This window comes from Mesorhizobium sp. B2-3-11, from assembly GCF_006442215.1.
In the GTDB taxonomy this organism is placed as follows: domain Bacteria; phylum Pseudomonadota; class Alphaproteobacteria; order Rhizobiales; family Rhizobiaceae; genus Mesorhizobium; species Mesorhizobium salmacidum.
Window position 1 is genome coordinate 1 of record NZ_VFVS01000012.1, and the last position, 57,671, is coordinate 57,671.

The window sequence follows — 57,671 nt, forward strand, 5'->3', positions numbered from 1 at the left end:
CCCCAGCACCCGCGCGTAAACCTCCCCGACAATCCCGCGCCGAAACACCAGCACGCAAACCATGAAGATGAGCCCGGTGGCGATGGTGACCGGGAAACCTGACGTGGCCAGCGTGTTTTCCAGGCCGACGACGAGGCTGGCGCCGATGATCGGGCCGACCATGGTGCCGATGCCGCCGAGCAGCGTCATCAGGATCACCTCGCCCGACATCTGCCAAGTGACGTCGGTGAGCGTGGCGAACTGGAAGACGATCGCCTTGAGCGAGCCTGCGAGCCCGGCCAGCGCCGCCGACATGACGAAGGCGCCGAGCTTGTAGCTGGCTACGGAATAGCCGAGCGAAATGGCGCGGTTCTCGTTTTCGCGGATCGAGCGCAGGATCATGCCAAAGGGCGAGTTGACGATGCGCCAGATGGCGAAGACGCCGAGCAGGACCACGACAAGCACGAAATAATAGATGTTCATCGGGGCGTTGAGGTCGAGGACGCCGAACAGGACGCCGCGCGGCACGCCCTGGATGCCGTCCTCGCCTTGCGTGAACGGCGCCTGCACGCAGAAGAAAAAGAACATCTGCGACAGCGCCAGCGTGATCATGGCGAAATAGATCCCTTGCCGGCGAATGGCGAAGAAGCCCATGACGAGGCCGAGCAGTGCGGCGCCCGCCATGCCGAGCAGGATGCCGGCTTCCGGCGGCCAGCCCCAGACCTTGACCGCGTGCGCGGTGAAATAGGCGGCGCCGCCGAAGAAGGTGGCGTGGCCGAAGGACAGGAGGCCGGTATAGCCGAGCAGGAGGTTGAAGGCGCAGGCAAACAGCGCGAAACACAGCATCTTCATCAGGAAGATCGGGTAGACGAAGAACGGGGCCGCCAGTAGCGCCGCTATGCCGAGCCCGACCAGCACCCATTCGAGCCTTGGCGAGGGTTTGGCCGATGCCTCGCGCAGCGAAAGCCCGGCCATATCGGATGTTTCTTCCGCCATGTCAGGCGTCCTTTCCGAACAGGCCGGCCGGCCGGACCAAAAGCACGATCGCCATGATGACGAAGACCACCAGGTTGGAGGCCTCGGGGTAAAAAACCTTGGTCAGGCCTTCGGCGAGGCCAAGCATGTAGCCGGTGACGATGGCGCCGAGGATCGATCCCATGCCGCCGACCACGACGACCGCGAAGACGACGATGATGAGATCCGATCCCATCAGCGGGCTGACCTGATAGATGGGCGCGCCCAGGATGCCGGCGAGGCCGGCGAGCGCTGAGCCAAGGCCGTAGGTGAGGGTCAAAAGCAACGGCACGTTGACGCCGAAGGCCTGGACGAGACGGGGATTCTCGGTTGCCGCGCGCAGATAGGAACCGAGCCTGGTCTTCTCGATCAGCGCCCAGGTTCCGAAGCAGACGACCAGCGAGGCGACCACCACCCAGCCGCGATAAATGGGCAGGAACATGAAGCCGAGATTGGTGCCGCCCGCCAGCAGCGGCGGCACGGCGTAGGGGTTTCCCGACACGCCGTAATAGTAGCGGAAGATGCCTTCGAGCACGAGCGCGAGGCCGAAGGTGAAGAGCAGGCCGTAGAGCGGATCGGTGTCGTAGAGCCGTGACAGCGCCAGGCGTTCGACCACGACGCCGAACAGCCCGACGATCAGCGGCGCCAGGATCAGCGCCGGCCAATAGCCGATGCCGAGATGGGTGAACAGGAGATAGCCGATGAAGGCGCCCAGCATATATTGCGCGCCATGGGCGAAATTGATGACGCGCAGCAGGCCGAAAATCACGGCCAGGCCGAGGCTCAGCATGGCGTAGAAGGAGCCGTTGATCAGCCCGACCAGCAACTGGCCGAGCAATGCCTGGACGGGGATGCCGAAGATCATCGTCATGGCGCCATCATACACCCAGAATTTCGTGGAGCAGCGTCATGCGGTCCGCCAGTTCGCTGGTCGGAAACCCGGCCACGACCTTGCCGTGCTCCATCAGGTAGAAACGGTCGGCGACACGGCTGGCGAAGCGGAAATTCTGCTCGACCAGCAGGATGGTCATGCCGCGCTGCTTCAACGTCGCCAGCAGCTCGCCGATGCGCTGGACGATGACAGGCGCGAGGCCCTCGGTCGGTTCGTCCAGGAGCAACATCTTGACTCCGGTCCGCAGCATGCGCGCTATCGCCAGCATCTGCTGTTCGCCGCCGGACAGCCGCGTGCCCGGGCTGTTGCGCCGCTCCTTCAGATTGGGGAAGAGATCGAAGATTTCCTCGACGCTCATGCCGCCCGGGGCAACGACAGGCGGCAGCACCAGGTTCTCATCGACAGTGAGTGTCGAGAAGATGCCGCGTTCCTCCGGCACGAAGCCGATGCCCTGGTGCGCGGTGCGGTGCAGCGGCAGCCGCATCAGGTCGGCGCCGTCGAAAACGACCTTCCCGGTTCGCCGGCGGATCAATCCCATGATGGCGCGCAGCGTCGTCGTCTTGCCGACGCCGTTGCGGCCGAGCAAGGTGACCGTTTCGCCGGCAAACACTTCGAGGTCGACGCCGTGCAGCGCATGGCCCTCGCCATACCAGGCGTTGAGACCGCGGACCGCGAGCAGGGGCGAAGCACTAGTCATCGGCAGTGCCCATATAGGCCACCTTGACGCGCTCGTCGCGGCTGACGGTGGCGTAGTCGCCGGCCGCGAGCACCTCGCCGCGCTGCATCACCGTTATCCAGTCGCAGAGATCGGCCACCACGGTCAGATTGTGCTCGACCATCATAACCGCGCGGTCGCTCGCCACCGACCGGATGAGGGCGGACACCGTGGCCACGTCCTCATGACCCATGCCGGCCATCGGCTCGTCCAGCAGCAGCACTTTCGGGTCCAGCGCCAGCGTCGTGGCGATCTCGAGCACGCGCTTCCTGCCGTAGGAAAGATCGCCGGCCAGCCTGTTCGTGGCATCGTCGAGGCCGACGGAACGCAGCAGTTCCATGGCGCGCGGCGTCAGCCGGTCGAGCGCCGCCAGCGAGCGCCAGAACTGGACGGCAAGCCCGGCCGGCCGCTGCAGCGCGACGCGCACATTGTCGAGCACGCTGAGGTGCGGAAAGATCGCCGATATCTGGAACGAGCGCACCAGCCCCATCCGCGCCACCCTGGCCGGCGAGGTGCGGGTGATGTCGTGCCCGAGCAGCTCGATCCTGCCGCTGGTCGGCGCCAGGAATTTGGTCAGCAGGTTGAAAACGGTCGTCTTGCCGGCGCCGTTGGGTCCGATCAAGGCATGGATGTTGCCATGGAGGACATCGAGGTCGACATTTTTGACGGCGACGAAGCCGGCAAAGTCACGTCGCAGGCCGCGGGCGGAAAGCACGACCCGCGGCTCTTCCGCGTTCAGGTCAGGCGGCACCATGGCCGCGCCGGTCACTGGGCGGCCGTCGGACAGCCGCTGTCCTTCTCGCTGAGGAAGGCCTCCTTGCCGGGAATGGTGGCGAGGTATTTGTAATAGTCCCAATCCTTGGTGCTCTCGCTGGGCGCCTTGACCTGGTAGAGATACATGTCGTGGACCATGTTGCCGTCGGCCTGGACCTTGCCGCCGGTGATGACGGCGTCGTCCACCGGCAGCGAATGGAGCTGCTTGGCGACCGCTTCGGTCTCGTCGGTGCCGGCCTTGTCGATCGCCTTCAAATACTGCGTCACCGCTGAATAGGTCGCGGCCTGGATCATGTTCGGCATGCGGTTGGTGCGCTTGAAGAAGCGCTGCCCGAATTCGCGGCTCTTGTCGTCGCGGTCCCAGTAATAGCCCTCGGTCAGCACGACGCCTTGCGCCGCCTGCAGGCCGAGCCCATGCACTTCGGCCAGCGTGAACAGGAGCGCGGCCAAGCGCTGGCCGCCCTGCACGATGCCGAACTCGGCTGCCTGCTTGATGGAATTGGAGGTGTCGAGGCCGGCATTGGCGAGCCCGATGACCTTGGCGCCCGACGATTGCGCCTGCAGCAGGAAGGACGAATAGTCGGTCGCGCCGAGGGGATAACGCACCTCGCCCAGCACCTTGCCGCCATGGCTCTCGACGAATTTGGCGGTCTGCTCCTTCAGCGAGTAGCCGAAGGCATAGTCGACGGTGACGAAGAACCAGCTGTCGCCGCCCTGCTGCACGAGGGAGCCGCCGGTGCCCACCGCCTGCGAATGGGTGTCGTAGGCCCAGTGGAAGCCGTAGGGCGAGCACTGCTTGCCGGTGAGGTCCGTGGTCGCCGCACCGGTGACGATGTCGATCTTCTTCTTTTCCTTGGAAATCCCCTGCACGGCGAGCGCGACCGAAGATGTCGTCAGCTCCATGATGGCATCGACCTGTTCGGTGTCATACCACTGCCGTGCGATGTTGGAGGCGATATCGGGCTTGTTCTGGTGGTCGGCGCTGATGATCTCGACCGGTGCTCCCTGCACCTTGCCGCCGAAATCCTCGACCGCCATCTTGGCTGCCTCGACCGACCATTTGCCGCCGAAATCGGCATAGACGCCGGATTGGTCGTTGAGGATGCCGATCTTGACCTTGCCATCGGAAATCTCGGCGGCCGAGGCGGTGGTGGCCGCAAGGAGCGCGGCGGAAACGACATAGCATAGCTTCATGAGTCTACTTCCTCCCAGTGTGGATGAATCCGGCCGCCCCCTACGGTCGTCATCCGCAAGCACCAAGGAACATTAGGAAAATCAGGCGGAAGGGCAAGGGGCGGCCGCGGATTTCATGACGGCAAGGCCGACCCGATAGCGTGACGCCAGCGGGAAAGCTCAGGACGGGACACGAACATGTGAAGCTCGATCGGAGCACGCCGAGCTTGTTTGAACCACATCCCGGGCAGCTTCAGCCCTCGGTAGCGACGAGATGGCCGTTGCCGACATCGCTCAGCGCCAGTTTCAGCGGTGCCTCGCCGATCCGGCGGGTGGCGCTGGGGATCTCCTGATCGAGGCGGGCAAAACGGCTTCTGCGCTGCGTGGGATCGGGCACCGGCACGGCTTCGATCAGGCGCTTCGTGTAGGGGTGGCGCGGGTTCGAAAAAACCTGGTCGCGCGTGCCCATCTCGACGATCTGGCCGAGATACATGACGGCGACACGGTCGGAGATGTTCTCGACCACGGCCATGTCGTGCGAAATGAAGAGATAGGCGACGCCGAATTCGCGCTGCAATTCCTTCAACAGGTCAAGCACGCGCGCCTGCACCGAGACATCGAGGGCCGAGACGCTTTCATCGGCGATGATCAGTTTTGGCCTGAGCGCCAATGCCCGGGCGATGCAGACGCGCTGACGCTGGCCGCCGGAGAATTCGTGCGGATAGAGCTCCATCTGGTCTGATGACAGGCCGACGCGGTCGAACAGGGCCGCTACCCGCTCGCGACGCTCTTCCTTCGAGGCGATGCCGTGGATGACCAGCGGTTCGGCGACGAGGTCGCCGACGCGCATGCGCGGGTCGAGCGAGGCGAAAGGATCCTGGAAGATCATCTGCACGTCGCGACGCACCGCCTTGCGCTCGTCGCGGCCGAGACCGGACAAATTGCGGCCGCCGACAACGATGTCGCCGCTATACGGCACCAGCCCGGCCAGCGCCTTGGCGGTGGTCGACTTGCCGCAACCGGATTCGCCGACCAGCGCCAGCGTCTCGTTGGGCGCGATCGAGAAGCTGACGCCCTCGACGGCGTGGACGCGGCGGGTGACCCGGCCGAGAATGCCGCCGCGCAGGTCGAAGCGGACATGGAGGTCGTTCACCTCTGCGACATTGGCCGGCATTGCGGCTTCGGCGATCTCCTTCAATTGCTGGCGGCCGGCGCCACTGCCGATGCGCGGCACGGCGGCCAACAGCTCGCGCGTGTAGTCGGCTTGCGGGCGGGCGAAAATGTCCGATGTCTTGCCTTCCTCGACCATGCGCCCATGCCGCATGATGATGACGCGGTCGGCCATTTCGGCGACCACGCCCATGTCGTGGGTGATCAGGATGACGCTGGTGCCATGCTTATGCTGCAGGTCGCGCAGCAGTTCCAGCACCTCGCCCTGTACGGTAACGTCGAGCGCCGTGGTCGGCTCGTCGGCGATCAGCACGTCCGGTTCCAGCGCCAGCGCCATGGCGATCATCACGCGCTGGCGCATGCCGCCCGACAGTTCATGCGGAAATTGTCTTAGCCGGCTTTCGGCTTCCGAAATGCGCACCGCCTTCAGCGCCTCGACGGCACGCTGGCGGGCCTGGCTGGGCGACAGGCTGGTATGCGCCTCGATGGATTCGGTGAGCTGGCGGCCGATCGACAGCACCGGGTTGAGCGAGGTCATCGGTTCCTGGAAGATCATGGCGATGCGGTCGCCGCGAATGCGCCGCATCCGGCGTTCGTCGAGGGCGGTCAGCTCGGTCTCGCCCAAATGGACCGTGCCGGCGGAGATGCGCGCCGCGGGCTGCGGCAGGAGCTGCATGATGGCCAGCGCGGTCATCGATTTGCCCGAGCCGGACTCGCCGGCGATGCACAGCGTCTCGCCGCGGGAGAGCGTCAGGGAGAGGTTGGAGACGACCTCGCGGGAGCCCTCCTCGCCGCGCACGGAGACGGAGAGGTTGGTTATGGTGAGGATGCGGTCTGGGGTCATTGCGAGGACAGGATTCTGAGAAGTTTGTTGCGGCACGCCCCCCTCTGTCCTGCCGGACATCTCCCCCTCAAGGGGGGAGATTGGCAGCTTCGCCGACTCGCCTTCTTGATGACGATGATGGTTGGCGAAGACCGAGGTGACATCCGATCTCCCCCCTTGAGGGGGAGATGCCCGGCAGGGCAGAGGGGGGTGCGGCGCTGACCCAACCTCATTCAAACACGCAACGGGGAAAATAGAACGACACCACCCAGTTCGGAATGTCGACAATCTCGCTGATGCGGAGATCGCCGCAGACCGAGGCCAGCATGTAGGCTTCGACCGGGTCGATCTGGTAGTGGCCGGCGAGCAGGTCGACCATCTGGGTAACCGCTTCCTTCGCGCCACTCATCAGGTCCGGACCGATCCCCGTCGTCACCTCATAACCCTTGGCATCGAGATGCCTGGTCACCGGCCCCGGCGTGGTGAAGCGCGGCGTCTTCAGCCGCGCATCTTTCACCAAATCGAGTTTCAGCACGACATCCATCGGGCTTTCGATCGCCGTGCCGCAGACCTCGCCGTCGCCTTGCGCGGCATGGGTGTCGCCGACCGAGAACAGCGCGCCCGCCACCTCCACCGGCAGATAGAGCGTGGTGCCGGCGGCGAGATCGCGAATGTCGAGATTGCCGCCGACGCGGCGCGGCGGCACCACCGAGTGGTGGCCCATCTCGGCCAACGCATTGCCGATCGTGCCGGCGAATGGTTTCAGCGGCACGCGCGCATTTTTGCCGAACAGCGCCGGTTCGAGCGAGACGGCGTCGTATTTCCAGATGTTCAGCGCCGGCTCCTTGAAGTCGTCGGCGAGCAGGCCAAAACCCGGAATGTTCGCCGTCCAGCCGAAGCCGGACGGTTTGAACATGTCGATCGTCACCTTCAGCGCGTCGCCCGGCTCGGCACCCTCGACGAAGATCGGCCCGGTGACCGGATTGATCTGGCCAAAGTCGAGCTTGGCAATGTCGGCGGCGGTGCTATCCGGCTTCAGCTGGCCACCGCCGGCATCCAGGCACCGGAACTCGATGGTCGAGCCGGGCGCCACACGCTCAGCCGGGACAAACGAATTGTCCCAGCCGAAATGGTGATGGCGCCCATGGATGGTGTAGTCGCAGTTATTGCACATCTTTTACGTACACATTGTCGTAGTTGATCGGGATATGGACCGGGTCGACATAGAGATTGTCGGCGCCGCCCATGCGGGCCGATTTCATGGTGAAGCGCTGCTCGTTGAAGACCGGCGCCCAGGGCGCGTCCTCCATCACCTTGTCGTAGATGGCGCTCCACATCTTGTCGCGCTCGGGGGCCTTGGCCGGGTCGACCACCGAGTCGGCCTCGGCCGCCTTGGCATCGAGATCCTTGTTGCAATACCACGACCAGTTCCAGCCGCCGGGAACCGCGCCGGCGCAACCGAGGATCGGGCCGTAGAAGTTGGACGGATCGGGGAAGTCGGCGATCCAGGCCATGCCGCCCGACCAGATCATAGGCGCGCCGGCCTTGTCGCCGCCGGCGGCAATGACGTTGGCCTGCGCCAGCGACTGGATGCTGGCCTTGATGCCGATCGCCGCCAGGTCCTGCTGGATCGCCTGGGCGATGCGCGGGTTGGGGTCGGTGTTCATGGCGAACAATTGCGTCTCGAAGCCATCGGGATGGCCGGCCTCGGCCAGCAGCGCCTTGGCCTTGGCGACGTCATAGGGATAGCCTTTGTACTCCTTGTCGTAGCCCGGCATCGACGGCGGCAGCGGCTGGTTGGCCGGCACGGCGCGACCGTTGATGATCTGGATGATGCGCGCCTTGTTGAGTGCCATGTTGACGGCCTGGCGCACCTTCACATTGTCGAACGGTGCCATGGTGGTGTTCATGGTGACGTAGCCGGTGTGCAGCTGGCCGCCTTCGACGACGCGCGCCTTCTGCTCGGGATCGGTCATAACCTCCTGGAATTTTGCCGGCGGAATGCCGTCGCCGGGCACGTCGATCTCGCCCTTCTGCAGGCGCAGCAGCGCCACGATCGGCTCCTGGCCGATCTCGAAGGTGATCTTGTCGAGATGCGGCAGGCCCTTGTGCCAGTAGTCCGGGTTGCGCTCGAAGACGATGCGCTGGCCGAGCGTCCACTCGGCCAGCTTGAAGGCGCCGGTGCCGACAGGGTGCTTGCCGAAATCGGCGCCGTATTTCTCGACCTCCTCCTTCGGCACGACATGCGAGAAGTTGATGGCCATGACGTGCAGGAAGGTGGCGTCCGGGCGGGTCAGTTCGAACTTCACCGTGTAGGGATCGACGACGGTGACGCCGGACAACGTCCCGGCCTTGCCGGCGGCGACATCCTCATAGCCCTTGATCGAGCCGAAGAAGCCGGCGCCGGGGCTCTGCGTCTTCGGATTGGTGACGCGGTCGAGCGAATATTTGACGTCGTCGGCGGTCATCTCGCGGCCGTTGTGGAACTTCACGCCATGGCGCAGCTTGAAGGTGAAGGTCTTGCCGTCGGGCGAAATCTCGTAGCCCTCGGCGAGGTCGGGCTTGAGGTTGGTGGTGCCGGGCTCGTAGTCCATCAGCCCGTCGAACAGGCTCTTGATCATCGACCAGTTCTGCCAGTCATAGCCGATCGCCGGATCGAGGGTCGCGACGTCGTCCTTGTAGGTGATGGTGATGGCGCCGCCCTGCTTGGCGTTGGGATCGATCGTGTCCTCGGCCCGGGCGCTCGTCATGCCAAGCATCAGCGCCAGCGCCGATGCGGCCACGGTCGATGCGAGAAACTTTTTCATTGTTATGTTCCCTTTCTCTGTTTGTGTTCTTGGTTTCATCCGAGCCTGATGCTCATCTCAGTTTGATACGGGGATCGATGAAGGGCGCGATGATGTCGGCCAGGAGGTTGCCGAGCACGATGGCGAAGGCCGAGACCAGGGTGACGCCCATGATGATCGGGATGTCGACGCGCTGGATGGCTTGCCACGCCAGCTGACCGATGCCGGGCCAACCGAACACGCTTTCGACGACGACGATGCCGCCCATGAAAATGCCGATGTCGATGCCGATCATGGCGATGACCGGCAGGATGGCGTTGGGCAGAGCATGGCGGAAGATGATGGCGCCGCGCGCGATGCCTTTCGCACGCGCGGTGCGCACATAGTCCTGGCGCAGCACGTCGATCATCGACGAGCGCATCATGCGCGCGTACCAGCCGGCGCCGAGAATGCCCATGGTCAGCGAGGGCAGCACGAGGTGGCGCCACGTGCCGTAGCCGCCGATCGGGAACCAGCTGAGCCGCACGGCAAAGACATAGAGCAGCAGCAGACCGACGACGAATTGCGGCGCCGAGACGCCGACGAAAGAGGCGACCATCAAGGTCTGGTCGGTCGCGGTGCCGCGCTTGACGGCGGCGACCAGGCCCATGGATAGGCCGATCAGCAATTCGCACAAAATGGCGCCGAGCATCAGAAGCAGGCTCGCCGGCAGCCGCGAGACGATGAGCTCGGCCACCTCGGAGCGCTGGATATAGGAGCGGCCGAGATCGCCGCTGACGAGCTTGGTCAGATAGTGCCAGTACTGGACGATGAAGGGCTGGTCGAGGCCGAGCTGCTGGCGGATGTTCTCGACCGTCTGCGGCGTGGCGCTGCGGCCGGCGATCTGGCGCACCGGATCGGCGGGCAGGAGATAGAGCAGCGCGAAAGTGATCAGCGAGACGCCGAGCAGGATCAGCAGCGACTGGATCAGGCGGCGGCCGAGATAGGCGATCATGCCCGGCCCCTCTGTGTCGGGTCGAGGATGTCGCGCAGCGCATCGCCGATCAGGTTGAAGGCCAGCGCCAGCGCCAGGATCGCGGCGCCGGGGAAGAACACCAGCCAGGGTGCGGCCTGAAAGTAGGTCTGGTTCTCGAAGATGATGTTGCCCCAGGACGCCGTCGGCGGCTGCACGCCGATGCCGAGGAAGGAGAGCGTGGCTTCGAGCAGCACGGTGGTCGAGATGCCGAGCGTGCCCCAGACGATGATGGTCGGCAGGAGATGCGGCAGGATGTGGCGAAACAGGATGCGCGGCGCGCTCGCCCCGATGGTACGCTCGGCATCGATGAACTCTCGTTCGGCGAGCGAAGACGTTTCGGTGTAGATGACGCGGGCGGTCTGCACCCAGTTGACCAGGGCGATGACCATCGCAACGATCCACAGGCTGGGCTGGAATACCGCCGCCAGGCAGATGGCGAGCAGAAGCGCGGGAAAGGCCATCATCAAATCGGTGAAGCGCATCAGCGCGCTGCCCATCCAGCCGCGGAAATAGCCCGCGGTGACGCCGACAAGCGTACCGATGAACAGCGCCACGCCATTGGCGACGATGCCGATGATCAGCGAGGTGCGCGCGCCATAGAGGATGCGGGTCAACAGGTCGCGCCCGAGCAGGTCGGTGCCCAGCCAGAATTTTGCGCTCGGCGGCAAAGGCGAGCCCTCTATGGTCAGGCCGTCGAACATCTGTTCGTTGGGATCATAGCCGGTCAGCCACGGCGCCAGGATCGCGCCCGCGACGACGACGGCGACGATGATCAGGCCGAGCAGCGCCAGGCGGCGCTTGACCAGCCGGCGCCAGATGCCGGCGCGCGGCTTGGCCGGCATGCGCCCGGCCGTGAGATCAGGCGCGATGGGACTGGTCATCGCCGCTCTCTTTCCCGGTCTTGGCCTCTCCCGTTACTTCCTCGGTCATCGCCACGATACGGCGCGCGGCGTCCTCGACGCTGATCTGCCAGCTCATTGCCAGCGAGCGCAGCTGCGCATAGGCGCGGTCGTCGTCGCCGCCTTTCGACAAGGCCGAGACAGCCCGCACGATGGTCTGGCGTTCGGCGACTCGCTGGCGCAATGCGAAAATTTCGCCGGCTAAATGTTTTCTCGCCTCGAACCCCTGGCGTGCGATGAGCAGCGCGCTGTAGACGCCGGCATTGCCGACCGGCTTCAGGAGCTGGGCGTCGGCCTTGTGCGACAGCGCCCATTCTATGCGCCCCGGCGCCTCGGAGCCGATCAACGCCACCAGCGGCATCGGCGCCTCGCCCGGCTTCCAGGGGAATTGCTCGTCGAAGCCGAGATCGGCGTCGAAGAAGACGAAGTCCGCCGCCAGCGCTTCCGGCGCCAGTTCCGGCCAGCAATCGACGGTGACAAGCCCGATGGCCGACAATTGCCTGGTGATCGCCTGCACCGTCGGGTGCGGGCGATGCAGGACGAAGGCCCTGGCGCCGCCAAGGTTGGGGATGCGCGGGGTCCGGGTCACGACACCACCCGCAGGCGCGGCCGCCCGAATGTTTTTGCGGGGTCGTAGCGCGACAGATAGGGGTCCGGCGCGACCTCGTCCTCGCGGCTGACGACTTCGAAGAACCCGTCCGCGATCCGGCCGATGATGACAGGCAGCGTGGCGTGCTGGGAATGCGCGTCGATGGCGATCGGGCCGAGCCGGGTGGAGAAGCGCCGCTCGGCGAAGGTTTTTGAAAATTCCGCCGGACCGGCGTCGGGATTACGCGACAGCACATCGGCCATCACTTGCACCGAGGCATAGGCGGAGGCTTCGAATGAGGACGCGAAGGCGGCCGGCCTTGGCGCGAAATAAGGCCCGACCGACAGATGGCCCCTGCCCGTTTCCCCGATCGCCGGCAGTTCACCCTCGGTGAGGTTGCAGGAGATCACCGGGCAAGACTCAGGACTGAAAGCCGCATCCTCGCCCGCCAGATCACGATAGGCCGCCAGGAAGGCATAGGACGAGGTGCCGATCAGATTGTTGAGGATGAAATTGGGGCGCGTCGCCCGGATCTCGGCGATCAGCCGCGACACGTCGGTCTCGCCGATGCGCAGATAGCGCTCGCCCAAAACCTTGCCGCCGGCGTCGGCGATCAGGTCGCGCGCGACGCGGTTCATCTCCCAGCCCCAGATATAGTTCGAGCCGAGCAGAAAACCGTTGGCACCGAAGCGCGGCACGACATGGGCCAGCAGCGGCACCAGATGCTGGTTGGGGCAGGCATGCATGTAGACGACATGCTCGTTGGCCTCGAAACCCTCATAGGGGCAGGCATACCAGAGCATGCCGCCGGCCTTTTCCAGCACCGGAATCGTCTCCTTGCGGCTCCATGAGGTGACGCAGCCGACGACGTGGCGCGCGCTGCTGGTCCTGAAAATGTCCTCGCATAGCGTCGCGTAGCGATCGGCATTGCTTTGCGGGTCGCGCTCAACCGGCATCAACTCGATGCCGGAGCTCCTGTCGGCATTGATGTCGGCGATGGCGCGCATGGCGCCGATGCGGCACGCATCGGAAACGAGCTGATAGCTCCCGGAGCGGGAATAGAGGATGCCGATCTCGATGCGCCGTTTCAAACAGAACCCCAGAAATGACAATGCCCCGCAGCCAGCGCCGGGAAAGGCGAGGCATACGAGGCATGTTTGCCGCCCGGCGATCAGAGCCGGTATTTGCCTTAGCGTATTCGGTCCGGCGGCTCAGTCAAGCCCTCAACGCCATCGCGTCAAACACCGAGTGTCCGGCCATCGCTGGTTCCCGCGAAATCCGCTGTCGCTATTTGGCCGCCGGCCTGTGTTGGCGGGCATAGGCCACGCAAGCATCCACGGTGCTGACACAAAGCGCGTCGCGCTTGTTCGGCAGGTTGTTGTCGCCGGCGTAGGCAACTTCGGCGACGCGGCCGTCGACCATGCGGACCTGCGTGTCGCAGTAACCGCCGGGAGCGACATTGACGGAACCGCCGACCGTCGGGATCGCCCCCACGGCTAAAGCAGGAACGACGACGCTGAGATTGCCGCGCTGGACGACACGCTTATAGGTCCAGATCTGCCCGGACTGGCCGACATCCGCGGTGGCGGTCGGAAACCCCGCGCACATTCGAACGTCGGCTTCGCTGAGACCGACCATCTCCTTGCGAGCCGCCGCCGCGGTGGGATCGACCTTGGTCATGCGCGACGTATCGTCGGGGACGACGCAGGAAGACTGGACGACGAGGATGAGGCCAGAAAGGGCAAGCTTTCGAATACAGGGAAATGTCATACCGATTAGTTGAGATCGCGTGGCGCCCGGCCGCCCTCTCTACCTAGGCAAGCAGACCGCCGGATCAACCCGCACGCCTTCACGAAAGGTGGCTGAGCAAACCGCGGAGCTTTTTGCACTTCCGCTCGCCATGGATGAACCCGCCGGACGAAGGACATCCATCATTTCCGGGCAATGTCCTCGAAGCGCGTCCTGTGCTCCCTTCCCCGGAATTTTTGAGAGAATATTTCCGGCTTCGCCGAGAATGGCGAAACGTGTTCTTTGATAAAATCGATAGAATTTCTGACGATGTGATCAAGGCTGGGCAATCCGCCTTGCTGCCGTGACTTCACAACCGCAGAGATCAATCATGTCCGACTTCAACACCACTTCGTCTTTTTCCCCCAGGTCAACCCTGAACCGCCGCAGCGGCCTGGCTCTGCTGTTCGCCTCGGCTGTCGCGATCGGCAGCCTGATGGCGCCGCATGCGTCGTTCGCCGAGGACAAGAAGGCAATCAAGGTCGGCATCATCAGCGGCGAGGACGAGGATGTCTGGCGCGTCGTGGTCGCCAAAGCCGCCGAGAAGGGCCTGAGCATCGAGACCGTGGTGTTCAACGACTACACCCAGCCCAACGAGGCGCTGGAGCGCGGCGAGATCGACGCCAACGCCTTCCAGCACCAGCCTTATCTTGATAACCAGATCAAGACGCAGGGCTACCATATCGTACGCGTCGGCTATACCGGCGTGTGGCCAATCGGCCTCTACTCAAAGAAGTACAAAAAGGTCGCGGACCTGCCGGAGGGCGCGGTGATCGGCCTGCCGAACGACCCGTCCAACGAAGGCCGGGCGCTGCGCGTGCTGCAGAATGAGGGCGTGATCAAGTTGAAGGACGGCACCGGCATTCTCGCGACCACCGCCGACATCGCCGAAAATCCCAAGAAGGTCGAGATCAAGGAACTCGACGCCGGCATCGTCGGCCGTTCGGTCGAGGACCTCGACGCCGCCGTGGTCAACACCGACTGGGCGCTGAAAAGCGGCCTGACGCCGGAAAACCGCATCGCCCAGGAGCCTATCGCAGACAATCCCTACCGTAACTTCATCGCGGTGAAGGCCGGCAACGAAAACGAGGCCTGGGTGAAGACGCTGGTGGCGTCCTACCAGAACGACGCGGTCAAGGCCGAGTTCGACAAGGTCTACAAAGGCACAGGCCTCAGCGCCTATTAAGACCATCCGGGCACTGATGTGCCTTGACCGGGACAGCGGTCCGCGCAATGCGCGGGCCGCGATCGTATTTTCAGGATCCGCCTATGAACCAGCATTTCACCGCAACCACAGAGCCCGGGGATCAGGCCGCTACACAGGACGTGGTGCGGCTTGTCGACCTGAAGCGCCGTTTCGGCGCGACGGCGGCGCTCGACGGCATTTCCTTGACGGTGCGCAAGGGGGAGATCCTCGGCATTATCGGCCGCAGCGGCGCCGGCAAATCGACGCTGATCCGCTGCCTGAACGGGCTGGAGCGTCCCGATTCCGGCGAGGTCTTCATCGAGGGCCGCGAGATCAGCCGGCTTGGCGAGCGCGACCTGCAGCCGCTGCGGCGGCGCATCGGCATGATCTTCCAGCATTTCAACCTGCTAACGGCCAAGACGGTCGAGGACAATGTGGCGCTGCCGCTCAAGATCGAGGGCCGGCCGAAGGCGGTGCGGCTGAAGCGAGCGGCAGAACTGCTCGATCTCGTCGGCCTCTCGGAGAAGGCGAAAGCCTATCCGGCGTCGCTGTCCGGTGGCCAGAAGCAGCGTGTCGGCATTGCCAGGGCGCTTGCCGCGCGGCCAGCGCTACTTCTGTCGGACGAGGCGACCTCGGCGCTCGACCCGGAGACGACCCGCTCCATCCTTGCCTTGCTGAAAGATATCAACCGGCGGCTCGGCCTGACCATCCTGCTGATCACCCATGAGATGGAGGTGATCCGCTCGATCGCCGACCGCGTGGCGGTGATCGACGCCGGGCGCATTGTCGAGGAAGGGCCAGTCTGGTCGGTGTTCGCCGATCCACGTTCCGAGATCACCCGCAGCCTGCTCGGCGCCATCCGCCCGCAGCTTCCGCCGGAGCTGGCGGCGCGGCTGCTGCCGGCGGGCGGCACCGAAACGATCTTGCGCGTCGACGTGGCAGGCGAGGCCGCGCGGGCCCCGCTGCTGTCCGACCTCGCCGCCGCCGTGCCCGGTGCTTTTCGCCTCATCCATGGCGGCATCGACCATATCCAGCAACAGCCGGTCGGAACGCTGTTCCTCTCCATCCCCGGCAATCACGCAAGCCACCTCGCAGAAGTGATCACATTCCTGAAGTCCCGCCAGGCGCGGGTGGAGGTACTTGGCCATGTCGCCGATCCTGTTTGAGCTTCTGTTGCGATCGATCTGGGAGACGGTGCTGATGACGGCCGCCTCCGGCCTGATTTCCCTGGTCTGCGGCCTGCCGCTCGGGCTGGCGCTGATTGCCACCGAACGCGGCGGCATTGCCGAAAGCCCGTGGGTGAACCGCGTGCTCGGCGCCGTCATCAACGGCTTCCGCTCGGTGCCCTTCATAATCCTTCTGGTGGCGCTGATCCCGGTGACACGGCTGATCGTCGGCACGTCGATCGGCACATGGGCGGCGATCGTGCCGCTGTCGATCGCCGCCACGCCCTACTATGCGCGCATCGCCGAAGTGTCGCTGCGCGAGGTCGACCACGGCCTGATCGAGGCGGCGCGCGCCATGGGCGGCAACCGCTGGACGATCATCCGCGAGGTGCTGGTGCCGGAAGCGCTGCCTGGCATCGTCGCCGGCTTCACGGTGACGCTGGTCACACTCATAGGCGCCTCGGCGATGGCGGGCGCCATCGGCGCCGGCGGGCTGGGCGACCTCGCCATCCGCTACGGCTATCAGCGGTTCGAGACGTCGGTGATGATCGCCGTGGTGATCGTGCTGATCATCCTGGTCTGCGGCATCCAGTGGGTGGGTGACCGGCTGGTGGCGAGACTGGATCGGCGGGGGTGATGAGCCGGCTGAACGTTGACCGGAGCCTCCCCAATTTTCGTCATACCAGGGCGGAGCAGCCGCGAAGCGGCGTCGCGGAGACCCTGGTATCCACGCCGGGACCTCGACCGAAAGTGCAGCGGATCAGGTTCTGCGCCGTCGCAACGCTCTGAGGTCGCGGCATGTATCTCGGGTCTGCGCCGCGTCGCTACGCTCCTTGCTCCGCCCGCGGATGACGAAGACGTTTCGGCTAATCGCCAAGGCAATCCATCGACGCAACCGGGCTAGCCTCCCAATCTTATCCCTTCCGGGTCGAAGAATGGCATCGGCGCGACGACCGCGCGTACTGGCTTGCCGTCTATGTCGATGCTGAGTCCGGTTCCGACCGAGGTGAACGGCAACCGCAAATGCGCTGTCTTTCCGATCGTCGTCGGAGACGGAAACGACATGTGCTGCGGCGATCCCGGCGCGGTGAGAAACGGCACAAGGATCGACAGTTTTAGCCGGCGCGTTGCTTTTCCGTTGCTTCGCGATCGACGGCTCCTGCCGACAGCACGACGCCGAATTTTTCCCAGGCTTGCCGTGGAGTATAGTACCCCAGGGCCACATCGCGCAGCACCTGATCGGCATCGCGCTCACGCGGATCGCCATAGCCGCCACCGCCCGGCGTGCCGACGCGCACGCGGTCCCCGGCCTTGAGCGGAATGTCCTGCTCCTTGGAGAGGTGCGGCGGTATGTGCTGTTCGCCATTGCGGAAGACGATCACCCTGTTGGGCTCGCCATCCCCGCCGCCAAGGGCGCCCTGCGGGCCGAAGCGGCCATGGTCCATGACGAAGGAGGCACGCGCCTCGCCGCGCAGGATCTCGACCTCGTAGGCGAGGCCAAAACCGCCGCGATGCTTGCCGGCGCCGCCCGAGCCTTCGCGCAAGGCATAGTGCCGGTAGAGCACCGGAAAGGCCTGCTCCATGATCTCGACCGGCGGCGACTTGGAGATGCCGATGGTCGAGCAGCCATTGGTGAGGCCGTCATGGCCTGAATTGCCGCCGTAGCCGCCGCCGGAAATCTGGTACATGACGTAGTCGCGGCCGCGCGCGGGATCGTTGCCGCCGAGCGCGAAATTGCCGCTGGAGCCGGCTGGAGCCGCCGTCACCTTGTCCGGCAACGCCTGCACCATGGCCGCGAACACCGCCTCGGCGATGCGCTGCGACACCTCGGCCGCACAGCCCGATACGGGGCGCGGATACTTCGCGTCGAGGAAGGTGCCTTCCGGCCGCTTGACGATCAGGGGCTCGAAAGCGCCGGCGCTGATCGGCACATCGGGGAAGATGTGGCGCATGGCGAGATAGACCGAGGACAGGGTCGTCGCCAGCACGCTGTTCATCGGCCCCGCACAGGGCTTTGACGACCCTGAAAAGTCGAAAGTCAGCGTGTCGCCCTTCTTGTCGACGGCGAGCGCGATGGTCAGCGGTTCGTTGACCACCCCGTCGGAATCGACAAAGGCCTTGGAGCGGTAGGTGCCGTCGGGAATGGCCGCTATGTTGGTGCGCATCTGTTCGGCGGCACGGCGGCGCAGTTCGGCGATCGCTTCGACAACCGTTTCATCCCTGTAACGATCCAGGATTCCATTGAGCCTGTCCTGGCCGATCAGCAGCGCGGCGGCCTGGGCCCGGATGTCGCCGATGCGCTGGTCGGCAACCCGGATGTTGGAGCAGATGATGGCGTAGATTTCGGGATCGAGCACGCCCTTCTTGAACAGCTTTACCGGCGGCAGCCGCAGGCCCTCCTGCTCGACCGCGGTGGCCGAGGCCGAAAAGCCGCCCGGCACCGAACCGCCAATGTCGGGCCAATGGCCTGTGTTCGACAACCAGCAGAAGATCTTTTCACCCCGATAGACCGGCATGACGAAGCGCACATCCATCAGATGCGTGCCGCCGAGATAGGGGTCGTTGACGATATAGATGTCGCCCGGCTCAGGCGGCAGGCAGCGGCCATCGGCGATCATCTCGATCACCGTCCTGGTCGAATATTGCATGACGCCGACAAACACCGGCAGGCCCTGGCTGCCTTGTGCGATCAGCGAGCCATCGACGGCCGAATAGATGCCGTCCGAGCGGTCATTGGCCTCGGCGATCACCGGCGAGAAAGCGGCGCGGGAAAAGGTCAGGTCCATCTCGTCGCAGACCTGCTGCAACGCGGCCTGGAGAACCGAAAGGGTAATGGCATCGAGCTTCATTTCAGGCCTCGCCAATGTCGATGATGATGTTGCCGTCGGCGTCCGATCGCGCGCGGTCGCCGGGTTCGAGCACGGTCGTCGCGTCCATCTGTTCGAGGATCGCCGGGCCTTCGATGACCGCGTCGAGCGGCAGCTTTTCCCTGATATACACCGGCGTGTCATGCCAGCGCCCGCCATACCAGACCGGCCTGATCTCGCGCCGCGCCTCGTCGAGCGTCTTTGCCCGCCCGGCCGGATCGATCAGGCGTGACAAGTCGATCGCCGGACGCACGCCGGTTACCGAGGTGTTGAGGTTGACGAGATTGGCGCGGATTTCCGGCAGCTCCACCTTGAAGCGGGCGAAATAGGCTTTTTCGAACAGGGACTGCAATTCGTGCCGGGTAACCGACGAGGACGGCAACGGCACGTTGATGATGTGGGTCTGGCCGACGAATTGCATGTCGGCGGAGTGGGTGACGCGGATCGTTTCCGGCCTCACCGCTTCCTTGGCAATCAGCGCCTCGCCTTCGTTACGGTGCCGTTCCAATACTCGGTGGAGCTGGCTTTCATCAAGCACGGCCACGGGTTGGTTGATGGTGTTGACGAAGTCATGGCGCAGATCGGCGACGACGCAGCCGAGCGCATTGGTGATGCCGGGACGCGCTGGCACCAGCACTTTGGGCAGGCCGAGTTCGCGCGCGAGCGCCGTCGCATGCAGCGGCCCGGCGCCGCCGAAGGCGAACAGCGCGAAATCGCGGGGATCATGGCCGCGCGATACCGAGACCATGCGGATGGCGCCGGCCATCTTCATGTTGCCGAGCCTGAGCACCGCGCCCGCCGCCTCGACACCCGACAGGCCCGTCGCCTTGCCGATCCTGTCCTCGAAGATGCCCGTGACGCGCTCTGATGTGACCGGATTGTCGACGGCGAGCAGCTTCTTCGGCGCCAGCCTGCCGAGCACCAGATTGGCGTCGGTGATCGTCGGCTCGGTCCCGCCGCGCCCGTAGCAGATCGGGCCGGGATTGGCGCCCGCACTTTCCGGACCGACCTGGATTAGGCCGGCCGCGTCGACGCGGGCGATCGAGCCGCCGCCGGCGCCGACCGTGTGCACCGCCACCATCGGCACATGGATCGGCATGGCATATTCGATCTCGATCTCGTTCGAGACAGCCGGTTCGGCGTTGCGGATCAGCGCCACGTCGGTCGAGGTGCCGCCCATGTCGTAGGTGACGAGATTTTCAAAGCCGGCGCGCTTGCCCGTATAGGCGGCGGCGATGACGCCGGAGGCGGGGCCCGACATGACCGTCTTGGCCGATTCACGTGTGACGAAGCGCGCCGAGATCATGCCGCCATTGCCATTCATGATGAGAAAATCGCGGGCATAGCCCTTGTCGGCCAATTCCGTGCGCAGACGCTCGACATAGCGCTCCAGGATCGGCTGCACCGAGGCGTTGACCGAGGCGGTGACGCCGCGCTCGAATTCGCGCGCTTCGGACAACAGCGCGTGGCCCGTGGTGATGTAGCCGTTCGGCCAGAATTCGGCGGCGATTTCGGCGGCGCGGCGCTCATGCGACGGGTTGGCGTAGGAATGCAGAAAATGGATGACGAGGGATTCGCAGCCGGCCGCGATCAGCGCCTTTACCGCCTCGCGCATCTCGGCCTCATCAAGCGGCGTGCGGACGGCGCCTGATGCCTCGACGCGTTCGGACACCTCCAGGCGCAGATTGCGCGGGATGACCGGAACGAACGTGCCCGTCATGCCGTAGGGTTGCGGCCGCGTGCGCCGCCCAAGCTCGATCACGTCGCGAAAACCGCGCGTGGTGATCATGCCGGTTTTGGCCAGCCGGCGCTCCAGCACCGCATTGGTGGTGGTGGTCGTGCCATGCACGATGAGGTCGATGCCGTCGATCGGAAAGCCGGTGGCGCCGAGCGCCGAAACCACGCCAAAGGCCTGGTTGTCGACCGTGGTCGGGGTCTTGGCCAGATACACCTTGCCACCGTCCTTGCCGTCGATCAGGAGCAGGTCGGTGAAGGTTCCGCCGACATCGATGCCGGCGACGACGCTGCCCAGGGAATCCGGCGGCTGCACCGAAAAATTCTCTTTCATTGTCGAAACCCGAAATGCTGGGACTACGGATATGCCACAGTTTGGAAAGGTGTTTTACGGCGGCATCTTGACGCAAATATCGTTTGTATACTAATAAATTCCGGACACAAGAGCTTACCGCTTCGGTAGCGTGCATGGCACGCCGGAACCTGAATGGTTCGGGCGCGCACGGGAAAGTTTGGCGCCCGCGTCTGTAACTGGGCGAGAAGGTTGGAATTGATGAACACCACGCCCGCGTTCAATACCGCTGAAGCCCGCCCGCTGCAGTTTCCGATTCCGGCCAATGTCTATGCCGAGACGGTCGTCTCGGTGAAGCACTACACCGACCGGCTGTTCTCGTTCCGCATCACGCGCCCGCAGTCGCTGCGCTTCCGCTCGGGCGAGTTCGTGATGATCGGCCTGCCCAATGCCGAGAAGCCGGTATATCGCGCCTACTCCGTCGCCAGCCCGGCCTGGGACGAAGAGCTGGAATTCTTCTCGATCAAGGTGCCGGACGGCCCGCTGACCTCGGAACTGCAGAAGATCCAGGTCGGTGACACGGTCATCATGCGCCAGAAGTCGACCGGCACGCTGGTTGTCGACGCGCTGACCCCGGCCAAGCGCCTGTTCATGATCTCGACCGGCACCGGCATCGCGCCCTTTGCCAGCCTGCTGCGCGACCCCGACACCTACGAGAAATTCGATCAGCTGATCCTGACCCACACCTGCCGCGACAATGCCGAGCTGATCTACGGCCAGGAGTTGGTGGCGGCACTGGAAAGCGACCCGCTGATCGGCGAGCTGACCGCCGGCCGCGTCACGCTGTACAATTCAACGACCCGCGAGGAATCGGCATGCATGGGCCGCATCACCGCGCTGATCGGCTCCGGCAAATTCTACAGTGATCTCGGCATCAAGAAGCTCGATCCCGAGACCGACCGCATCATGATCTGCGGCTCGATGCACATGTTGAAGGACGTCAAGGAGCTGGCCGAAAGCCTCGGTTTCCAGGAAGGTTCGCTCAGCCACCCCGCGAGCTTCGTCGTCGAGCGGGCCTTCGTCGGCTGAGACCAGCGCGTCTCCCGGAAACCTGATTTTGACCTTCCGGTCAAAAATCAGCTGCTTTCGCGGCCTTTTTCAGCTATCCCTCGCCTGAGGACTCGTGAAGCGCGGCTTCGCGGGTTATCGTCGTGCGTGTCGCCCAAAAGTGTCTAGGTTTTGGGAGAAGATGCGCACCAAGAGCGCACGCCGCTGAACGAAAGGGCAGGAGATGAGCAGCACAATCCGCGAAGCCGATCTTGGCACCAAGGTGACGCCGCTGCCGGCACGCGCAGCCGCCAATACGCCGGTGCCGCTGGACCATCACATCGCGCGCAATCCGGGCCTGAAACTCGACCTCGGTTTTCTGGAATCGGTGCGTAGCGTCAACCGCTCGGCGCTGGAGCGCCGCGTCGCCAGCCTGACCAAGCGGCGCTCGATCAAGGCCGACAACCAGGCCGCCTGGCTGCTGCGGGCGATCGCCTGCATGGACCTGACGACGCTCAACTCCAACGACACCGAGGAGCGCGTGCGCCGGCTCTGCGCCAAGGCGATCAACCCGCTGCGCCGCGACATCATGGAAGGCCTCGGCATTGCGGGCGAATCCATCCGGCCGGCCGCCGTCTGCGTCTACCATCCCTTCGTCGCCACGGCGGTCGACGCCGTGCGCGGCACCGGCATCCACGTCGCCGCCGTCTCCACCGCGTTCCCGCATGGTCTGGCGCCGCTGTCGACCCGGCTGCAGGAGATCGAGGCCTCGGTGAAGGACGGAGCCGACGAGATCGATGTCGTCATTCCGCGCGGCCTGGTGTTCGGCGCCAAGTGGCGCGAGCTTTACAACGAAATCGTTTCGATGCGCGCCGCCTGCGGTGACGCGCATCTGAAGGTCATTTTGGGAACCGGCGATCTCGCCACGCTGCGCAACGTCATGCTTGCCTCGATGGTGGCGATGATGGGGGGCGCCGATTTCATCAAGACCTCGACCGGCAAGGAAAGTGTCAACGCCACATTGCCCGTCGGGCTTGCCATGGTGCGCGCCATCAGGGCCTATTTCGAGGAGACCGGCTATCTCATCGGCTTCAAGCCGGCCGGCGGCATTTCCACCGCGAAAGTGTCGCTCGACTGGCTGGTGCTGATGAAGGAGGAGCTCGGCCGGCCGTGGCTGGAACCGGAGCTGTTCCGCTTCGGCGCCTCGAGCCTGCTGACCGACATCGAGCGCCAGCTCGAGCATCATCTGACCGGGCATTATTCGGCCAATCATCGCCACGCGATGGCCTGAGGCAAGCGAGGCTTTGAACGTGGAGCCATACGCAACGCCTGCCCTGACAATTATCTGGAGCGCTTCATGAACATTCTCGAACGCTATCACGCCATGGAATACGGCCCGGCGCCGGAAGCTCGTAATGAGGCGGACGCCTGGTTCGCGGCGCGCGATTTCGGCAAGGCGCTGTTCATCGGCGGCGATTGGAAGGCGGCGAGCGGCGGCAAGACCTTCGACACCAGCGAGCCATCTTCCGGCAAGCTGCTGGCCAAAGTCTCCGACGCCAATGCCGCCGATATTGACGCCGCGGTTTCCGCAGCAGCCAAGGCGCTGCCGAAATGGAGCGCCAGTTCCGGATACCAGCGCGCGAAAGTGCTCTACGCCATCGGCCGCGCCATGCAGCGCCACCAGCGCCTGTTCGCGGTGCTGGAGACAATCGACAACGGCAAGCCGATCCGCGAAAGCCGCGACATCGACGTGCCGCTGGCGATCCGCCATTTCATCCATCATGCCGGCTGGGCGCAGGCGCTGGACCGGGATTTTCCCGGCCACAAGGGTGTCGGCGTCGTCGGCCAGATCATCCCGTGGAACTTTCCGCTGCTGATGCTGGCCTGGAAGATCGCGCCGGCGCTTGCGGCGGGCTGTACCGTGGTGCTGAAGCCCGCCGAATTCACGCCACTCACCGCCATCTTGTTCGCCGAGATATGCGAACGCGCCGGTGTGCCGAAGGGCGTCGTCAATATAGTCCAGGGCGGTCCGGAAGCCGGTGCTGCGATCGTCAATCACCCCGGCATCCAGAAGATCGCCTTCACCGGCTCGTCCGAGGTCGGCAAGATCATCCGCAAGGCCACGGCGGGGTCAGGGAAAAAACTGTCGCTGGAACTCGGCGGCAAGTCGGCCTTCATCGTCTTCGAGGACGCCGATCTCGATAGCGCCGTGGAAGGGCTGGTCGACGGCATCTGGTTCAATCAGGGCCAGGTCTGCTGCGCCGGTTCGCGCCTGCTGGTGCAGGAAGGCATCGCCGACGCCTTGATCGCCAAGGTCAAGGTCAGGATGAGCCGACTGCGTGTCGGCAGCCCGCTCGACAAGAACACCGATATCGGCCCGCTGGTCGACCTGACCCAGCTCGACCGCGTCAAGGGACTGATCGCCGAGGGCGCCAGGCAGGGCGCCGTCTGCTGGCAGCCCGATGCAACGCTGCCGTCGTCGGGTTACTATCATCTGCCGACGCTCGCCACTGGCGTTTCGCCGGCTAATATCCTGGCGCGGGAAGAAGTGTTCGGGCCTGTGCTCGCCACCATGACCTTCCGCAACACCGAGGAAGCGATCGAGCTCGCCAACAACACGCGCTATGGCCTGGCGGCCTCGGTGTGGAGCGAGAACGTCAATCTTGCCCTCCATGTCGCACCGCAGCTGAAGGCCGGCGTGGTCTGGGTCAACGGCACCAACATGTTCGACGCCGCCTGCGGCTTCGGCGGCTATCGCGAAAGCGGCTTCGGCCGCGAAGGCGGGCGCGAGGGCATGTTCGAATATCTCGCGGCGAAACTGCCGCTCGGCCCGGTCATCAAACCGGCGACATCCTCCGCGCAGCCCGTCGAGCAGGCCGATGGCGTGGCAATCGACCGCACGGCAAAGCTGTTCATCGGCGGCAAGCAAGTGCGCCCCGACGGCAATTACTCGATTGCCGTCGCGACGGCCAAGGGCAAACTCGCCGGCGAAGTCGGGCTCGGCAGCCGCAAGGATATCCGCGATGCGGTTTCGGCCGCCCGCGCCTGCAAGAGCTGGCCGGAGGCGACCGCTTATAACAGGTCCCAGGTGCTTTATTACCTGGCCGAGAACCTTTCCGGCCGCGCAAGCGAGTTTGCCGCCCGCCTCACCGAACTAACCGGGGCCAATGCCAAGGCCGCGCGCGACGAGGTGGAGCTCTCGATCGAACGGCTGTTTCTCTATGCCGGCCTCGCCGACAAGTTCGAGGGCCGCGTCCACCAGCCGCCGGCCCGAGCCGTGACGCTGGCGCTGCATGAGCCGGTCGGTGTCGTCGGCATCGTCGCGCCGGACAATCAGCCCCTGCTCGGCTTCATCTCGCTGGTCGCGCCGGCGCTGGCCATGGGCAACACGGTGATCGCCGTGCCATCCGAGCGCTATCCGCTGCTCGCCACCGATCTCTATCAGGTCATCGAATATTCCGACGTGCCGGCCGGCGCCATCAACATCGTAACCGGCCGCAGCGCCGAACTTGCCGGCGTGCTGGCCAAGCACGACGACGTCGACGGGCTCTGGCTGTTCACTGACGCCGAGACCTGCGCCAAGGCGGAAGCCGACTCCATCGGCAACCTCAAGCGCGTCTGGAGCGGCAATGGCCGCAGCCTCGACTGGGCCTCGGAAGAAGCCGCCGGCGATGCCTTGCTGCGCCGCGCCATCGAGGTGAAGAATGTCTGGGTGCCTTACGGGGACTGATGTTTGCGGTTGGTGATCGCGTTCGGGCTTGACGCCCGAACATATGTTCTTTAACGAGAAAAAACATCTTTATCAGTGAACTGGCATAGGCCGGACGATCGCGCCTGACTGGCACATGACGCCTTCGCCGGCCGCCGATAAAGGCAATTGACCCAAGCAGGCGAGGAAAAGATATGGCGAATCTGGCAGGCAAGGTCGTTGTCATCACGGCGGCGGCGCAAGGCATCGGCAAGGCAAGCGCGCTGGCCTTCGCCAAGGCCGGCGCCACCGTCCATGCCACCGACATCAACGAGACGCTGCTGGCGGAACTCGCCAAGGCCTCCGGCATCAAGACCCGCAAGGTCGACGTGCTCAACGACGAGGCGGTCAATGCCGCCTTTGCCGAGATCGGCGCCGTCGATGTGCTGTTCAACTGCGCCGGTTTCGTCCATTCGGGCTCGATCCTGGAGATGAAGGACACCGATCTCGATTTCGCCTTCAATCTCAATGTACGCGCCATGATCCGCACCATCCGGGCGGTACTGCCCGGCATGCTGGAGCGCGGCGACGGATCGATCATCAACATGGCTTCGCTCGCGAGTTCGACCAAGGGCGTGCCGAACCGCTTCGCCTATGGCGTCACCAAGGCGGCGGTCATCGGCCTGACCAAGGCGGTCGCCGCCGACTATGTCGGCAAGGGCATACGCTGCAACGCCATTTGCCCCGGCACCGTCGAAAGCCCGTCGCTGCAGGACCGCATGCACGCCCAGGGCGATTACGACGCCGCCCGCGCCGCCTTCATCGCCCGCCAGCCGATGGGCCGGCTCGGCACGCCGGAGGAAATCGCCGATCTCGCTGTCTACCTGGCCGGAGCCACCTACACATCGGGTCAGGCCTATAATATCGACGGCGGCTGGTCGATCTGAGCGCCGTCTGGAGACAATCGCGGGTAACCGGACGATCGGACTTGATGAAGGATCGGGAAGTCTGAAAATCCCGCTCGCCGGCTGTCAAAACACGCTGTCCACGCTTGTCGTGAAGCAGGCCGGTGGCTACGGTCCGCCCGGTTCCAGAGGGGCTGATGCCTCGGCGGAGAGTTTGTAGAACGGCCACGAGGCCGCAATCAGGAGAAGATGCATGAAACTGCTGCGCTATGGCGAGATGGGGAGCGAACGTCCCGGCCTGCTCGATGCGGATGGAACGATCCGCGATCTCTCCGCCCATGTCGCCGATATTGCCGGCACCACGCTTCATCCGGCCTCGCTGGATATGCTGTCGAAGCTCGACGCGAAGTCGCTGCCGGTGGTTTCCGGCAAGCCGCGCCTTGGCGCCTGCGTTGCCGGCACCGGCAAGTTCATCTGCATCGGCCTCAACTATTCCGACCATGCCGCAGAAACCGGCGCCACCGTGCCGCCTGAGCCGATCATCTTCATGAAGGCAAGCTCGGCCATCGTCGGCCCGGACGACGACGTGCTGATCCCGCGTGGTTCCGAGAAGACCGACTGGGAAGTCGAGCTCGGCGTGATTATCGGCAGAAAAGCCAAATATGTCAGCGAAGCCGATGCGCTCGACTACGTCGCCGGCTATTGCGTCGCGCACGACGTGTCGGAACGCGCCTTCCAGGCCGAGCGTCAGGGCCAGTGGACGAAAGGCAAGAGCTGCGACACGTTCGGCCCGACCGGCCCGTGGCTGGTGACCAAGGACGAAGTGGCCGACCCGCACAACCTTAAAATGTGGCTGACGGTCAACGGCAAGACGATGCAGAACGGCTCGACCAGGACCATGGTCTATGGCGTTGCCTATCTCGTCTCCTATCTTAGCCAGTTCATGTCGCTGCACCCCGGCGACATTATTTCGACAGGCACCCCGCCCGGCGTCGGCCTCGGCATGAAGCCGCCAGTGTTCTTGAAGGCCGGCGATGTGGTGGAGCTGGGTATTGAGGGGCTGGGACAGCAGAAGCAGACGTTCAGGGCTGACGTTTAAGCGCGCCCTTGCCTTCTCCCACAGGGGAGAAGGCAAGAAGCGTTGGCGCGTCCTACTTCAGCACCTTCCCATCCGGCCCAAACCGATACGTCTTCGCCGGATCGGGCGTCGTATAAAGCGTGGCGCCGGGTTCGGCGTCGTAGACACCGAAAATCCGCACGGTGATCAGGCCGGCCTTCTCGCAATCCAGATAAAGATTGGTGTCGGCGCCGAGATGCTCGGCATGGACGACAGTGCCCTTCCAGGCGCCGGATTTCGGATCGACGGTCAGGTGCTCGGGCCGCACGCCGATGGTCTTGGCTGTCTCGCCGAGCCGGGCGCCGTCGACGAAATTCATCTTCGGCGAGCCTATGAAGCCGGCGACAAACTCGTTTGCCGGCGAATTGTAGAGCTCCATCGGGCCGCCGATCTGCTCGATTCGGCCCGCATTGAGCACAACGATTTTGTCGGCGAGCGTCATCGCCTCGACCTGGTCGTGGGTGACATAGATCATCGTCGCCTTGAGCCGGCGATGCAGCTGCGCTATTTCCAGCCGTGTGTTGACGCGCAACGCCGCATCGAGGTTCGACAAGGGCTCGTCGAACAGGAACAGTTTTGGCTCGCGCACCACGGCGCGGCCGATGGCGACGCGCTGGCGCTGGCCGCCGGAGAGTTCCGCCGGCCGCCTTTCGAGATAAGGTTCCAGCGACAGCATGGACGAGGCAACACCGATGCGGCGGTCGATTTCCGCCGCCGGCGTGTTAGCCTGCTTGAGGCCGAGGCCCATATTGTTCTTCACCGTCAGATGCGGATAAAGCGCATAGGTCTGGAACACCATGGCGATGCCGCGTTTTGCCGGCGGCGTGACGGAGACGTCGTCGCCATCGATCAGCACCCGGCCCGAGGTCGAATCCTCCAGCCCGGCGATGACGCGGAGCAAGGTCGACTTGCCGCAGCCCGAAGGCCCGACAAAGACAACGAACTCGCCGTCCGTCACTTCGAGGTCGATGCCCTTCAGCACCTCGACCGGCCCAAAGGCCTTCTTCACGTTCTCGATCTTCAACGAGCCCACGGCAGTCCTCCAAATTGATGCGTGGGCGCGAAAGCACCCCCCTCTGGCCTGCCGGCCATCTCCCCCTCAAGAAAGGAGATTGGCAGCGTCGACCCAGGCTTTCTTCTTGCAATGTTGGTGATTGGCGAAGGCAACCGAGACAGTCGATCTCCCCCCTTGAGGGGAAGATGTCCGGTAGGACAGAGGGGGGCGCCGTAGGGCGCTGACGACGACAGCCTGGTCACAGTCGCACCGCCTTGCCGCTGCGCACGCTCTCGTCGGCGGCAAGGCAGACGGCGAGCGACCGCACCGCGTCGTCCATGTGTCTGGTGAGATCGATGTCCTCGCGGATTGCCTTGAGGACAAAAGCCTGTTCGAGATCGCAGAGATCCTGATGACCGGGTTCGCCTTCCATCGACAGCATCTCGTCCGGCCTGGCGAATTTGCCGTCCGGCCCGGTCGCGGCGCTGTGCAGACGGATGGTCGAAGTCTTGGTGTGGGTGTCGATATCGTCGGACCTCACGCCCTCCTTCATGACGATCGACACGCAGCCCTTGGGCGACATGACATCCTTCACGAAGAAGGCTGTCTCGGAAATCATCGGACCCCAGCCGGCCTCGTACCAGCCGACCGAGCCGTCATCGAACAGCACCTGCAGATGGCCGTAATTGTACATGGAGGGCGCCACCTCGTCGGTCAGCCGCACGCCCATGCCACGCACCTCGACCGGTTTGGCGTCGGTGATCTGCAGCATGACGTCGAGATAGTGCACGCCGCAATCGACGATCGGCGATGTCGTCCGCATCAACTGCTTGTGCGTCTCCCAGGTATGCCCCGAGGATTGCTGATTGAGGTTCATGCGGAACACGTAAGGACCGCCGAGCTTGCGCGCCTCGGCGATCAGCCTGATCCAGGACGGGTGATGGCGCAGGATGTAGCCGATCACCAGTTTCTTGCCATTGGCCTTGGCTGCGGCGACGACGCGCTTGGCGTCCGCCACCGTCGTTGCCAGCGGCTTTTCGACGAAGACATGGCAGCCGGCCTCGAACGCCTTTACCGCATAATCGGCATGGCTGTCCGAATAGGTGGCGACGCAGGCGACGTCGGGTTTTTCCTCGCGCAGGGCGTCGTCGAATGAGCGCCTGATGCCATAGCCGGACAGCCCTCCAGGCAACGGCACGTCGGAGCGATTGACCAGCGCCGCGATCTGAAAACCCGGATTGGTGTGATAGGCCAGCGCATGGCTGCGGCCCATATTGCCGAGGCCGGCGACGATTACTCGGAGGGGATTTGGGACGCGAAGGGGTGATTCTGAACTCACTTGACGGCTCCGGAAGTAATGCCGCGGATCAGCTGCCGCGAGAAGATGACGTAGAGGATCAGCACCGGCAGGATCGCCAGCGAGAGCGCGGCTAGGATGGCGTTCCAGTTGGTGACGAATTGGCCGAGGAAAAGCTGGGCGCCGAGCGTCACCGTCTTGGTCTCTTCCGACGGCGCCAGGATCAGCGGGAACCACAGATCGTTCCAGATCGGAATCATGGTGAAGACGGCGACCGTCGCCATCGACGGCCGCACCAGCGGCACCACCAGGCGGAAGAAGATGGTGTATTCGGACAGGCCGTCGATGCGGCCGGCGTTCTTCAGGTCGTCGGAGACCTGCTTCATGAATTCGGACAGGATGAAGACGGCCAGCGGCAGGCCTTGCGCGGTGTAGACCAGGATCAGCGCCGTCAGCGTGTTGACCAGCCCGCTCGCCACCATCAATTGCAGGATGGCGACGGTGGCGAGGCGGATCGGGATCATGATGCCGAGCGCCAGGTAAAGCCCCATCAGCGTGTTGCCGCGAAAGCGGTACTCCGACAGCGCGAAGGCAGCCATGGCGCCGAACAGCAGTACGAAGAACAGCGAGCCGACGGTGACGACGAGACTGTTCTGGAAATAATGGATGAAGTCACCCTGGCCGATCACCGTGGTGTAGCCGATCATGTCGAAGGTTTTCGGCGTCGGCGGCGTCAGCGGCGCGCCGAAGATGCCGGCGCGCGACTTGAACGAATTCATGATGACCAGAACCACCGGGAAAAGCGCGATAGCCGTGTAGGTCAGCAGAATCGCGTGGGCGCCGATGGTGCGCGGGAGTGAACGGGTGGCGATGCTCATCTCTTGCCCCTCAGAACTGGTAGCGACGCAGGCGCGTCTGGATGAGGAAGAGGTAGACGCAGACACCGCCGAGGATGATCAGGAACATGATCGTGGCGATGGTCGCGCCCATGTTGGGGTCGCCGACCTGCAGCTGGAAGCCGAAGAAGGCGCGGTAGAGGAAGGTGCCGAGGATATCGGTCGAATAGTTCGGCCCGGCGAGCGCGCCTTGCGCGGTGTAGATCAGGTCGAAGGCGTTGAAATTGCCGACGAAGGTGAGGATCGAGATGATGCCGATCGAGGGCAGGATCAGCGGCAACTTGATCTTCCAGAACTGCGACAGGCCGGTGATGCCATCACATTCGGCGGCCTCGATCACCTCTTCGGGGATCGACAGCAGCGCTGCATAGATCAGCATCATCGGGATGCCGATGAACTGCCACACGGAGATCAGGCTGAGTGCGGTCAGCGCGTACTGCTCCTTGCCGAGCCACGGCGTGAACAGGCTCTTCAGGCCGACGAAGTCGAGCAGATGCGGCGCCACGCCCCACAGCGGCGACAGGATCAGCTTCCAGGCGAAGCCGACGATGACGAAGGACAGGATGGTCGGCACGAAGATCGCGGTTCGATAGAAGGCCGAGAACCGGAGCTTCGGGCTGGACAGGAGCGCGGCCAAAAGCACGCCGACCGGGTTTTGCACCAGCATGTGGATGATGAAGAACCAGACGTTGTTGCGCAGCGCGTTCCAGAAATTCACCGACCAGTTCGGGTCGCCGAACAAAGTGCGGAAATTGTCCAGGCCGACGAAGATCTGGGACTGGTCGACGTTGCGGAACAGCGAAAGCTGCAGCGTGCCGGCCAGCGGCAGGATCATGATTGCCGTATAGACCAGCACCGCCGGCGCCAGGAAGACGGCGATATGCCAGCGGAACGGTCTTTTCGGTCGTGTTTGTGCGGCCATGAGTTCGGTCCCCGCCGTCTCTCGGTTCCAGACGATGTGATGCTAGATGATGCCTCGATGCATGACCCAACCTTGCCCGGCGCGGCAAGACAAGGCCTGCGACTGATCAGCTAGCCTTCCCCAACAAGAGCAAGGGTAAGGCCGTGAGGCAGAGCCGACAATCGCAATATGGAACAGGATAATCCGGAACCGGCCGGGCACGCGCCCAGCCGGCTCCGTTGCCTGAGCTCTTACTTGGCCGGCTTATACCAGCTGTCGAGGCCGGTCTGCAGCTTCTTGGCCGCGGCTTCGGGCGTATCAGTGCCGTTGATGACGTTGGCCGATTCAACCCAGGTCTCGTTTTCGAGGTTCGGCGTGCCGCGCGACAGGATCTGGTAGGTCGAGCGGATCGTCGACTTGCACTTGCCGCGCCAGGAGACGAATTCCTGTGCCAGCGGGTCCTGCATCTTCACCGGTGCGGAGTTCAGGCTGAAGAAGCCCGGCAGCGCGTTGGCGTAGATGGTGGCGAAGTCAGGCGAGGCCACCCAGGACAGGAAGGTCTTGGCCGCGTCCGCATGCTTGGAAGCCGCATTCAAGCCCATGCCGATATCGGTATGGTCGGAGACGTAGCAGGTGTCGCCGGCCTTCTCGACCGGCGGCGGGAAGGCGCCCATCTTGAACTGGGCCTGCGTGTTGAACAGGCCGATTTCCCACGAGCCGGCCGGGTAGATGGCGGCGCGGCCGAGCGTGAACAGGTTCTGGCTGTCCGGATAGGTCTGGGCTTCGAAGCCGTCGCCGAGATAAGGCTTCCACTTGGCCAGTTCCTCAAAGGGAGCGACCCAATCCTTGTCGGTCAGCTTCTGATCGCCCTTGATCAGCGCCTTGCGGCCGTCCTCGCCCTTCCAGTAGTTGGGGCCGATGTTCTGGTAGCCCATGGTCGCGGCTTCCCAGAGGTCCTTGGTGCCCATCGCCATCGGGATGTAGGTGCCGTCAGCCTTGATCTTGTCGAGCGCGGCGAAGAACTCGTCGCGGGTCTGCGGCACCTTGATGCCGAGCTTGTCGAACGCGTCCTTGTTGTAGATGAAGCCGTGGATGACCGACGCCATCGGCACGCAGAAGCTCGCCTTGCCGTCATCGGTCTGCCAGGCGGACTTGGCGACGGGCGAGAAGTTTTCCATGCCGGGCAGCGCGGAGAGATCGGCAAGGTTGCCCTTCTTGAACAGTTCGAGCGATTTGTCGAAGGGGCGACAGGTGATCAGGTCGCCCGCCGAACCGGCGGCGAGCTTGGCGCCGAGCGCGGCGTCATATTCGGTCGGAGCCGAGGGGGCGAACACCACCTTGATGCCGGGGTTCTTGGCTTCGAAGGCCGGGATCAGCTTGTCCTTCCAGATGGCAAGGTCGTCGCCGCGCCAGCTTTCGATGTTGAGCGTTACGTCCTCGGCGTGAGCCAATCCGGCCGAGCCGAGAATGCTTGTGCCCAGAAGCAGTGCCGTCAGTAGTTTCGTTGTCATGCTCATTCTCCCTGTTGACCTTTTTCAGGTTCGGTTTTGATGAGAACCTAGGCTTTGGAGCCCTTGTTCCCCTCGATCGCGGAAAGGGCTGGCCGCAGCTTATGGCCTGTCCGTTCCAGTATCTTCTGCGCCGCGTCGGCGCTGTCGGCGCCGGCGGCGAGCAGAATGGCGGTCTTGACCGCGCCGCCGCTCTTTTCGAGCAGGCTGGCGGCCTCTTCGTGGCCGCGGCCGCTGACGGCGGCAACGATGCGCGCCGCCCGGTCGCGCAGCTTCATGTTGTCGGCCATGAGGTTGACCATGTAGCCGTCATGGACATGGCCAAGATGAATGGCGGTCAGCGTCGACAGCATGTTGAGAGCGATCTTCTGCGCCGTGCCGGCGCCCATGCGGGTCGAGCCGGCGATGACTTCCGGCGGCGTTTCGAGCAGGATGGCGGTGTCGGCCTGCCGGAGCAGAGCCGAGTCCCTGTTGTTGGCGATGCCGATGGTGGCGGCACCCCGGCGCCGCGCGTCCTCGATGGCGCGCACCGCATAGGGCGTCGTGCCGCTGGCGGAAAGAGCGATCAGGCAATCGCCCGCGCCGATGCCGGCATTGGCGACCGCGGTCGACGCCTCCTCGGTATCATCCTCGGGCCCGCCGGCCAGCGTCCTGAAGGCTTCGTCGCCGCCGGCGATCAGAATGGCGATGCGGTCGCGCTGGATGCCGAACGTGCCGGGCAGTTCCAGCGCGTCGGCCAGCGCCATCAGGCCGGAGCTGCCGGCCGCGGCATAGGCAAGCTTGCCGCCGCTGCTCAGGCAGCCGGCGATGATCTCGGCTGCCCTGGCTATGGAGGGAATGGCGTTGCGGACGGCCTTCGCGGCCTCGACCTGGGCATCGGCCAGCGAGCCGAGGATCGCTTCGGGAGCCTGGATATCCAGCCCCTCGGCATTCCCATGCAGCGCTTCGGTGCGCGTTTCGGCCATCCCAGTTCCTCCAATCCACAAAACAATACCAAAAAAATACCACTTGTCCACACGCATTAACGAATTCGTGGACAGGAAATCGCTGAGCCGACGAATTGCCCAGTTTTCTCAATCAACTGCGGCTTAATCTTTTTGAAGCGGAAATTAACCCTTGGCTATTGGTATTTTATTGGTATTATCCGCCCGGAGGAGAAATCGCGTGAAATTCGTGCTCGGCATCGATGGCGGCGGCACCAGCTGCAGGGCCGCACTGGCTACAGCGGAGGGCGTTGTCGTCGGCCGCGCCAAAAGCGGCGCCGCCAATATCCGCACCGACCTCACCGGCGCCCGTTCGAACATCGTCGATGCGGCGCGGCAGGCTTTTATCGCCGCCGGGCAAGATCCCGAGCTCATCCCGCAAACACCGGCCATTCTCGGCCTTGCCGGCGCCAATGTCGGCACCTACCGGCAGCAGCTCGAGGCGGTCCTGCCGTTCAGCACCAGCCGCGTCGAGACCGATGCGGAAATCGCGCTCGAAGGCGCGGTCGGTTCAGGTGACGGCGCGATGGCGATTCTTGGCACCGGCACAGCCTATATGGCGCGCAAGGATGGCAAATCTCGTGCCATCGGCGGCTGGGGATTCCAGGTCGGCGACCAGGGCAGCGGCGCCCGCATCGGCCGCGACCTCCTGGAACAGACATTGCTCGCGCATGATGGCGTGCGCCAGGCCTCGCCGCTGACCGACAGCATGATGGCCGTTTTCCGCAACAATCCCGAGGACGTGGTCGAATTCACCACCAACGCCAAACCAGGCGATTTCGGCGGCTTCGCGCCGAAAGTGTTCGAACACGCGCAAAAAGGCGACATGGTCGCCAACTGGATCCTCGACAAGGCGGTCGCCGATGTCGAGGCCTCGCTCGGCGCGCTCGAGCTCGCGGCCGGAGCGCCGCTCTGCCTGCTCGGCGGACTGGCACCGCTCTACGCGCCGCGCCTGTCGGCGCGCTACCGCGCCCTGCTGAAGGAACCGCTCGACGATGCGCTAGGCGGTGCGGTGCAGATGGCGGCGCGTCTGTTCGCCAGGACGGAGGCCGCACGATGAGCGATGCCGCCGACCAGATCTTCGCCGCGCTCAAACAATCCTCGCAAAGCGGTGCGCCGCTTTATCTGCAGCTGCGCAAAAGCATCGAGGACGTCGTCAATCGCGGGCTGATCGGCCCGGGCGACGCGCTGCCTTCCGAGCGCGACATCGCCACCAAGGCCGACATTTCGCGCGTCACCGTGCGCAAGGCGGTGCAGGACCTGGTCAAGGGCGGCATATTGGTGCAGCGGCACGGCTCCGGCACCTTCGTGGCGCCGCGCATGGAACGCGTCGAGCAGTCGCTTTCGCGGCTGACCTCCTTCACCGAGGACATGGCGCGGCGCGGCATGGCGGTGCGCTCGGCCTGGCTCGACCGCGGCCTCTACGCGCCGTCGCCCGACGAGATGATGGTGCTCGGCCTGTCGTCGAACGAGCTGGTGGCGCGCGTGGCGCGCCTGCGCATCGCCAACGACACGCCGCTGGCGATCGAACGCGCCTCGCTCTCGGCCAGCGTGCTGCCCGACCCGGCCGGCATTGGCTCCTCGCTCTACGCGGCACTGGAACTGACCGGCAACCGGCCGGTGCGCGCCGTGCAGCGCATCTCCGCCGCCAATCTCGGCGATGGCGATGCGCGCCTGCTCGAAGTGCCGCCAGGCATTGCCGGCCTGCACATCGAGCGTATTTCTTATCTGGCGAGCGGCAAGGTGATCGAGTTCACCCGCTCCATCTACCGGGGCGACGCCTATGATTTCGTCGCCGAGCTGCGGCTGACAGGGCCAAGCGAAGAGGGCCGACCATGATTGCCAACACCACTCATATGCAGCGCGAGATCGAGGAGATCCCGCAGGCGGTGGCTCGCCTGCTCGACGGCTCGGGAGCGGTGCTGGCCGAAGCCGGGCGCGGCATCAGGGAACGCGACCCGCATTTCGTCGTCACCGTGGCACGTGGCTCGTCCGACCATGCCGCCACCTTCATGAAATATGCCGTCGAGCTGACCGCGGGCCTTGCCGTCGCCTCGGTCGGGCCCTCCATCGCCTCGATCTACGGCCGCAAGCTCCGGCTTGACGGCTCGGCTTGCCTGGCGATCTCGCAATCGGGCAAGAGTCCCGACATCGTCGCCATGGCCGAAACCGCCCGGGCCGGCGGCGCGCTGACCATCGCGGTAACCAACACCGCTGATTCGCCGCTCGCACGGGCCTCGGATTTCGCCATCGACATCCTGGCCGGCCCCGAGCGCAGCGTCGCGGCAACCAAGACCTTCATCAACTCCGCCGTTGCCGGGCTCGCCCTGATGGCGCATTCGACCGGCGACGAAGCGCTTCTCGCGGCACTTGCCCGCCTGCCCGAGCATTTCGGCAAGGCGATCGCTTGCGACTGGATGAGCGTTCTGGCCGAAACGATCGAGAAGCAGAAATCGCTGTTCATCCTTGGCCGAGGGCCGTCGGCGGCAATGGCCAACGAAGCGGCGCTGAAGTTCAAGGAGACCTGCGGCATACATGCCGAGGCCTACAGCGCGGCCGAAGTCATGCACGGTCCGCTGGCGCTGATCGGCCCCGACTTTCCGGTGCTGGCGCTGGCCGCGCGCGACGCGTCCGAGCCATCCGTCGCCGAAGCCGCCGACAGCCTGGCGGCCAAGGGCGCGCCGGTGTTCGTCACCTCGGCACTCGCCAATCGTGCCACGCGCCTGCCGCATGTCGCCACCGGTCACCCGCTGACCGATCCGCTGACGCTGATCGTCTCCTTCTACATGTTCGTCGAGGCCTTTGCCCGGCATCGCGGCCTCGATCCGGACGCACCACGGAACCTTCGCAAGGTGACGGAGACCGTATGAGCGATCGTTTTGCCCTGACCGGCGCCCGCATTTTCGACGGCGACGACTGGCACGAAGGCGCAGCCCTTGTCGTGCGCAACGGCCTCGTCGAAGCCATGCTGCCGCAAGGCGCCCTTCCCGGGGATATCCGCGCCATCGACACCGGTGGCGGCATGCTGGTGCCGGGCTTTGTCGATATCCAGGTCAATGGCGGCGGCGGGGTGATGCTCAACGACCATCCCGACGTCGCCTCGATCGAAACCATCTGCCGCGCGCACGCGCCGTTCGGCACGACGGCGCTGCTGCCGACGCTGATCACCGACACGCCCGCAATCACCGCCGCCGCGATCGCCGCCGGCGAAGCGGCAGCGCTGCAGAAGGTGCCGGGTTTTCTCGGCCTGCATCTGGAAGGTCCGCATCTGTCGATCGCCCGCAAGGGCGCTCACGATCCGGCGCTGATCCGGCCGATGACGGACGCCGACCAGGCCATGCTGATCGCGGCACGCCAGAAGCTGCCGGTGCTGCTCACCACGATCGCGCCGGAATCCGTCGACGCGGCCCGCGTCAGGGCGTTGGCCAAGGCCGGGATCATCGTCAGCCTCGGCCATTCGGACACGGGCCATGCCACGGCAAAAGCCTTCGCCGAGGCCGGCGCCAGCGTCGTTACCCACCTCTTCAACGCGATGAGCCAGATCGGCAATCGCGAGCCCGGACTGGCGGGCGCGGCCATCGACATCGGTACCTTGTCGGCCGGGCTGATCGCCGACGGCATCCATGTCCATCCGGCCACGATCAGGATCGCGCTCGATGCCAAGCAGGGACCGGGCAGGATCGTGCTGGTCACCGACGCGATGGCGACCATCGGCACCGATATGAGCTCGTTCACGCTCAACGGCCGCACCATCTACCGCAAGGACGGGAGCCTCAGGCTTGCCGACGGCACGCTGGCTGGCGCCGACCTCGACATGATCTCTGCAATCCGGTTCATGCACCGCACCGTTGGGCTCGAGCTGTCCGAAGCCCTGCGCATGGCCTCGCTCTATCCGGCGCAGGCGATCGACCAGTCGCACCGGCTTGGCCGCTTCGCCAAGGGCACGGCGGCGGACATCGTTGCGCTGTCGGACGATCTTGGCATAGGAAGCGTCTGGATCGGCGGCGACAAGGTGTTCGAGGCTGTCGCTCCCCGCTGAGAGCGAGGCCATGCGGACAATCGATTGTGTCGTCGCCGGAGCAGGCGTCGTCGGGCTGGCCATTGCCAGGGCGCTTGCCTTGCCGGGCCGCGAGGTGGTGGTGATCGAAAAGGCCGACGCGATCGGTACGGTCACCAGTTCACGCAATTCGGAAGTCATCCATGCCGGGCTCCATTATGCGCCTGGCAGCCTGAAGGCCCGGCTGTGCGTCGAAGGCCGCCGGCTTCTCTACGCCTACTGCGCCGAACACGATATCGCCCATCGCCGCGCCGGCAAGCTGATCGTCGCCAGCGAGCCCGGCCAGGCGGACAGGTTGCGGGCGATCGAGGCCAATGCGAAGCGCTGCGGGGTCGACGATCTCCAGCTTTTGACGCGCGGCGAGGCCGAGCGCCTGGAACCGGCGCTGACCTGTGCCTCCGCGCTGCTGTCGCCATCGACCGGCATCATAGACAGCCATACGCTGATGTTGTCGCTGCGCGGCGACGCCGAAGCGGCCGGCGCGTCCTTTGCGTTCCTCACTTGCGTTGCCGGAGCGGCGATCGAAGCCGACGCGATCCGGATCGACACGCGCGATGCCAATGGCGAGACCTTCGCCTTGGAGGCCGGCGCTTTCGTCAACGCCACAGGCCTCGACGCGCAGGCGGTGGCCAGCCGGATCGACGGTTTCCCAAGGAGGCTCGTCCCCCGGCAGTGGCTGGCGCGCGGCAATTATTTCGCGCTTCCGGGGCGGTCGCCGTTTTCGCGCCTGATCTATCCGGTTCCGGTCGAAGGCGGCCTCGGCATCCACCTGACGCTCGACCTCGCCGGCAATGCGCGCTTTGGCCCCGACGTCGAATGGATCGACAGCGTGGATTACACGGTCGACCCCGGCCGAAGCGCTGTCTTCCACGAGGCGATCCGCCGCTATTGGCCTGATCTTGCGGGTGACGCGCTGCAGCCGGCCTATGCCGGCATCAGGCCGAAGCTGTCCGGCCCGGGTCAAGCTTCAGCCGATTTCATGATCCAGGGTCCAGCCGATCATGGGGCGAGCCAGATCGTCAATCTGTTCGGCATCGAGAGCCCCGGCCTGACGGCGAGCCTGGCGATCGCCGACCATGTCGTCGAACTCTTGTACCCGACCTGAACCGGCACGTCGCGCCGGGCCGGAGCGGGACATCTGCTTAGCCGACTTTGGTTGAGGCGTAGAGATCCTTGTAGCTGTCGCGAAGCAAGTTCTTCTGCACCTTGCCCATCGTGTTGCGCGGCAGTTCGTCGACGAAGATCACCCGTTTCGGGTGCTTGTACTTCGCCATACGGCCGGTGATGGCGTCGAGGATTTCGGCCGCGGTGATCCGCGACGCGGGCGAGCGCACGACGACAGCGGTGACGCCTTCGCCGAAGTCCGGATGGGCAAGGCCAATGACAGCGCTCTCCAGGACGCCGTCGAGCGCGTCGATCTCGCTTTCGAGCTCCTTCGGATAGACGTTGTAACCGCCTGAGATAATCAGGTCCTTGCCGCGACCGACGATGTGGACATAGCCGCCGGCATCGATCATGCCGAGATCACCGGTGATGAAGAAGCCGTCGGCGCGGAATTCCGCCCTGGTCTTTTCCGGCATGCGCCAGTAGCCGCCGAACACGTTGGGACCCTTGACCTCGATCATGCCGACCTCGCCCTGGCCAAGAGGCTTGCCGGAATCGGGATCGGCAATGCGCAGCGATACGCCAGGCAAGGGGAAGCCGACCGTGCCGGCGCGCCGCTCGCCCTCATAGGGGTTGGACGTGTTCATGTTGGTCTCGGTCATGCCATAGCGCTCGAGGATGGCGTGGCCGGTACGCTCGCTCCAGGCCTTGTGCGTTTCGGCCAGCAGCGGCGCGGAACCGGATACGAACAGGCGGATGTTTTTCGCCGCCTCGCGATCCAGCCCCTCCTGTTGCAGCAGCCTGGTGTAGAAGGTCGGTACGCCCATCAGCGCGGTGGCGCGCGGCAGCAGCGAGACGATGCGGCCCGCGTCGAATTTCTGCTCGAACAGCATCGAGGCGCCGGCCATCAAGACGACATTGGTGGCGACGAACAGGCCGTGCGTGTGGAAGATCGGCAGCGCGTGGATCAGCACGTCGTCCCTGGTAAAGCGCCATTGCTCGACCAGCACCCGCGCGTTCGAGGCGAGGTTCTCGTGGCTGAGCATGGCGCCTTTCGAGCGGCCGGTCGTTCCCGACGTGTAGAGGATCGCTGCAAGGTCGTCGCCGCCGCGCTCGACATCGTGGAAATCGGAGGACTGGCGCGATGCCTGGTCCGCAAGGGATCCCCGGCCATTGCGGTCGAGCGTGACCACCACGGCACCGGACGGGTCGACCATCCCACGGATATCCGCCGACCGTGCCGGATCGCAGACGATGACCCGGGGTGCCGCATCGTGGAAGAAATAGCCGAGCTCGGCCAGCGTGTAGGCGGTGTTGAGCGGCAGGAAGACAGCACCGGTGCGCACACAGGCGAGATAGAGCAAAACCATCTCCGGGCTCTTCTCCACCTGCACGGCGACCCGGTCGCCGGGCGCGACGTCCATTTGCAGGAGCGCATGCGCGAACTGCGCCGACCGCGCCAGCATGTCGCCATAGGTGAGCGAGCGTCCATCATCGGTTTCCATCAACAGATGCCCAGGCGCTGGCATCCGGGACCGGAACGCATCGAACAGATGATTGCTCATGAAATCTTCCTGGGTGACGGCAATTGGGGGGGTGACGGTAATTGGGGGTGACGGCAATGTCGACGCCGGCTGTGGGTCGGCACGCGGGGAAGCGTTCGCGTTTCCCGGCCCGGCCGTCAAGCCGCAGACGGCTGCCGGCCCTGCCGAAGAGATCCGTCAGCAGAGCGCGCCGATCAAACAGCCGTCAACGGTGGGCGCGCTGGCTCGGACCGGCGGCGACCTGTGGTGCCTCGCCTTGCTTGAAGCGTTCCATGCACATGGCGGCGGTCAGCTGGTAGTGATCGATCAGGGCCTGGACGGCGCCATCCGCGTTTCCGTCCAGCGCATTTTCAGCAATCAGCCGGTGTTCGGCGAAATCGTCGCGCTGGATCCTCTCGCCGTCATTGGCCATCTGGCGATAGCGGTAGGCGTGATCGGACAGCTGGTCGCAGAAGCCCACCAGCCAGTGCGACCGGCAGGCCGAGATCAGCACCCGATGGAAAGTGCGATGCAATTTCTCCCAGTCCGGATTGAGCGACGAGGTACTTTGCGGCGAAAGCCGTGAGGCGCGCCCCAGGCGATGCAGCGCCAGCACCAATTGTTCTTCCCATTCGGCGGTGCGGTGGGCGATCGATTCGCGCAGCGCCCGCTCCTCGAGCCAGCAGCGGGTGCGCGTCAGCTCCTCGAGTTCGGCCGCACTGACCGGCATGATGAAGAAGCCGCGCTGGTCATGGCGGCCGAGGAGACCTTCGGAGGCAAGGCGATTGAGAGCTTCGCGAACCGGAGAGGCACCGGCGCCATATTTGGAAACGACCCACTCGACGCGCAGCTTGCTTTCGGCTTCCAGAGCGCCGCCGAGAAGATCATCACGCAATTGATGATAGACCGTGCTGGCAAGCGTACTCTTGGCGCCCGTGCCGTCGTCGTTCAGATTGGCAGCTCCATATGTCAAAGCGACTCCTTGTCCCCAACTGTCGTCTTGGGCAATTCGAGTCAGAAATTCCCCTCTGTACATGTACCATACAGCGCCACGCTTCCGCCGCTCAAGCAGAAGATCGCGTTATTGTACTTTAGAACAAAGAAATATACCCAATCGGCGCGCCGATCGCGGGAATTCGAATATCTCTACAACCAGCAGAACCTTAAAGCGTTTTGTATGCACGCATGGCCATCTGTTTCTTGTGTCCCCATGCGAGCATCTTTTCTGCCGCGCGCAAAGACAGTCGCGGTTTGGTCGGTTCAGGCCTTCTGCACGGATTTGATTCGGCCCGGACGCTGAGGGGCCACTCTCGGCACCACGTTCTTGGTCCACCGAAATTGAAAACCGGTCGATCGGCTGCGTTAGCCGGCGGCCTCGTCGGCCGCGGTCCTGATCGCCTCGATGTTGGCGCGGTACGCTTCGACGCTGCCGCCCCTGAAGATGGCGGCACCGGCCACCAGCACGTCGGCGCCGGCAGATGTGACCAGCGGCGCGGTTTCCGGCGAGACGCCGCCGTCGATCTCGATGCGGATCGGCCGGTCGCCGATCAATGCCTTGACCCTTTTCACCTTGTCGACCATTGCCGGGATGAAGGCCTGCCCGCCGAAACCCGGATTGACGGTCATGATCAGGATCAGGTCGAGCCGGTCGAGCACATATTCGACGGCGCTTTCCGGCGTCGCCGGATTGAGTGAGACGCCGGCCTTCTTACCGAGATTCCTGATGGTCTGCAGCGAGCGGTCGAGATGCGGTCCGGCCTCGGCATGCACCGTCATGCCGTCGCAGCCGGCCTCGGCGAAGGCGGCGAGGTAGGGGTCGGCGGGCGCGATCATCAGGTGGCAGTCGAAAAAGGCCTGGGTGCGGTTGCGGATCGCCTTGATGACAGGCGGGCCGAAGGTGATGTTCGGCACGAAGTGCCCGTCCATCACGTCGAGATGGATCCAGTCGGCACCGGCCGCCGCCACCGCCTCGACCTCGTCACCGAGCTTCGAGAAATCCGATGCCAGCACCGACGGTGCGATCAAGGTTTTTTTGCTCATCTCGCGGCCTTTCCTGGCGCCCTTTCCATACGGACGCCCCGAACCGACTGCCTAAAGCGCTCCCGGCGACTTGTCGAGGGCGCAAGTACAGCGGTTCCACAGGGAGGTAACGTCGCGGCGCTCGCCGATCCTGTTGCCGTCAATCACCGCCTGACCTGGTCACAAAGAAAAACCCGCCGGATTGCTCCGGCGGATGGTTCTCGTTTGGCGTCGCGCGGATGGTTACTGCTGCTGGAGTTTCAGGACCCTGTTTGGAACCGGATCCTGTTGCTGGTCGATCTGTTGCCTGCGCCGCGGCAGCAATTGCAGCAGCTGACCCGGATCGATTTCCAGCGACGGCTGCCCGCGTATCGGCCTGCAGTTCGGGTACCGCCCGATCGTACCCTCCGGGCAGTGTCGCCTGAAGATCGGCTGGCACTGGCCGTTGACCATCTGCGAGCCCGGCGCGCATTCGCTCTCTTGCCTGGGCTTGCGGCATGCGCCGTCGATCACCTCGGTCCCACGCGGACAGACGCATTCGCCGCGCTTGTTGTGGACCTGGCCGCGTATGTCGCACTGCTGCATGTCAGGCTGCTTGCGCCGGCAGGCATTGCCTTGCACCTCCGTACCCCTCGGGCAGACGCAATTGCCGTCGGAGTCATGGACCTGGCCACGAATGGTGCACTGGTCAGGCTGCGGCCGGATCGGACGGCAGGCGCCGTTGCGCACCTCGGTGCCTTGCGGGCAGACGCAGTCCCCGTCCGCGTTGTGGACCTGGCCACGGATGCTGCACTGCTCGGGCTTCGGCCTGATCGGGCGACAGGCGCCGTCGCGCACCTCGGTGCCTTGCGGGCAGACGCAGTCCCCGTCCGCATTGTGGACCTGGCCACGGATGCGGCACTGCTCGGGCTTCGGCCTGATCGGGCGACAGGCGCCGTTGCGCACCTCGGTGCCTTGCGGGCAGACACAGTCGCCGTCGGCATTGCGGAACTGGCCAGGGATGCGGCACTGCTGTGGTTTTGGCCGGATCTGACGGCAGGCGCCGTCCCGCACCTCGGTGCCGCGCGGGCAGACACAGTCGCCGTCGGCGTCGTGGACCTGACCACGGATGGTGCACTGCTCGGGCTTGTCGGTCCTGACGCATTTTCCGTTCTCCAGCTCCGTGCCGCGCGGGCAGACGCAATGTCCGTCCTCGGTGCGGATCTGGCCTTCGAGCAGCACGCAGCGCGGCGGCGGTGGCAACGGCAGAACATTGGTGCCGCCGCCCGTGCACTGGCCGTTGCGGAAGGTGGTGCCTTCCGGGCAGGCGCAGCGGCCGGCGTCGTTCATGACAAAGCCCGGCGAGCACTCATTCTTCACCTCATGCGTGATGATGAACGGATGGCACGCATAGGCCTTGCCGCGATCGCCCTGGACGTTGGTTGCATCCTTGGACAGGACGTCGGCGCCGCCCTGTACCCGTGTGTCGGGAGAGAGCACGCCAACGCAGTTCTGGCCATTGACGTTGCCCTGCTGATTGGCAAGACGCCCGTCGTCGGGGATGACCACTGTCACACGGTGCGACTGGCTTTCGCCGGCGCCGAGGGTCAGGTTGGCGATGCAGGAGGCCGGCAAGGCCGTCGGTTCCGGCGAGCAGCCGAAGGGCGGGTCGATCGAGGTGATCGCAACGCCTTCCAGTCGGCCAAGCCCCTCCACCCCGATCGCATCACCGATGCGGACCGGACCCGAGAAGGGGCTCGTCCCGTCATTTGTGACGGTAATGTCGAACGAACAGGGCCGGCCGAGCCTGCATTCGCGGTCGCCGGTCTTCTCGACACGGATGGTCGAGGAGCCGCCGCCCTTGGCGCAGGCCTGGCCGATCGGATAGACGACGTCGTCGCCCTGCGCCGGGCCATAGGAGCCCCGTGCGCAGTTCTCGAACTCGCCATTGGCCGAAACCGTCACATCGAAGTGCCTGGAGGTTCCGGGCGTCATGACGGCGCCGGGAATCTGGCACGACAGAGTGTTGGCCGGGACCGGTCCGCACGCCCATTCCGCACCGTCAGGGGTGACGGTCTGGATCTGCACGGGCGCTCCGCCCGACACCAGCGTGGCGGCATCGTTGACCCGCACCGGACCGGTGGGGGCAGCCGTGCCGACGCTGCTGACGGTGATGCGGCAGGAAACCAGTGCCGCACCAGCCAGCGACCCGTTGCACACCTTGGTGATGCGCAATGTCGGCTGGCCGCCATTGGGGTGGCGGATGCGTTCCTTGGCGCAGGCCCTGTTGTTGGTGAGATCGACCTCACCGGGGATGGCCTTCACCTCGGCGCAGTTCTCGACCATGTCCGACCGATAGCTGGCCGGCACCACCGCCTTGACGAAGATCGGCGTCGAAGCGCCCGCAGGCAGCGAGATGCCGGCATGGTCGCAGCGGAACTGGCCGGGGCCGTTCGGGCCGCAGGTCCAGGGCGGGCTCGGTCCGAAGGTCGAGGACGTCGGCGCGCCGCTTGGGTAATTGTCGATCACCGTCAGCGGTCCGTTATAGGTCGATGTGCCGTTGTTGATGATGTCGATGATGAAGGTGCAGACGCCATCGGCGGTGCAGACTTCGGTGCGGGCACGCTTCTTGAGGATCAGGTCCACCTTCTTCTCGACCGGCGGCTGGCAATCCGGGTTGCGGTCGCCGCGGCGGCAGATCGGGATCGACGCGCAGCCCCGGTCATTGGCCTGGCTGCCGAAAAGCGGCTTGCCGCTGGCGCCGTAATTATAGGTGGCGCAGTTGCGCAGCACGCTACCTTGCCAGCCTCCGGCCGGCCTGAAGCCGAGCTTGAGGTCGACAAAGGCCCCCGGATTGAGCGTGGTCACCGGGTAGGTGCACGTCATGGGGGTGGTTCCCGGCGCGCAGACCCAGGGCGGATTGGGCCCTGAACTCAGCGTCGAGCCGGCCGGCAGCGTCACCTCGTCGAGCACGATCTTGCCGTTGTAGGGCCCCGTGCCGACATTGGTGACCCGGATGGTGAAGTCGCAGCCGCCGGCCATGGTACAGCGTGTGACGTCGGCATGCTTTTCAACCTTGAGGTCCGGTTCCTTGTCCCTAGGTGGGCACCTCTGGTCACGCGGGATGACGATGTCGATGGTTTGCGTGCAGCACAGGCCCCAGCCCTCCTTCGGTCCGGCATAGGTCTCGATGCCGGTGACGATGAGGTGGATGACGTCGCCGGGTGACGCGCCGACGATCTTCCAGTTGAGCACCCCGCCGCCCGCCGGCACCTTCTGGGTGTCGGGGATGATGGTGATGCCTGATGAGGTCGTCGACACCTGCGCCCACTTGCCGCCCATCTCCGGGCCGACAGGCATGTGATAGATGAAAGCACCACCGCCGGGCACGCAGTCGACCGTGCCGCGCTCGACCTTGAAGCACTCATGGTCGGTTGGGGGCGGAGGTTGCTTGTCGCATTTGGTGAGGTCGATCCGGATCGAGGTCTTTTCGCCGGTCGCGATGTTGCCATCGTCCGGCTTGCCCGGATCCTGCGAGGGGATGATGGTTCCCGTGCCGATGCCGCCGGTGACCTTGATCAGGCCCTGATTGTCGACATTGGCCGGCGCTGGAAACGCGGCGTGGTCGATCTTGGCCGTGATGCGGAAGGTGATGACGCGTTCGTTCAGTGCCCCCGAGCCATCCAGATCGCTGGCGGACATCCGGAAATCGGAAACCGTTGCCGTATCGTTGGGTCCGGCCGAATTGCTGATGGCGGCGGCAGGCAAAGGCCCACCCGACGCATCGGTGCCGTCGCCGGAGACCGTCACGTTGACGATGGAAAGACCGTGCGGAAGCTGGTCCTTGAACTCGAGCTGGGCTTTCTTCAGCGCCGCCTCGAGGCCCGGATCGGCAAAGCCCTGCGGATTGCCGCGCAGGCCGAAGGTCAAGGTGTAGAAGACATAGTCGCAGCTGCGCTGGCCGCCGGTCTTGGTGAAGAACGGCACGACACGTCCGGGCTCCGGATTGATGATGCGCGGATTGTCGAGCTGCAACGGCTGCACATCTGGGCTGGTGACAGCCTGGACGGTCTGGGAGGCGGATGCCGGCAGTGCGGGCGCAAGGGCGACCGCGATACCGGCCGCCATCAACCAGCGCGCACCGCGCCTGGCATATGACAGGGGGTTCATGATCGTCTCCATGACGGCTTTTTGCGTTTGGGTCGCGAGCGGAGATGGGGCAAGACTGTTCATCTTCGCCTCCTCAACGTTCGCAGCTGACGGCTGGGGTCCGGAGCGGCAAGGTCATCTTGCAGCAAGGGTAGTAGCCACCCTTGTCCTTGTCGGACTTCCTGTAGAAGCAAAGTCCAACATCCACTCTGTCGCCCGGATAGTGGCCGGTGATGTCGATCGTGTACGGCTTGCCCGGCGCATGCGACATGGGTGAGGTCACCCCGACGCCTGGCGTCCTGGACTGGGCCTTGATCGAATCGCCGCCGAAGCCGGCATGGTCATGGAGATAGAGATCGGCCTCGAGGCCATGCGGCGTGCAGAAATACCGCACGTCCTCGACATCGAGACACGGAGGCAGATTGCCGGGCGGTGGGAAGTCCGGCGGGTAGAAGGGGGGCTCATAGCCGCCCGGTATTTCCTCATAATAGCCGGCACGGCCCTCGCAGGGGCGCCAGACGGCGACGTCGCCGACATGGCCTTCCACTTCAGGATCCTCGAAATAGCCGTCGAAATCGACGAACCAGGAGCCGAAGGGCGGCACGTTGGCCGGTTTGACGAGGTCCTTGGGCGTGATCTGCACGCCATGGACGGCAAGCGGCCCGCCGGCAGCGAGCTTTTCGGCGAGCTCGGGGTTGTCGCGCAATTTGTCGCCGGTGTTGACCAAGGTCTGGGTGCAGACCGAGGTGTCGAGATTGCCGTCGGCGTCGTAGCCGTATTGCAGGTCGAGGCCGCCGGCCGACTGCCTGTTGCCTTGCGGGAAGCCGACCGCATATTCCTGCGGCGCTTCCACCCAGATCGATTCCGTCGAGGGATCGTCGAGGTTTTCCCTGAAGTAGCGGATGACCTCGCCCTTGCCGGAATCGGCGAAGCGGCTGTAGTCGTAGCGGTTTTCGGTCGGGCCGCGTTGCGCAAGGTACATGAAGCCGCTGTTGTCGAAGGCGATGTCGGTGACGGCGTAGTCCTTGTCGGCCTTGACCGTCAGTTCCCAACGCGGATCGCCGGCGAAGGTGCCGTCGCGGGCAATGCCCACCGACCAGATTTCAGACTTTTCGCCGACCGAATAGTAGAGCCGGCCGCCATGATAGGAGACGGCCCAGACGCGGCGCTCGTCCTGGGTGTAGCCCCAGGTCTCGGCGTCTTCGGTGTCGAAGGCGGCGCCCTGTATGTCCATCACCGCGCCATCGTCGGCGACGGGAGCCAGCCCATGCGCCGGTCGCCCTGCGACGCCATGATCGAAGGTGTCGATCGGTCCGCCGTCGGCGTCGATGCGATGGATCAGGCCGGTGTCGAGGTCGGAGGCGAAGAACTGGCGATGGACGGGATCGAAGGTGAGGTTGCCGATGCCGGGACCGGTGTTGGTGTCGATGTCGGCGAATTTGGCGACCTGGCCGGTGATGCCGTCGATCTTCCAGATGGTACCTGGTCCGCCGCCGTTTTCGGTGCCGAACTGGCCCTCCATGAAAGTGGCGCCCGCCGTGCCGCGGCGCTGCCGCTCCGGCCTGCCGTCCTTGTCGGCGTCCGGGGTGACGATCTCGACGCCATGCAGCGAGGTGGCGGCGGCATAGAGGTTGGGAATGCCCGATGGCACACCGTCGCGCACGCCGTCATCATAGGCGAGGCCGAACACCTCGCCGATCTGGCCTGATGTCACCTCGAAAGGCGGCGGCGTGAAGACGAGCTGGCCGGAGGCCGGGCCGCCCAGGTGCGAAACATCGAACACGCGCAAGCTGGCGCGCGAAGTGTCGATGAAGGTCTCGTCGACCGGATCGACGCCGGGCGGCAGGCCCTCGTCGAAATTCGGGATGATGGTGCCGGGAAAGCCGGTGACCGCCATCGAGCCGGGATAAATGATCTGGGTTTCCTGCGCCTGGGCGGCGCCTCCAAGCCACAGGCTGGCGGCAAGTGCCAGCACCAGCAAGCCGCTGCCTGCATGCGCAGCTCGTCGCAAGCCGCCGGCAAAATGGAGAGAAGACACAAACGTGCCGTGGACGCGAGACATGAAGCTACCCCCGTTAGCCACGGGAGAAACACCCGGCATCGCCGCGCAAATCAGGGCAAGGCGCGGTGGTCCGGCACGTTCTTCCCTGATCGAATTGTCTGCTTTCCTCATAGTCACGATACGCCTGCTCCTGCGCAGGGTCAACGGAATCAGCGGAAAGCCCAGCGCATCGACCCCGTCCCGAAGGCGGTGGTCGCGCCGAGCTCCTGTTGGTCCCGGAGACCATGGAGTCTCTGGGTTGCTGGTCATGGGGGCTTCCTTTCCGGGGCCGCACCATGCGGCACCTGGACATCAGTCGCGGGCGGAGGTGGAAAGGTTCATGGAAGCCTTGCGCAGAATGCTTGCGCGCGATGCCGCCTGTTCTTATATACGCGCCAAGCCGTGCGGCGCCGGAGAACCGGTGGCCGGACGGGATTTCTTGTGAACAGGGGCTTTCGTCGGAACGCCTTACCGGGTCCTGAGAGCCTGCTTAGCGGAGAGACTAGAAAAATGGCAAAAGTAATCGGTATCGATCTCGGCACCACCAACTCCTGTATCGCCATCATGGATGGCAAGGAGCCGAAGGTAATCGAGAATGCGGAAGGCGCGCGCACGACGCCTTCCATCGTCGCCATCTCGGGCGACGGCGAACGTCTCGTCGGCCAGCCGGCCAAGCGCCAGGCGGTCACCAATCCTGAAAACACCATCTTCGCGGTCAAGCGCCTGATCGGCCGCCGCTATGACGATCCGGTGACGGAGAAGGACAAGAAGCTTGTCCCCTACAAGATCGTCAAGGGCGACAATGGCGATGCCTGGGTCGAGGCCGGCGGCAAGAAGCAGTCGCCCTCGCAGATCTCGGCCATGATCCTGCAGAAGATGAAGGAAACGGCGGAGGCCTATCTCGGCGAGAAGGTCGAGAAGGCGGTCATCACCGTTCCGGCCTATTTCAACGACGCCCAGCGCCAGGCGACCAAGGACGCCGGCAAGATCGCCGGCCTCGAAGTGCTGCGCATCATCAACGAGCCGACCGCGGCAGCACTTGCCTACGGCCTCGACAAGAAGGAAGGCAAGACCATAGCCGTCTATGACCTTGGCGGCGGCACGTTCGACATTTCGGTGCTCGAGATCGGCGACGGCGTGTTCGAGGTGAAGTCGACCAATGGCGACACCTTCCTCGGCGGCGAGGATTTCGATATGCGCCTGGTCGAGTATCTGGCGGCCGAGTTCAAGAAGGAACAGGGCATAGACCTGAAGAACGACAAGCTCGCCCTGCAGCGCCTCAAGGAGGCGGCCGAGAAGGCGAAGATCGAGCTGTCGTCGACGACGCAGACCGAAATCAACCTGCCCTTCATCACGGCCGACGCGACCGGACCGAAGCACCTGACGCTGAAGCTGACGCGCGCCAAGTTCGAAAGCCTGGTCGAGGATCTCGTCCAGCGCACCATCGAGCCGTGCAAGGCGGCGCTCAAGGACGCCGGCCTGAAGGCCGCTGAGATCGACGAAGTGGTCCTGGTCGGCGGCATGACCCGCATGCCCAAGATCCAGGAGATCGTGAAGCAGTTCTTCGGCAAGGAGCCGCACAAGGGCGTCAACCCGGATGAGGTCGTCGCACTCGGCGCCGCCATCCAGGCCGGCGTGCTGCAGGGCGACGTCAAGGACGTGCTGCTGCTCGACGTGACGCCGCTGTCGCTCGGCATCGAGACGCTGGGCGGCGTGTTCACGCGGCTGATCGAACGCAACACGACGATCCCGACCAAGAAGAGCCAGGTGTTCTCGACGGCCGAGGATTCGCAGTCGGCCGTGACCATCCGCGTCTTCCAGGGCGAGCGTGAAATGGCCGCCGACAACAAGGCGCTCGGCCAGTTCGATCTGGTCGGCATTCCGCCGGCGCCGCGTGGCGTGCCGCAGATCGAAGTCACCTTCGACATCGACGCCAACGGCATTGTCAACGTCTCGGCCAAGGACAAGGGCACCGGCAAGGAGCACCAGATCCGCATCCAGGCGTCGGGTGGTCTTTCGGACGCCGACATCGAGAAGATGGTCAAGGACGCCGAGGCCAACGCCGACACCGACAAGAAGCGTCGCGCCGTGGTCGAGGCCCGCAACCAGGCCGAAGCCCTGGTGCATTCGTCGGAGAAGTCGCTGAAGGAATATGGCGACAAGGTCTCCGAGGCCGAGCGCACCGCTATATCCGATGCGATCGCGGCGCTGAAGACCGCTGCCGAGGGCGACGATCCGGCCGACATCGAGGCCAAGAGCCAGGTGCTTGCCGAAGCCTCCATGAAGCTTGGCCAGGCCATGTACGAGGCCTCGCAGAAGGAAGCGGCGGAAGCCGATGCCAAGGCGGATGCCGCCAAGGACTCCGATGTGGTCGACGCCGATTTCGAGGAAATCGACGAGGACGACGACAAGAAGAAGTCGGCCTGAACGGTCTGACGGCAAGATAATGCGAAAAGCCCGGCGCAAGGCCGGGCTTTTTTGCAACCCTCGCTGAAAAAAATGCGAGCGCTGCCGAAAAAATCACTGAAAACCACGGACAAGTTCGCGCCGGCCCTAGCATACGGGCAGCACCGCTCCTAAATCGAACAACGTGCCGGCAAACGACGCACACCATGCATCAAGACGTTGATCCGGAACTGCGGGAAAAAATGAAAGCTGATTTCTACGAAACGCTGGGCGTGCAAAAGGGCGCCGACGACAAGGAGCTCAAGAGCGCTTTTCGCAAGCTCGCCATGCAGTTCCATCCCGACCGCAACCCCGGCGATCATTCCTGCGAGCACAAGTTCAAGGAAATCAACGAAGCCTACGAGACGCTGAAGGACCCGCAGAAGCGCGCCGCCTATGACCGTTTCGGCCACGCCGCCTTCGAGCAGGGCGGCATGAATGGCGCGCAGGGCTTTGGTGCGGGCGGCTTTGCCGATATCTTCGAGGATATTTTCGGCGACATGATGGGCGGCCGCCAGCGCCGCTCTTCCGGGGGCCGCGAGCGCGGCGCCGACCTGCGCTACAACATGGAGATCTCGCTGGAGGAAGCCTTCGCGGGCAAGACCGCGCAGATTCGCGTGCCGGCTTCGATATCCTGCACGGAATGCTCCGGCAGCGGCGCCAAGCCGGGCACCCAGCCGGTCACCTGCTCGATGTGCAACGGCCACGGCAAGGTGCGCGCCACGCAAGGGTTTTTCTCGATCGAGCGGACCTGCCCGCAATGCCAGGGCCGTGGCCAGACGATCAAGGATCCGTGCCCGAAATGCGCCGGCCAAGGCCGCGTCACCGAGGAACGCTCGCTGTCGGTCAACATCCCGGCCGGCATCGAGGACGGCACCCGCATCCGCCTTGCCAATGAGGGCGAGGCCGGGCTGCGCGGCGGGCCGTCGGGCGACCTCTATATCTTCCTGGCCGTCAAGCCGCACGAATTCTTCCAGCGCGACGGCGCCGATCTCTATTGCAAGGTGCCGATCTCGATGACGACGGCGGCCCTTGGCGGGTCGTTCGAGGTGACGACGCTCGACGGCACACAGACCAAGGTGAAGGTGACCGAAGGCACGCAGAACGGACGCCAGTTCCGCCTCAAGGGCAAGGGCATGCCAGTGTTGCGCCAGCCCAATGTCGGCGACCTCTACATCCAGACCGCGGTCGAGACGCCGCAGAACCTGTCGCGCCGCCAGCGCGAATTGCTGGAGGAGTTCGAACAACTGTCCTCGCAGGACAATTCGCCCCAATCGAGCGGCTTTTTCGCCCGCATGAAGGACTTTTTCGAATCTTTCGGCGAGCGTTGAGACGCGACCAGAGCTATCTTATCCACGACACAGGCAGGGCAGCGCCTTGCCTTGCGTCATCCAGGTGTTAAGTAGCTTCCAAGGGGAGCGCTGAGGAGAGCTTGCATGGCACGTGGTCACGGACTGCGGAAGGCGTTTGCCGAGAAGTTCGACGACGAACTCAAATTCTTCAAGGGCTGGATCGACAAGCCGAAGACGGTCGGCTCCATTGTTCCGACCAGCTCGATCACCGCCCGCAAGATGGCTTCGATCGTCAACCCGAAGTCCGGACTGCCGGTGCTCGAGGTCGGTCCCGGTACCGGGGTCATCACCCGCGCCATCCTCGCCCAGGGCGTGCGGCCTGAAAACCTCTACGCGGTCGAATATTCCACCGATTTCGTGCGCCACCTGCGCCAGCTCTATCCCGGCGTCAACGTCATCGAGGGCGATGCCTTCAACCTCAACGCCACGCTTGGCGAGAGAAGCGGGATGATCTTCGATAGCGTCGTTTCCGGAGTGCCGCTGCTCAACTTCCCGGTCGCCCAGCGCATCGCCTATATCGAAAGCCTGCTCGACCGCATCCCGGCCGGACGGCCGATCGTGCAGCTGACCTATGGTCCGATGTCGCCGATCCCGGCCGGCCGCGGCGACTACACGGTCAAGCATTTCGACTTCATCTTCCGCAATATCCCGCCGACGCAGCTGTGGATCTACCGCCGCGAAGCACATTAGGGTGCGCCGAGATTCAGGTGAGGCCGGCCTGCAAATGGCTGATACCTGCGCTTCCGGTGCTCACGTACGAAAGTACGCTCCGCTCCGGTTCTCGGCATCAGCCATTTTCGACTCGCCCTGACCTGAATTTCAACGCACCCATCACGCGTTTACGCCAGGTCGTTTTCGATTTTCGCGCTGGCGCGTTGATTTGCGCGGCCTCCGGCTGTACCTGTCCGGGAACAAGGGTGGCCAATGGCAGTGATCCCGAAAATCCTCGTCTTCGCCGGCTCGGTGCGCAGCGGCGCTTATAGCGGCAGGACCGCCGACGTGGCGCAGAAGGAACTTGCGGTGCAAGGCGCCGAGGTGACCCGCATTTCGCTCGCCGATTATCCCTTGCCGATCCTCGACGAGGACCTGGAAAAGGAAAATGGCATCCCTGAAAACGCCCAGAAGCTGGCGCGATTGATCGCCGTCCATGATGGGCTGCTGATCGCGACGCCTGAATATAACGGCTCCATCCCGCCGTTGCTCAAGAACACGATCGACTGGGTGAGCCGGGTGCGACGGGATGGCGGCCGGTCGGTCAGGCCGCTTGCCGGCAAGGTCGCCGGCCTCTGCTCGTCCTCCAAAGGCCATTTTGCCGGCATCCGCTGCATCAATCATCTGCGCGCCGTGCTGGTGCGCTGCCAGATGGAGGTGGTGACGCCGGAATGCTCGGTGCCGGAGGGCGGCGACGCCTTCGACGGGGACGGCCATTTCCGTGACGAAAGACTGCACAAATCGATGGAGCACCTATGCCGCACGCTGATCGAAACCTCACGCATGCTGTCGACCAGGGTCGAGGCGTGACTGCCGCTACCATGCAGGCTTACCCCATGCAGGCCAAATCCATGCAGGAAAGATTGATCGTCGGCCTCGACGTGCCGACCGTGACGGAGGCCGAGCAGGCGGTGCGCGAGCTCGACGGTGTCGTCTCCTTCTATAAGATCGGCTATCAGCTGGCCTTTGCCGGCGGGCTCGACTTCGCCAGGGAGTTGGCCAGCGGCGGAACGAAAATCTTCCTCGACATGAAGCTGCTCGACATCGACCACACGGTGGCCAAAGGCGTCGAGAACATCGTCAAGATGGGCATGACCATGCTGACCATACATGCTTATCCCAAGGCGATGCAGGCGGCGGTGGAGGCAGCGCGCGGCAGCGAGCTTTGCCTGCTTGCCGTCAGCGTCCTGACCTCGATGGATGAGCAGGACATGATCGATGCCGGCTATGAATATGACCCGCACACGCTGGTGCTGAGGCGCTCGGAACAGGCGCTGCATGCCGGCATGGGCGGCATCGTCTGCTCGGCCGCTGAGGCCGAAGCGGTGCGCCGCCTCGTCGGCCCCGACATGGCGGTGGTGACACCCGGCATACGCCCCGTGGGCAGCGATCATGGCGACCAGAAGCGCGTGATGACACCTGCGCAAGCCATTCGCAGCGGCTCCAGCCATCTGGTCGTCGGGCGCCCGATCGTCGCGGCGGCGGACAGACGCGCGGCGGCTGAAGCCATCCTCGACGAAATGCGCTCGGCATAAGGAATAGGGAGAAAGCTCGGCATAAGGAATAGGGAGAAGAAGAATGCCCAAGGGATACTGGATCGCCCGCGTCGACGTGCGCGACGCGGAAGGCTACAAGGATTACGTCGCGGCGGCGACGCCGGCTTTCGAGCGCTTCGGCGCGAAATTCCTGGCCCGTGGCGGCGAGCATGAGAAAGCCGAGGGCCCCGGCCGCGCGCGCAATGTGCTCATCGAGTTCGAATCGCTCGCCATCGCGCATGACTGCTACCATTCGCCGGAATATCAACGCGCAGTGGCGATCCGCCAGAAGGTGGCCGACGGCGAGATCGTGCTGGTGGAAGGGGTCTAGCGAAAGAGCCTGTTCGCCGCGGTTTCCGCCATCGCGTCGACGAGTTCCAGCCCCCATTGCTGGCGGCAATAAGCGCGGAAATCGAAACAGGGCAGGCCGGGGCAGACCTCGAACTCGATGAGATGAACCGTATCGTCGGCCTCGACGCGCGCGTCGACGGAAAACACGTCGCGCAGGCCGAGCCCGTCCATCAACCGTTTGGCAATCGTGCGGATTCTGGCATCGGCCACCGGCTGACTGTTTGCGACCGGAGCGAGCTCGGGTTCGGCATAATGCCCGGCGGCCTTCGCGGCTTCGCCGGTGTCGCCATAAAGCGCCAGGCTGTCGGCCATCGTCTGGAAATCCGCGCCTGACTCGACAAAGGCGATGCCAAGCGCCTCGGCACCGGTTTGCGGCGTCAGCCCGAGGAAGCTGGCGCGCACATTGCGGCCCGCGACGTAGGGCTGGACGACGACATCATCGCGATAGGCCGCGAAAACACGCCGGCTAAGCTCCAGCGCGTGACCGAGATCGGTTACGCGCGAATCCGGCCAGATGCCGATCTTGGCGCCGAGCCTGTTGGGCTTGACGAACCAGCCGGCGGCGGAGGCCGGCGGCTCGACCAGCCATTCGCCATTGCGCGCAAAACCCGCCGACGGCACCGGCAGGCCGAGCGCGCCAAGCACGGCGCCGGAACGGAACTTGTCCTGGCAGAGAGCGAACAGCGCATCGTCCGCTCCGATCGTTCTCATTCCGTTGAGCCGCGCCAGCGCGGGTGCGGCGCCGCCACGGAAATAGGCGATGCCGTCGGTCAGCGTCCAGACCAGCGTCGTGGAAGGATCGGCTTTGGGAAGCGCCCTTGCGGCATGGTCCAGCTCCACCGCCGCGAAGGCAATGCCACGCCTGTCACAGGCGGCGGCCAGCGCATCGAATTCGGGGGCGAGGTCGGTCGATTGCGCCAGATAGGACGATATCTCGGCCGCGCGCTGCGGTGCGTGACCGTCGGCGACCAGGCGGTCGAAGCAGGCCTTCTCCGGCTCGTGAACGAGGATCAGCTTTGGCTTGTGACTCGACATGAGACGAACATTCCCGGCCGTGCGATCACCTAGCATCGCACGGCCGACGCAAACGGCTTTCGCGAAACCGACTCAAGCCGGACGCCTGCGTGACAGCACCACGATAGATATGCGCGGAGCCAATCGCCCGGCCTGTTCAGGCGATCAGCACGCGCGGTTCGAAGCGGCCGTTGACGGGAATATCGAGGACGAACGTCATGCCTGCCTGCGGATCGAGCTGGCGCTGCTTGTCGTCCTTGCCTTTCCACGCCGACGTCACCGCCAGCCGGTCGGCGTTCCTGCCGACAAAGGCCGGGCACGAGGGCTGCGTCACCGGCATCGCAACTTCGCGCAGCAATGTTCCGTCGGGCGAATAGGCCTTGACCGCCTTGCCGCCCCAGACGGCGTTCCACAGCACGCCGTCGCGGTCGACGACCGATCCGTCGACATAGCCCTTGGACGAGCGGTGATCGACGAACACTTTTGGTTCTCCAGAGGGCAGGCCGCTCGCCGGATCGCAGGCGACGCGCATCAGCAGGCCGGTCGAGGTGTCGGTGTAATAGGCGAGCGCGCCATCCCCGGAGAAACAAATCGAGTTCGACACGGTGATGCCGGAGAACAGCTTGCGCAGTTCACCCCTGAAGAACCAGTAGATCGCACCGGCGCCCTTTGCCTCGCTCTTGCCCATCGTCCCCATCCATAAGGCGCCGCAGGGATGGACACGGGAATCGTTGGACCGGGTAAGGGGGTTGTCCGCCTCGACAGGCGTATGCAGCGTCATCTGGCCGGTCGCGACATCGCGGACGAAGAGGCCGGTCTCGGTGGCGATCAGCTGGCGCTTGTCATCGATGATGGCGATGGCGCTCGCCATCTGGCCAAGCTCATGGATCTTCAGCGCACCACCGGCCACGAGCTTTTCCAGGAGCTGGCCGTTGACGATATCGAACCAGAACAGCGCGTCGGTGGCGGGATCGTAGCTTGGCCCTTCGCCGAGCTCGCAGACATGATCGGAAAAAACCGAAACCTTGTTCATCATGCGTCTCCGAATGCTACGTCCCAGGCAGCGACGGCGGCGTGAGCGCGCGCCGCCACGTCATCGACGCTCATGCCTGGCTTGAACAGGCTGGAGCCAAGCCCGAAGACCGTCACACCAACCGCCTTGTAACCGGCAAAGTCCTTGTCCGAAACGCCGC

Annotated in this window: 48 protein-coding genes (1 of these 48 running past the window's edge); 19 read left to right on the forward strand and 29 right to left on the reverse strand. The window is 64.5% G+C overall.

The genetic code is table 11. The features are described from left to right. The 13 genes from FJ960_RS17235 to FJ960_RS17300 form a co-directional block, all read right to left on the reverse strand. Window positions 1–975: branched-chain amino acid ABC transporter permease (locus tag FJ960_RS17235; RefSeq protein WP_181174262.1), on the reverse strand; the 975-nt coding region annotated here is incomplete at its 3' end. Window position 976: 1 nt separating this feature from the next. Continuing rightward, window positions 977–1,864 (reverse strand): branched-chain amino acid ABC transporter permease, encoded by an 888-nt coding sequence (locus tag FJ960_RS17240; protein WP_140715519.1) that lies wholly within the window; start codon window positions 1,862–1,864, stop codon window positions 977–979. A gap of 7 nt (window positions 1,865–1,871) precedes the next feature. Beyond that, the gene (locus FJ960_RS17245; RefSeq protein WP_140715521.1) at window positions 1,872–2,582 is read right to left on the reverse strand and encodes an ABC transporter ATP-binding protein; all 711 of its coding nucleotides are present in this window, start codon (window positions 2,580–2,582) and stop codon (window positions 1,872–1,874) included. Then, window positions 2,575–3,354, reverse strand: a complete 780-nt coding sequence (locus tag FJ960_RS17250) for an ABC transporter ATP-binding protein (protein WP_140715523.1) — start codon at window positions 3,352–3,354, stop codon at window positions 2,575–2,577. Before FJ960_RS17250 ends, FJ960_RS17245 begins: the two co-directional genes overlap by 8 nt. 11 nt (window positions 3,355–3,365) lie before the next feature. Then, entirely contained in the window at window positions 3,366–4,568 is a 1,203-nt protein-coding gene (locus FJ960_RS17255; protein ID WP_027142472.1) for an ABC transporter substrate-binding protein, read from the reverse strand. A gap of 232 nt (window positions 4,569–4,800) precedes the next feature. Then, window positions 4,801–6,561 carry an ABC transporter ATP-binding protein gene (locus FJ960_RS17260; RefSeq protein WP_140715525.1) on the reverse strand — a complete coding sequence of 587 codons (1,761 nt, stop codon included), beginning with the start codon at window positions 6,559–6,561 and terminating at the stop codon, window positions 4,801–4,803. Between the two features lie 208 nt (window positions 6,562–6,769). Then, window positions 6,770–7,714 carry an acetamidase/formamidase family protein gene (locus tag FJ960_RS17270; RefSeq protein ID WP_140506899.1) on the reverse strand — a complete coding sequence of 315 codons (945 nt, stop codon included), beginning with the start codon at window positions 7,712–7,714 and terminating at the stop codon, window positions 6,770–6,772. Next, window positions 7,704–9,347, reverse strand: coding sequence for an ABC transporter substrate-binding protein (locus FJ960_RS17275; RefSeq protein ID WP_140715527.1), 1,644 nt, complete (start codon window positions 9,345–9,347; stop codon window positions 7,704–7,706). Before FJ960_RS17275 ends, FJ960_RS17270 begins: the two co-directional genes overlap by 11 nt. 52 nt (window positions 9,348–9,399) lie before the next feature. Continuing rightward, window positions 9,400–10,320: an ABC transporter permease gene (locus FJ960_RS17280; protein ID WP_140715529.1), complete on the reverse strand. Its 921-nt coding sequence runs from the start codon at window positions 10,318–10,320 to the stop codon at window positions 9,400–9,402. Next, window positions 10,317–11,222, reverse strand: coding sequence for an ABC transporter permease (locus tag FJ960_RS17285; RefSeq protein WP_140715531.1), 906 nt, complete (start codon window positions 11,220–11,222; stop codon window positions 10,317–10,319). The genes FJ960_RS17280 and FJ960_RS17285 overlap by 4 nt, the downstream gene beginning before the upstream one ends. Further along, the gene (locus FJ960_RS17290; RefSeq protein WP_140715533.1) at window positions 11,200–11,829 is read right to left on the reverse strand and encodes an ANTAR domain-containing protein; all 630 of its coding nucleotides are present in this window, start codon (window positions 11,827–11,829) and stop codon (window positions 11,200–11,202) included. Before FJ960_RS17290 ends, FJ960_RS17285 begins: the two co-directional genes overlap by 23 nt. Continuing rightward, window positions 11,826–12,920, reverse strand: a complete 1,095-nt coding sequence (locus FJ960_RS17295; protein WP_140715535.1) for a transporter substrate-binding protein — start codon at window positions 12,918–12,920, stop codon at window positions 11,826–11,828. Before FJ960_RS17295 ends, FJ960_RS17290 begins: the two co-directional genes overlap by 4 nt. 196 nt (window positions 12,921–13,116) lie before the next feature. Then, window positions 13,117–13,509: a hypothetical protein gene (locus tag FJ960_RS17300; protein WP_246672862.1), complete on the reverse strand. Its 393-nt coding sequence runs from the start codon at window positions 13,507–13,509 to the stop codon at window positions 13,117–13,119. A 439-nt stretch (window positions 13,510–13,948) separates the two neighbouring features. Here FJ960_RS17300 and FJ960_RS17305 point away from each other — a divergent pair, with 439 nt between their 5' ends. The 3 genes from FJ960_RS17305 to FJ960_RS17315 all read left to right on the forward strand — a co-directional run bounded on the left by FJ960_RS17305 (window position 13,949) and on the right by FJ960_RS17315 (window position 16,606). Then, the gene (locus FJ960_RS17305) at window positions 13,949–14,803 is read left to right on the forward strand and encodes a MetQ/NlpA family lipoprotein (protein ID WP_140715539.1); all 855 of its coding nucleotides are present in this window, start codon (window positions 13,949–13,951) and stop codon (window positions 14,801–14,803) included. An 83-nt stretch (window positions 14,804–14,886) separates the two neighbouring features. Continuing rightward, complete coding sequence (locus FJ960_RS17310; RefSeq protein ID WP_140715541.1) at window positions 14,887–15,969, forward strand: methionine ABC transporter ATP-binding protein; 1,083 nt, start codon at window positions 14,887–14,889, stop codon at window positions 15,967–15,969. Further along, window positions 15,950–16,606, forward strand: a complete 657-nt coding sequence (locus tag FJ960_RS17315) for a methionine ABC transporter permease (protein WP_140715543.1) — start codon at window positions 15,950–15,952, stop codon at window positions 16,604–16,606. Before FJ960_RS17310 ends, FJ960_RS17315 begins: the two co-directional genes overlap by 20 nt. A 478-nt stretch (window positions 16,607–17,084) precedes the next feature. On the opposite strand, the gene FJ960_RS17320 is transcribed toward FJ960_RS17315, so the two are convergent. Beyond that, entirely contained in the window at window positions 17,085–18,818 is a 1,734-nt protein-coding gene (locus FJ960_RS17320) for a hydantoinase B/oxoprolinase family protein (protein WP_140715545.1), read from the reverse strand. A 1-nt stretch (window position 18,819) separates the two neighbouring features. Further along, window positions 18,820–20,904, reverse strand: coding sequence for a hydantoinase/oxoprolinase family protein (locus FJ960_RS17325; protein WP_140715547.1), 2,085 nt, complete (start codon window positions 20,902–20,904; stop codon window positions 18,820–18,822). A 219-nt stretch (window positions 20,905–21,123) separates the two neighbouring features. Here FJ960_RS17325 and FJ960_RS17330 point away from each other — a divergent pair, with 219 nt between their 5' ends. The 5 genes from FJ960_RS17330 (at window position 21,124) to FJ960_RS17350 (ending at window position 27,601) form a co-directional block, all read left to right on the forward strand. Next, window positions 21,124–21,951, forward strand: a complete 828-nt coding sequence (locus FJ960_RS17330; RefSeq protein ID WP_140715549.1) for a ferredoxin--NADP reductase — start codon at window positions 21,124–21,126, stop codon at window positions 21,949–21,951. A 202-nt stretch (window positions 21,952–22,153) separates the two neighbouring features. Continuing rightward, window positions 22,154–23,200: a deoxyribose-phosphate aldolase gene (gene deoC, locus FJ960_RS17335; protein ID WP_140715551.1), complete on the forward strand. Its 1,047-nt coding sequence runs from the start codon at window positions 22,154–22,156 to the stop codon at window positions 23,198–23,200. A 66-nt stretch (window positions 23,201–23,266) separates the two neighbouring features. After that, window positions 23,267–25,639 (forward strand): aldehyde dehydrogenase family protein, encoded by a 2,373-nt coding sequence (locus FJ960_RS17340; protein WP_140715553.1) that lies wholly within the window; start codon window positions 23,267–23,269, stop codon window positions 25,637–25,639. Between the two features lie 173 nt (window positions 25,640–25,812). Continuing rightward, the gene (locus FJ960_RS17345) at window positions 25,813–26,544 is read left to right on the forward strand and encodes an SDR family oxidoreductase (protein WP_140715555.1); all 732 of its coding nucleotides are present in this window, start codon (window positions 25,813–25,815) and stop codon (window positions 26,542–26,544) included. Between the two features lie 211 nt (window positions 26,545–26,755). Further along, complete coding sequence (locus FJ960_RS17350; protein WP_140715557.1) at window positions 26,756–27,601, forward strand: fumarylacetoacetate hydrolase family protein; 846 nt, start codon at window positions 26,756–26,758, stop codon at window positions 27,599–27,601. A 52-nt stretch (window positions 27,602–27,653) separates the two neighbouring features. On the opposite strand, the gene FJ960_RS17355 is transcribed toward FJ960_RS17350, so the two are convergent. The 6 genes from FJ960_RS17355 to FJ960_RS17385 all read right to left on the reverse strand — a co-directional run bounded on the left by FJ960_RS17355 (window position 27,654) and on the right by FJ960_RS17385 (window position 34,180). Continuing rightward, window positions 27,654–28,652, reverse strand: coding sequence for an ABC transporter ATP-binding protein (locus FJ960_RS17355; RefSeq protein WP_140506929.1), 999 nt, complete (start codon window positions 28,650–28,652; stop codon window positions 27,654–27,656). A 220-nt stretch (window positions 28,653–28,872) separates the two neighbouring features. After that, window positions 28,873–29,952 (reverse strand): Gfo/Idh/MocA family oxidoreductase, encoded by a 1,080-nt coding sequence (locus FJ960_RS17365; protein WP_281405571.1) that lies wholly within the window; start codon window positions 29,950–29,952, stop codon window positions 28,873–28,875. Then, window positions 29,949–30,788 (reverse strand): carbohydrate ABC transporter permease, encoded by an 840-nt coding sequence (locus tag FJ960_RS17370; protein ID WP_027142496.1) that lies wholly within the window; start codon window positions 30,786–30,788, stop codon window positions 29,949–29,951. The genes FJ960_RS17365 and FJ960_RS17370 overlap by 4 nt, the downstream gene beginning before the upstream one ends. 10 nt (window positions 30,789–30,798) lie before the next feature. Further along, complete coding sequence (locus FJ960_RS17375; RefSeq protein ID WP_140506933.1) at window positions 30,799–31,728, reverse strand: sugar ABC transporter permease; 930 nt, start codon at window positions 31,726–31,728, stop codon at window positions 30,799–30,801. A gap of 230 nt (window positions 31,729–31,958) precedes the next feature. Continuing rightward, window positions 31,959–33,218 (reverse strand): ABC transporter substrate-binding protein, encoded by a 1,260-nt coding sequence (locus tag FJ960_RS17380; protein ID WP_140715561.1) that lies wholly within the window; start codon window positions 33,216–33,218, stop codon window positions 31,959–31,961. 47 nt (window positions 33,219–33,265) lie between these two features. Then, the gene (locus FJ960_RS17385) at window positions 33,266–34,180 is read right to left on the reverse strand and encodes an N-acetylmuramic acid 6-phosphate etherase (RefSeq protein WP_140715563.1); all 915 of its coding nucleotides are present in this window, start codon (window positions 34,178–34,180) and stop codon (window positions 33,266–33,268) included. Between the two features lie 199 nt (window positions 34,181–34,379). On the opposite strand from FJ960_RS17385, the gene FJ960_RS17390 reads away from it, so the two are divergent. Genes FJ960_RS17390 through FJ960_RS17410 form a run of 5 tightly spaced genes read left to right on the forward strand, consistent with a single transcriptional unit; the run spans window position 34,380 to window position 39,360 of the window. After that, complete coding sequence (locus FJ960_RS17390) at window positions 34,380–35,258, forward strand: N-acetylglucosamine kinase (RefSeq protein ID WP_140715565.1); 879 nt, start codon at window positions 34,380–34,382, stop codon at window positions 35,256–35,258. Continuing rightward, window positions 35,255–36,037 carry a GntR family transcriptional regulator gene (locus FJ960_RS17395; RefSeq protein WP_140715567.1) on the forward strand — a complete coding sequence of 261 codons (783 nt, stop codon included), beginning with the start codon at window positions 35,255–35,257 and terminating at the stop codon, window positions 36,035–36,037. Before FJ960_RS17390 ends, FJ960_RS17395 begins: the two co-directional genes overlap by 4 nt. Further along, the gene (locus FJ960_RS17400) at window positions 36,034–37,068 is read left to right on the forward strand and encodes an SIS domain-containing protein (protein WP_140715569.1); all 1,035 of its coding nucleotides are present in this window, start codon (window positions 36,034–36,036) and stop codon (window positions 37,066–37,068) included. Before FJ960_RS17395 ends, FJ960_RS17400 begins: the two co-directional genes overlap by 4 nt. Further along, window positions 37,065–38,237, forward strand: a complete 1,173-nt coding sequence (gene nagA / locus FJ960_RS17405; RefSeq protein ID WP_140715571.1) for an N-acetylglucosamine-6-phosphate deacetylase — start codon at window positions 37,065–37,067, stop codon at window positions 38,235–38,237. Before FJ960_RS17400 ends, nagA begins: the two co-directional genes overlap by 4 nt. 10 nt (window positions 38,238–38,247) lie before the next feature. Next, window positions 38,248–39,360, forward strand: coding sequence for an NAD(P)/FAD-dependent oxidoreductase (locus tag FJ960_RS17410; protein ID WP_140715573.1), 1,113 nt, complete (start codon window positions 38,248–38,250; stop codon window positions 39,358–39,360). 37 nt (window positions 39,361–39,397) lie between these two features. On the opposite strand, the gene FJ960_RS17415 is transcribed toward FJ960_RS17410, so the two are convergent. From FJ960_RS17415 to FJ960_RS17435, 5 genes are all read right to left on the reverse strand, one after another. Continuing rightward, window positions 39,398–40,924, reverse strand: a complete 1,527-nt coding sequence (locus FJ960_RS17415; protein ID WP_140715575.1) for a malonyl-CoA synthase — start codon at window positions 40,922–40,924, stop codon at window positions 39,398–39,400. A 184-nt stretch (window positions 40,925–41,108) separates the two neighbouring features. Further along, window positions 41,109–41,855 (reverse strand): GntR family transcriptional regulator, encoded by a 747-nt coding sequence (locus tag FJ960_RS17420; protein ID WP_140506946.1) that lies wholly within the window; start codon window positions 41,853–41,855, stop codon window positions 41,109–41,111. A 389-nt stretch (window positions 41,856–42,244) separates the two neighbouring features. Beyond that, complete coding sequence (rpe, locus tag FJ960_RS17425; protein ID WP_140506948.1) at window positions 42,245–42,922, reverse strand: ribulose-phosphate 3-epimerase; 678 nt, start codon at window positions 42,920–42,922, stop codon at window positions 42,245–42,247. Between the two features lie 222 nt (window positions 42,923–43,144). After that, window positions 43,145–47,113: a hypothetical protein gene (locus tag FJ960_RS17430; protein WP_140715577.1), complete on the reverse strand. Its 3,969-nt coding sequence runs from the start codon at window positions 47,111–47,113 to the stop codon at window positions 43,145–43,147. 10 nt (window positions 47,114–47,123) lie between these two features. Next, complete coding sequence (locus FJ960_RS17435) at window positions 47,124–49,091, reverse strand: hypothetical protein (RefSeq protein WP_140715579.1); 1,968 nt, start codon at window positions 49,089–49,091, stop codon at window positions 47,124–47,126. Window positions 49,092–49,580: 489 nt separating this feature from the next. Here FJ960_RS17435 and dnaK point away from each other — a divergent pair, with 489 nt between their 5' ends. The 6 genes from dnaK to FJ960_RS17465 all read left to right on the forward strand — a co-directional run bounded on the left by dnaK (window position 49,581) and on the right by FJ960_RS17465 (window position 55,444). Beyond that, window positions 49,581–51,497, forward strand: coding sequence for a molecular chaperone DnaK (gene dnaK, locus FJ960_RS17440; protein WP_140506953.1), 1,917 nt, complete (start codon window positions 49,581–49,583; stop codon window positions 51,495–51,497). Window positions 51,498–51,718: 221 nt separating this feature from the next. Beyond that, window positions 51,719–52,846, forward strand: a complete 1,128-nt coding sequence (gene dnaJ, locus FJ960_RS17445) for a molecular chaperone DnaJ (protein WP_140715790.1) — start codon at window positions 51,719–51,721, stop codon at window positions 52,844–52,846. 105 nt (window positions 52,847–52,951) lie between these two features. After that, a complete protein-coding gene (pmtA, locus tag FJ960_RS17450) occupies window positions 52,952–53,557 on the forward strand; it encodes a phospholipid N-methyltransferase PmtA (protein ID WP_140506955.1) in 606 nt (201 codons plus the stop codon). 234 nt (window positions 53,558–53,791) lie between these two features. Continuing rightward, a complete protein-coding gene (locus tag FJ960_RS17455; protein ID WP_140506957.1) occupies window positions 53,792–54,388 on the forward strand; it encodes an NADPH-dependent FMN reductase in 597 nt (198 codons plus the stop codon). An 11-nt stretch (window positions 54,389–54,399) separates the two neighbouring features. After that, window positions 54,400–55,113, forward strand: a complete 714-nt coding sequence (gene pyrF, locus FJ960_RS17460) for an orotidine-5'-phosphate decarboxylase (RefSeq protein ID WP_181174267.1) — start codon at window positions 54,400–54,402, stop codon at window positions 55,111–55,113. Between the two features lie 43 nt (window positions 55,114–55,156). Beyond that, window positions 55,157–55,444 (forward strand): DUF1330 domain-containing protein, encoded by a 288-nt coding sequence (locus tag FJ960_RS17465; protein ID WP_140715581.1) that lies wholly within the window; start codon window positions 55,157–55,159, stop codon window positions 55,442–55,444. Here FJ960_RS17465 and FJ960_RS17470 read toward each other — a convergent pair. From FJ960_RS17470 to FJ960_RS17480, 3 genes are all read right to left on the reverse strand, one after another. Beyond that, window positions 55,441–56,499 (reverse strand): D-alanine:D-lactate ligase-like protein, encoded by a 1,059-nt coding sequence (locus tag FJ960_RS17470; RefSeq protein WP_140506962.1) that lies wholly within the window; start codon window positions 56,497–56,499, stop codon window positions 55,441–55,443. The two genes, FJ960_RS17465 and FJ960_RS17470, sit on opposite strands and share 4 nt — an antisense overlap. 136 nt (window positions 56,500–56,635) lie before the next feature. Further along, window positions 56,636–57,511, reverse strand: coding sequence for an SMP-30/gluconolactonase/LRE family protein (locus FJ960_RS17475; protein ID WP_140715583.1), 876 nt, complete (start codon window positions 57,509–57,511; stop codon window positions 56,636–56,638). Then, window positions 57,511–57,671, reverse strand: partial view of a 2-dehydro-3-deoxy-6-phosphogalactonate aldolase gene (locus tag FJ960_RS17480; protein ID WP_140715585.1) — the end only. Its footprint extends 478 nt past the window's final position; 161 of the gene's 639 nt are visible here — the last part of the coding sequence; its start codon lies off the right edge, out of view; its stop codon occupies window positions 57,511–57,513. Before FJ960_RS17480 ends, FJ960_RS17475 begins: the two co-directional genes overlap by 1 nt.

Coding starts and splice junctions, on each gene's coding strand:
- FJ960_RS17240 (WP_140715519.1), bottom strand. CDS start 1,864: ATGACGATGATCTTCGGCATCCCCGTCCAGGCATTGCTCGGCCAGTTG.
- FJ960_RS17245 (WP_140715521.1), bottom strand. CDS start 2,582: ATGACTAGTGCTTCGCCCCTGCTCGCGGTCCGCGGTCTCAACGCCTGG.
- FJ960_RS17250 (WP_140715523.1), bottom strand. CDS start 3,354: ATGGTGCCGCCTGACCTGAACGCGGAAGAGCCGCGGGTCGTGCTTTCC.
- FJ960_RS17255 (WP_027142472.1), bottom strand. CDS start 4,568: ATGAAGCTATGCTATGTCGTTTCCGCCGCGCTCCTTGCGGCCACCACC.
- FJ960_RS17260 (WP_140715525.1), bottom strand. CDS start 6,561: ATGACCCCAGACCGCATCCTCACCATAACCAACCTCTCCGTCTCCGTG.
- FJ960_RS17270 (WP_140506899.1), bottom strand. CDS start 7,714: ATGTGCAATAACTGCGACTACACCATCCATGGGCGCCATCACCATTTC.
- FJ960_RS17275 (WP_140715527.1), bottom strand. CDS start 9,347: ATGAAAAAGTTTCTCGCATCGACCGTGGCCGCATCGGCGCTGGCGCTG.
- FJ960_RS17280 (WP_140715529.1), bottom strand. CDS start 10,320: ATGATCGCCTATCTCGGCCGCCGCCTGATCCAGTCGCTGCTGATCCTG.
- FJ960_RS17285 (WP_140715531.1), bottom strand. CDS start 11,222: ATGACCAGTCCCATCGCGCCTGATCTCACGGCCGGGCGCATGCCGGCC.
- FJ960_RS17300 (WP_246672862.1), bottom strand. CDS start 13,509: ATGACCAAGGTCGATCCCACCGCGGCGGCGGCTCGCAAGGAGATGGTC.
- FJ960_RS17305 (WP_140715539.1), top strand. CDS start 13,949: ATGTCCGACTTCAACACCACTTCGTCTTTTTCCCCCAGGTCAACCCTG.
- FJ960_RS17310 (WP_140715541.1), top strand. CDS start 14,887: ATGAACCAGCATTTCACCGCAACCACAGAGCCCGGGGATCAGGCCGCT.
- FJ960_RS17315 (WP_140715543.1), top strand. CDS start 15,950: ATGTCGCCGATCCTGTTTGAGCTTCTGTTGCGATCGATCTGGGAGACG.
- FJ960_RS17320 (WP_140715545.1), bottom strand. CDS start 18,818: ATGAAGCTCGATGCCATTACCCTTTCGGTTCTCCAGGCCGCGTTGCAG.
- FJ960_RS17325 (WP_140715547.1), bottom strand. CDS start 20,904: ATGAAAGAGAATTTTTCGGTGCAGCCGCCGGATTCCCTGGGCAGCGTC.
- FJ960_RS17330 (WP_140715549.1), top strand. CDS start 21,124: ATGAACACCACGCCCGCGTTCAATACCGCTGAAGCCCGCCCGCTGCAG.
- deoC (WP_140715551.1), top strand. CDS start 22,154: ATGAGCAGCACAATCCGCGAAGCCGATCTTGGCACCAAGGTGACGCCG.
- FJ960_RS17340 (WP_140715553.1), top strand. CDS start 23,267: ATGAACATTCTCGAACGCTATCACGCCATGGAATACGGCCCGGCGCCG.
- FJ960_RS17345 (WP_140715555.1), top strand. CDS start 25,813: ATGGCGAATCTGGCAGGCAAGGTCGTTGTCATCACGGCGGCGGCGCAA.
- FJ960_RS17350 (WP_140715557.1), top strand. CDS start 26,756: ATGAAACTGCTGCGCTATGGCGAGATGGGGAGCGAACGTCCCGGCCTG.
- FJ960_RS17370 (WP_027142496.1), bottom strand. CDS start 30,788: ATGAGCATCGCCACCCGTTCACTCCCGCGCACCATCGGCGCCCACGCG.
- FJ960_RS17375 (WP_140506933.1), bottom strand. CDS start 31,728: ATGGCCGCACAAACACGACCGAAAAGACCGTTCCGCTGGCATATCGCC.
- FJ960_RS17380 (WP_140715561.1), bottom strand. CDS start 33,218: ATGACAACGAAACTACTGACGGCACTGCTTCTGGGCACAAGCATTCTC.
- FJ960_RS17385 (WP_140715563.1), bottom strand. CDS start 34,180: ATGGCCGAAACGCGCACCGAAGCGCTGCATGGGAATGCCGAGGGGCTG.
- FJ960_RS17395 (WP_140715567.1), top strand. CDS start 35,255: ATGAGCGATGCCGCCGACCAGATCTTCGCCGCGCTCAAACAATCCTCG.
- FJ960_RS17400 (WP_140715569.1), top strand. CDS start 36,034: ATGATTGCCAACACCACTCATATGCAGCGCGAGATCGAGGAGATCCCG.
- nagA (WP_140715571.1), top strand. CDS start 37,065: ATGAGCGATCGTTTTGCCCTGACCGGCGCCCGCATTTTCGACGGCGAC.
- FJ960_RS17410 (WP_140715573.1), top strand. CDS start 38,248: ATGCGGACAATCGATTGTGTCGTCGCCGGAGCAGGCGTCGTCGGGCTG.
- FJ960_RS17415 (WP_140715575.1), bottom strand. CDS start 40,924: ATGAGCAATCATCTGTTCGATGCGTTCCGGTCCCGGATGCCAGCGCCT.
- rpe (WP_140506948.1), bottom strand. CDS start 42,922: ATGAGCAAAAAAACCTTGATCGCACCGTCGGTGCTGGCATCGGATTTC.
- FJ960_RS17430 (WP_140715577.1), bottom strand. CDS start 47,113: ATGAACAGTCTTGCCCCATCTCCGCTCGCGACCCAAACGCAAAAAGCC.
- FJ960_RS17435 (WP_140715579.1), bottom strand. CDS start 49,091: ATGTCTCGCGTCCACGGCACGTTTGTGTCTTCTCTCCATTTTGCCGGC.
- dnaK (WP_140506953.1), top strand. CDS start 49,581: ATGGCAAAAGTAATCGGTATCGATCTCGGCACCACCAACTCCTGTATC.
- dnaJ (WP_140715790.1), top strand. CDS start 51,719: ATGAAAGCTGATTTCTACGAAACGCTGGGCGTGCAAAAGGGCGCCGAC.
- pmtA (WP_140506955.1), top strand. CDS start 52,952: ATGGCACGTGGTCACGGACTGCGGAAGGCGTTTGCCGAGAAGTTCGAC.
- FJ960_RS17455 (WP_140506957.1), top strand. CDS start 53,792: ATGGCAGTGATCCCGAAAATCCTCGTCTTCGCCGGCTCGGTGCGCAGC.
- pyrF (WP_181174267.1), top strand. CDS start 54,400: ATGCAGGCTTACCCCATGCAGGCCAAATCCATGCAGGAAAGATTGATC.
- FJ960_RS17465 (WP_140715581.1), top strand. CDS start 55,157: ATGCCCAAGGGATACTGGATCGCCCGCGTCGACGTGCGCGACGCGGAA.
- FJ960_RS17470 (WP_140506962.1), bottom strand. CDS start 56,499: ATGTCGAGTCACAAGCCAAAGCTGATCCTCGTTCACGAGCCGGAGAAG.
- FJ960_RS17475 (WP_140715583.1), bottom strand. CDS start 57,511: ATGAACAAGGTTTCGGTTTTTTCCGATCATGTCTGCGAGCTCGGCGAA.